The sequence below is a fragment of the Devosia sp. Soil_C_22 genome (assembly GCF_057657195.1).
Genome location: NZ_JBDGIY010000001.1, coordinates 1,682,548 through 1,738,753, shown reverse-complemented (window position 1 = coordinate 1,738,753; position 56,206 = coordinate 1,682,548). Strand labels below are relative to the sequence as shown.

49 protein-coding genes and 1 pseudogene (2 of these 50 running past the window's edge) are annotated in these 56,206 nt (G+C 66.1%); 23 read left to right on the top strand and 27 right to left on the bottom strand.

What is annotated here, in order from left to right; genetic code table 11:
- On the top strand, window positions 1-981 hold the 3' portion of the coding sequence (locus AC3A6I_RS08265) for an AMP nucleosidase (RefSeq protein ID WP_487543206.1). Its footprint begins 495 nt before the window's first position; the window shows 981 of its 1,476 coding nt (coding positions 496-1,476); the start codon falls outside the window, past its left edge; the stop codon is at window positions 979-981.
- Window positions 982-1,173: 192 nt separating this feature from the next.
- Here AC3A6I_RS08265 and alaS read toward each other — a convergent pair whose 3' ends face one another.
- The 3 genes from alaS to recA form a co-directional block, all read right to left on the bottom strand.
- Window positions 1,174-3,831 carry an alanine--tRNA ligase gene (gene alaS, locus AC3A6I_RS08260; protein WP_487543205.1) on the bottom strand — a complete coding sequence of 886 codons (2,658 nt, stop codon included), beginning with the start codon at window positions 3,829-3,831 and terminating at the stop codon, window positions 1,174-1,176.
- 648 nt (window positions 3,832-4,479) lie between these two features.
- Window positions 4,480-4,848, bottom strand: a complete 369-nt coding sequence (locus AC3A6I_RS08255) for a hypothetical protein (RefSeq protein WP_487543204.1) — start codon at window positions 4,846-4,848, stop codon at window positions 4,480-4,482.
- 137 nt (window positions 4,849-4,985) lie between these two features.
- Window positions 4,986-6,062 (bottom strand): recombinase RecA, encoded by a 1,077-nt coding sequence (gene recA / locus AC3A6I_RS08250; protein WP_487543203.1) that lies wholly within the window; start codon window positions 6,060-6,062, stop codon window positions 4,986-4,988.
- Window positions 6,063-6,306: 244 nt separating this feature from the next.
- On the opposite strand from recA, the gene araD1 reads away from it, so the two are divergent.
- From araD1 to AC3A6I_RS08230, 4 genes are all read left to right on the top strand, one after another.
- Window positions 6,307-7,299, top strand: coding sequence for an AraD1 family protein (araD1, locus tag AC3A6I_RS08245; RefSeq protein ID WP_487543202.1), 993 nt, complete (start codon window positions 6,307-6,309; stop codon window positions 7,297-7,299).
- A 364-nt stretch (window positions 7,300-7,663) separates the two neighbouring features.
- Window positions 7,664-9,763: a calcium-binding protein gene (locus AC3A6I_RS08240; RefSeq protein WP_487543201.1), complete on the top strand. Its 2,100-nt coding sequence runs from the start codon at window positions 7,664-7,666 to the stop codon at window positions 9,761-9,763.
- 241 nt (window positions 9,764-10,004) lie between these two features.
- Window positions 10,005-11,726: a type I secretion system permease/ATPase gene (locus tag AC3A6I_RS08235; protein ID WP_487543200.1), complete on the top strand. Its 1,722-nt coding sequence runs from the start codon at window positions 10,005-10,007 to the stop codon at window positions 11,724-11,726.
- Window positions 11,719-13,014 (top strand): HlyD family type I secretion periplasmic adaptor subunit, encoded by a 1,296-nt coding sequence (locus AC3A6I_RS08230; protein WP_487543199.1) that lies wholly within the window; start codon window positions 11,719-11,721, stop codon window positions 13,012-13,014. The genes AC3A6I_RS08235 and AC3A6I_RS08230 overlap by 8 nt, the downstream gene beginning before the upstream one ends.
- On the opposite strand, the gene AC3A6I_RS08225 is transcribed toward AC3A6I_RS08230, so the two are convergent.
- From AC3A6I_RS08225 to AC3A6I_RS08215, 3 genes and pseudogenes are all read right to left on the bottom strand, one after another.
- Window positions 13,011-13,325, bottom strand: coding sequence for a HigA family addiction module antitoxin (locus AC3A6I_RS08225; RefSeq protein ID WP_487543198.1), 315 nt, complete (start codon window positions 13,323-13,325; stop codon window positions 13,011-13,013). The genes AC3A6I_RS08230 and AC3A6I_RS08225 overlap by 4 nt on opposite strands.
- Before the next feature lie 49 nt (window positions 13,326-13,374).
- Window positions 13,375-13,651 (bottom strand): annotated as a pseudogene (locus AC3A6I_RS08220) (type II toxin-antitoxin system RelE/ParE family toxin).
- A gap of 30 nt (window positions 13,652-13,681) precedes the next feature.
- Complete coding sequence (locus AC3A6I_RS08215; protein ID WP_487543197.1) at window positions 13,682-13,888, bottom strand: hypothetical protein; 207 nt, start codon at window positions 13,886-13,888, stop codon at window positions 13,682-13,684.
- Between the two features lie 98 nt (window positions 13,889-13,986).
- On the opposite strand from AC3A6I_RS08215, the gene AC3A6I_RS08210 reads away from it, so the two are divergent.
- Window positions 13,987-15,033: an aldo/keto reductase gene (locus AC3A6I_RS08210; protein WP_487543196.1), complete on the top strand. Its 1,047-nt coding sequence runs from the start codon at window positions 13,987-13,989 to the stop codon at window positions 15,031-15,033.
- A gap of 272 nt (window positions 15,034-15,305) precedes the next feature.
- Here AC3A6I_RS08210 and AC3A6I_RS08205 read toward each other — a convergent pair whose 3' ends face one another.
- Together AC3A6I_RS08205 and cckA are read right to left on the bottom strand one after the other, a co-directional pair.
- A complete protein-coding gene (locus tag AC3A6I_RS08205; RefSeq protein WP_487543195.1) occupies window positions 15,306-16,487 on the bottom strand; it encodes a class I SAM-dependent methyltransferase in 1,182 nt (393 codons plus the stop codon).
- A gap of 32 nt (window positions 16,488-16,519) precedes the next feature.
- Window positions 16,520-19,072: a cell cycle histidine kinase CckA gene (gene cckA, locus AC3A6I_RS08200; protein WP_487543194.1), complete on the bottom strand. Its 2,553-nt coding sequence runs from the start codon at window positions 19,070-19,072 to the stop codon at window positions 16,520-16,522.
- Between the two features lie 260 nt (window positions 19,073-19,332).
- On the opposite strand from cckA, the gene AC3A6I_RS08195 reads away from it, so the two are divergent.
- A complete protein-coding gene (locus AC3A6I_RS08195; protein ID WP_487543193.1) occupies window positions 19,333-20,034 on the top strand; it encodes an N-acetylmuramoyl-L-alanine amidase in 702 nt (233 codons plus the stop codon).
- Between the two features lie 171 nt (window positions 20,035-20,205).
- Here AC3A6I_RS08195 and flhB read toward each other — a convergent pair whose 3' ends face one another.
- The 6 genes from flhB to flgB all read right to left on the bottom strand — a co-directional run bounded on the left by flhB (window position 20,206) and on the right by flgB (window position 23,848).
- Window positions 20,206-21,288 (bottom strand): flagellar biosynthesis protein FlhB, encoded by a 1,083-nt coding sequence (gene flhB / locus AC3A6I_RS08190; RefSeq protein ID WP_487543192.1) that lies wholly within the window; start codon window positions 21,286-21,288, stop codon window positions 20,206-20,208.
- Window positions 21,288-22,055: a flagellar biosynthetic protein FliR gene (gene fliR / locus AC3A6I_RS08185; protein WP_487543191.1), complete on the bottom strand. Its 768-nt coding sequence runs from the start codon at window positions 22,053-22,055 to the stop codon at window positions 21,288-21,290. The genes flhB and fliR overlap by 1 nt, the downstream gene beginning before the upstream one ends.
- A gap of 1 nt (window position 22,056) precedes the next feature.
- Window positions 22,057-22,323 carry a flagellar biosynthesis protein FliQ gene (gene fliQ, locus AC3A6I_RS08180; protein ID WP_487543190.1) on the bottom strand — a complete coding sequence of 89 codons (267 nt, stop codon included), beginning with the start codon at window positions 22,321-22,323 and terminating at the stop codon, window positions 22,057-22,059.
- A 360-nt stretch (window positions 22,324-22,683) separates the two neighbouring features.
- On the bottom strand, window positions 22,684-23,007 hold the full coding sequence (fliE, locus tag AC3A6I_RS08175) for a flagellar hook-basal body complex protein FliE (RefSeq protein ID WP_487543189.1): 324 nt from the start codon (window positions 23,005-23,007) through the stop codon (window positions 22,684-22,686).
- 19 nt (window positions 23,008-23,026) lie between these two features.
- A complete protein-coding gene (gene flgC / locus AC3A6I_RS08170; protein ID WP_487543188.1) occupies window positions 23,027-23,440 on the bottom strand; it encodes a flagellar basal body rod protein FlgC in 414 nt (137 codons plus the stop codon).
- A 3-nt stretch (window positions 23,441-23,443) separates the two neighbouring features.
- Window positions 23,444-23,848, bottom strand: a complete 405-nt coding sequence (gene flgB / locus AC3A6I_RS08165) for a flagellar basal body rod protein FlgB (protein ID WP_487543187.1) — start codon at window positions 23,846-23,848, stop codon at window positions 23,444-23,446.
- Between the two features lie 196 nt (window positions 23,849-24,044).
- Between flgB and AC3A6I_RS08160 the strand changes: the two genes are divergently transcribed.
- Together AC3A6I_RS08160 and fliP are read left to right on the top strand one after the other, a co-directional pair.
- Window positions 24,045-24,662, top strand: a complete 618-nt coding sequence (locus AC3A6I_RS08160; protein WP_487543186.1) for a flagellar biosynthetic protein FliO — start codon at window positions 24,045-24,047, stop codon at window positions 24,660-24,662.
- Entirely contained in the window at window positions 24,598-25,407 is an 810-nt protein-coding gene (gene fliP, locus AC3A6I_RS08155; RefSeq protein WP_487543185.1) for a flagellar type III secretion system pore protein FliP, read from the top strand. The genes AC3A6I_RS08160 and fliP overlap by 65 nt, the downstream gene beginning before the upstream one ends.
- 189 nt (window positions 25,408-25,596) lie before the next feature.
- On the opposite strand, the gene AC3A6I_RS08150 is transcribed toward fliP, so the two are convergent.
- The 5 genes from AC3A6I_RS08150 to AC3A6I_RS08130 form a co-directional block, all read right to left on the bottom strand.
- Window positions 25,597-28,974, bottom strand: coding sequence for a hypothetical protein (locus AC3A6I_RS08150; protein WP_487543184.1), 3,378 nt, complete (start codon window positions 28,972-28,974; stop codon window positions 25,597-25,599).
- A gap of 354 nt (window positions 28,975-29,328) precedes the next feature.
- Complete coding sequence (locus AC3A6I_RS08145; protein ID WP_487543183.1) at window positions 29,329-30,315, bottom strand: MotE family protein; 987 nt, start codon at window positions 30,313-30,315, stop codon at window positions 29,329-29,331.
- Entirely contained in the window at window positions 30,315-30,794 is a 480-nt protein-coding gene (locus AC3A6I_RS08140; RefSeq protein WP_487543182.1) for a DUF6468 domain-containing protein, read from the bottom strand. The genes AC3A6I_RS08145 and AC3A6I_RS08140 overlap by 1 nt, the downstream gene beginning before the upstream one ends.
- Window positions 30,794-31,945 carry a flagellar motor switch protein FliM gene (gene fliM, locus AC3A6I_RS08135; protein WP_487543181.1) on the bottom strand — a complete coding sequence of 384 codons (1,152 nt, stop codon included), beginning with the start codon at window positions 31,943-31,945 and terminating at the stop codon, window positions 30,794-30,796. Before fliM ends, AC3A6I_RS08140 begins: the two co-directional genes overlap by 1 nt.
- Window positions 31,945-32,439 (bottom strand): flagellar basal body-associated FliL family protein, encoded by a 495-nt coding sequence (locus AC3A6I_RS08130; protein WP_487543180.1) that lies wholly within the window; start codon window positions 32,437-32,439, stop codon window positions 31,945-31,947. The genes fliM and AC3A6I_RS08130 overlap by 1 nt, the downstream gene beginning before the upstream one ends.
- 274 nt (window positions 32,440-32,713) lie before the next feature.
- On the opposite strand from AC3A6I_RS08130, the gene flgF reads away from it, so the two are divergent.
- Genes flgF through flgH form a run of 4 tightly spaced genes read left to right on the top strand, consistent with a single transcriptional unit; the run spans window position 32,714 to window position 35,969 of the window.
- Complete coding sequence (gene flgF / locus AC3A6I_RS08125) at window positions 32,714-33,451, top strand: flagellar basal-body rod protein FlgF (protein WP_487543179.1); 738 nt, start codon at window positions 32,714-32,716, stop codon at window positions 33,449-33,451.
- 15 nt (window positions 33,452-33,466) lie between these two features.
- Window positions 33,467-34,252, top strand: a complete 786-nt coding sequence (flgG, locus tag AC3A6I_RS08120) for a flagellar basal-body rod protein FlgG (RefSeq protein ID WP_487543178.1) — start codon at window positions 33,467-33,469, stop codon at window positions 34,250-34,252.
- Window positions 34,253-34,266: 14 nt separating this feature from the next.
- Complete coding sequence (gene flgA, locus AC3A6I_RS08115; RefSeq protein ID WP_487543177.1) at window positions 34,267-35,208, top strand: flagellar basal body P-ring formation chaperone FlgA; 942 nt, start codon at window positions 34,267-34,269, stop codon at window positions 35,206-35,208.
- 20 nt (window positions 35,209-35,228) lie between these two features.
- Window positions 35,229-35,969, top strand: a complete 741-nt coding sequence (gene flgH / locus AC3A6I_RS08110; protein WP_487543176.1) for a flagellar basal body L-ring protein FlgH — start codon at window positions 35,229-35,231, stop codon at window positions 35,967-35,969.
- Window positions 35,970-36,158: 189 nt separating this feature from the next.
- Here the strand turns inward: flgH and AC3A6I_RS08105 are convergent, their stop codons facing one another.
- A complete protein-coding gene (locus AC3A6I_RS08105) occupies window positions 36,159-36,977 on the bottom strand; it encodes an FkbM family methyltransferase (RefSeq protein WP_487543175.1) in 819 nt (272 codons plus the stop codon).
- A 212-nt stretch (window positions 36,978-37,189) separates the two neighbouring features.
- Here AC3A6I_RS08105 and AC3A6I_RS08100 point away from each other — a divergent pair, with 212 nt between their 5' ends.
- Window positions 37,190-38,812, top strand: coding sequence for an ABC-F family ATP-binding cassette domain-containing protein (locus AC3A6I_RS08100; protein WP_487543174.1), 1,623 nt, complete (start codon window positions 37,190-37,192; stop codon window positions 38,810-38,812).
- Window positions 38,813-38,925: 113 nt separating this feature from the next.
- Here the strand turns inward: AC3A6I_RS08100 and AC3A6I_RS08095 are convergent, their stop codons facing one another.
- Entirely contained in the window at window positions 38,926-39,294 is a 369-nt protein-coding gene (locus AC3A6I_RS08095) for a hypothetical protein (protein WP_487543173.1), read from the bottom strand.
- Between the two features lie 149 nt (window positions 39,295-39,443).
- A complete protein-coding gene (locus tag AC3A6I_RS08090; protein WP_487543172.1) occupies window positions 39,444-40,064 on the bottom strand; it encodes a LysE family translocator in 621 nt (206 codons plus the stop codon).
- 170 nt (window positions 40,065-40,234) lie between these two features.
- Between AC3A6I_RS08090 and AC3A6I_RS08085 the strand changes: the two genes are divergently transcribed.
- Entirely contained in the window at window positions 40,235-40,981 is a 747-nt protein-coding gene (locus AC3A6I_RS08085) for a hypothetical protein (RefSeq protein ID WP_487543171.1), read from the top strand.
- Window positions 40,982-41,046: 65 nt separating this feature from the next.
- Here AC3A6I_RS08085 and gyrA read toward each other — a convergent pair whose 3' ends face one another.
- A complete protein-coding gene (gene gyrA, locus AC3A6I_RS08080) occupies window positions 41,047-43,818 on the bottom strand; it encodes a DNA gyrase subunit A (RefSeq protein ID WP_487543170.1) in 2,772 nt (923 codons plus the stop codon).
- A gap of 270 nt (window positions 43,819-44,088) precedes the next feature.
- Between gyrA and AC3A6I_RS08075 the strand changes: the two genes are divergently transcribed.
- A complete protein-coding gene (locus AC3A6I_RS08075; RefSeq protein ID WP_487543169.1) occupies window positions 44,089-46,389 on the top strand; it encodes an efflux RND transporter permease subunit in 2,301 nt (766 codons plus the stop codon).
- Window positions 46,386-46,928 carry a hypothetical protein gene (locus AC3A6I_RS08070; RefSeq protein ID WP_487543168.1) on the top strand — a complete coding sequence of 181 codons (543 nt, stop codon included), beginning with the start codon at window positions 46,386-46,388 and terminating at the stop codon, window positions 46,926-46,928. Before AC3A6I_RS08075 ends, AC3A6I_RS08070 begins: the two co-directional genes overlap by 4 nt.
- 76 nt (window positions 46,929-47,004) lie before the next feature.
- Here AC3A6I_RS08070 and ssb read toward each other — a convergent pair whose 3' ends face one another.
- Window positions 47,005-47,505, bottom strand: a complete 501-nt coding sequence (ssb, locus tag AC3A6I_RS08065) for a single-stranded DNA-binding protein (protein ID WP_487543167.1) — start codon at window positions 47,503-47,505, stop codon at window positions 47,005-47,007.
- 283 nt (window positions 47,506-47,788) lie between these two features.
- On the opposite strand from ssb, the gene AC3A6I_RS08060 reads away from it, so the two are divergent.
- The 4 genes from AC3A6I_RS08060 (at window position 47,789) to AC3A6I_RS08045 (ending at window position 51,825) form a co-directional block, all read left to right on the top strand.
- Window positions 47,789-48,007, top strand: coding sequence for a toxin-antitoxin system TumE family protein (locus tag AC3A6I_RS08060; RefSeq protein ID WP_487545003.1), 219 nt, complete (start codon window positions 47,789-47,791; stop codon window positions 48,005-48,007).
- Window positions 48,004-48,378, top strand: coding sequence for an HVO_A0114 family putative DNA-binding protein (locus AC3A6I_RS08055; protein ID WP_487543166.1), 375 nt, complete (start codon window positions 48,004-48,006; stop codon window positions 48,376-48,378). Before AC3A6I_RS08060 ends, AC3A6I_RS08055 begins: the two co-directional genes overlap by 4 nt.
- Window positions 48,379-48,583: 205 nt before the next feature.
- Window positions 48,584-51,472 carry an excinuclease ABC subunit UvrA gene (gene uvrA / locus AC3A6I_RS08050; protein WP_487543165.1) on the top strand — a complete coding sequence of 963 codons (2,889 nt, stop codon included), beginning with the start codon at window positions 48,584-48,586 and terminating at the stop codon, window positions 51,470-51,472.
- On the top strand, window positions 51,472-51,825 hold the full coding sequence (locus tag AC3A6I_RS08045) for a bleomycin resistance protein (RefSeq protein WP_487543164.1): 354 nt from the start codon (window positions 51,472-51,474) through the stop codon (window positions 51,823-51,825). Before uvrA ends, AC3A6I_RS08045 begins: the two co-directional genes overlap by 1 nt.
- Here the strand turns inward: AC3A6I_RS08045 and AC3A6I_RS08040 are convergent.
- Window positions 51,822-52,322, bottom strand: coding sequence for an SRPBCC domain-containing protein (locus AC3A6I_RS08040; RefSeq protein WP_487543163.1), 501 nt, complete (start codon window positions 52,320-52,322; stop codon window positions 51,822-51,824). The genes AC3A6I_RS08045 and AC3A6I_RS08040 overlap by 4 nt on opposite strands.
- Entirely contained in the window at window positions 52,303-52,665 is a 363-nt protein-coding gene (locus AC3A6I_RS08035) for an ArsR/SmtB family transcription factor (protein ID WP_487545002.1), read from the bottom strand. The genes AC3A6I_RS08040 and AC3A6I_RS08035 overlap by 20 nt, the downstream gene beginning before the upstream one ends.
- Before the next feature lie 84 nt (window positions 52,666-52,749).
- Between AC3A6I_RS08035 and AC3A6I_RS08030 the strand changes: the two genes are divergently transcribed.
- Window positions 52,750-54,807: a M3 family metallopeptidase gene (locus AC3A6I_RS08030; RefSeq protein ID WP_487543162.1), complete on the top strand. Its 2,058-nt coding sequence runs from the start codon at window positions 52,750-52,752 to the stop codon at window positions 54,805-54,807.
- Window positions 54,808-54,907: 100 nt separating this feature from the next.
- The gene (locus AC3A6I_RS08025; RefSeq protein WP_487543161.1) at window positions 54,908-55,768 is read left to right on the top strand and encodes an alpha/beta fold hydrolase; all 861 of its coding nucleotides are present in this window, start codon (window positions 54,908-54,910) and stop codon (window positions 55,766-55,768) included.
- 15 nt (window positions 55,769-55,783) lie between these two features.
- Here AC3A6I_RS08025 and AC3A6I_RS08020 read toward each other — a convergent pair whose 3' ends face one another.
- A protein-coding gene (locus tag AC3A6I_RS08020; RefSeq protein WP_487543160.1) for an ABC transporter permease crosses the window boundary here: on the bottom strand, window positions 55,784-56,206 show its 3' portion. Its footprint extends 585 nt past the window's final position; the window shows 423 of its 1,008 coding nt (coding positions 586-1,008); the start codon falls outside the window, past its right edge; its stop codon occupies window positions 55,784-55,786.

Below are 56,206 nucleotides of genomic sequence, written 5' to 3'. Positions count from 1 at the left end.
ACCTTCGTGCCGCCGCCGGGGGGGCCCTACCCGCTGGCGCATTTCACCGCGCCGCGCGTCGACTATTCGCTGCAGCGGCTGGCGCACTACACCGGCACCGAGCCCGATCACTTCCAGAATTTCGTGATCTTCACCAATTACGGCTTCTACATGGACGAGTTCGCGCGCGTGGCGCAGCGCTACATGGAAGACGGCCACGCCGAGTATGAGAGCTTCGTCGAGCCCGGCGGCTTCACCACCCGCAATGCGCGGCTCGGCGGCGGCACCAGCGGCATGCGCGCCACCCGTATCCCGCAGATGCCGGCGCTGCACCTCACCATGCCCAAGAACCGCGGCATCACCATCGTCAACATCGGCGTCGGCCCGTCCAACGCCAAGACGATCACCGACCACATCGCGGTGCTACGGCCGCATGCGTGGATCATGCTCGGCCATTGCGCGGGCCTGCGCAATTCGCAGGAGCTCGGCGACTATGTGCTCGCCCACGCCTACCTGCGCGAGGACCACGTGCTCGATGCCGACCTGCCGGTGACCGTCCCCATCCCGGCGCTGGCCGAGGTGCAGGTGGCGCTCGAGCAGGCGGTGGCGCAGATCACCCATCTCGAGGGGCTCGAGACCAAGCGCATCATGCGCACCGGCACAGTCGCGACCTTCGACAACCGCAACTGGGAGCTGCGCGACCAGGCCGAGATCACCCGGCAGCTGAGCCAGAGCCGCGCCGTGGCGCTCGATATGGAATCGGCCACCATCGCCGCCAACGGTTTCCGCTTCCGCGTGCCCTACGGCACGCTGCTGTGCGTGAGCGACAAGCCGCTGCATGGCGAGCTGAAGCTGCCGGGCATGGCCTCGGACTTCTACCGCACCCAGGTGGCGCGGCACTTCCAGATCGGGCTGCGGGCAATGGAGATCCTGCGCGATCAGCCGCCGGAGCGGCTGCATTCGCGCAAGCTGCGCAGCTTTGCGGAGACGGCGTTCCAGTAGCGCCGGAGGCGGAGCGGGGCGAGCCAACGGCTCTCGAGAGCCCTTCAGGATCAGTCGGAGGCGGCGCCCGCCTCCGCAATGTCATTCCCGCGAAGGCGGGAACCCAGTCGGGCACCGCGCATGCGGCCGCTGGATCCCCGCCTTCGCGGGGATGACGCCGGTGTTTGTGGACCGCTTCGAACGTGAAGCGCTCTAAAGTGCGCCGCGAACGGCTGCGATGGCTTCGGCGCCCCTGGCGCCGTCGGGGCCGCCGCCCTGGGCCATGTCGGGACGGCCGCCACCGCCCTGCCCGCCCAAAGCCACGGTGGCGAGCTTGATCAGATCGCCGGCCGAGTATCTTGCGGTCAGATCGTCGGTGACACCGACGGCGACGGTGCCGCGGCCATCCTCACCCTTCAGCACCACCGTGACGACGCCCGAGCCGATGCGCTTCTTTTCGGCATCGACGAGGCCCTTCACGTCCTTGGGCGACACGCCCTCGACGGCGCGGCCGACATAGGTGACGCCGTTGACGCTGTCATCGGCCGGGGCCGTAGCGGCGCTGCCGCCGCCGGCGCCGAGCGCCAGCTTCTTGTTGGCCTCGCTCAGCGCGCGCTCGGACTTCTTCAGGTTTTCCTGAATGGCCTCGATGCGGGTGAGGATTTCGGCCGGGCCGACGCGCAGCACCTCGGCGGCACTGGCGACCAGGTTCGAGTTGGTGCGGGCGTGGAGGCGCGCGCCCTTGGCGGTGAGCGCTTCGATGCGGCGCACGCCGGCGGCGACGCCGGAATCGCCCAGCACGGTGATGAGCCCGATATCGCCGGTGCGGCGGACATGGGTGCCGCCGCAGAGCTCGACCGACCAGCCTACCGCGTTGCCGGTGGGATCGCCCATCGAGACGACGCGCACTTCATCGCCGTATTTCTCGCCGAACAGCGCGCGGGCGCCGGACTCCTTGGCTTCCTCGACGCCCATCAGGCGGGTCTCGACCGGGGAGTTCTGGAGCACGATGGCGTTGGCGATGTCCTCGATCTCGGCCATCTCCTGCGGGCTGATCGGCTTTGTATGCACGAAATCGAAGCGCAGGCGGTCGGGCGAGACCAGCGAGCCGCGCTGGGCGACGTGATCGCCGAGCACGATGCGCAGCGCCTCGTGCAGGAGGTGGGTGGCCGAGTGGTTGGCGCGGATGGCGGAGCGGCGATCGTGATCGACCACCAGCGTCAGCGGCGTGCCGAGCTTCAGCGTGCCGGCCGTGACCTTCACCTTGTGGCCGAAGACGCCGTTATTCTTGACCGTGTCGAGCACGTCGGCGGCATTGCCCTCACCCGTGAGCGTGCCGGTGTCGCCGACCTGGCCGCCGCTTTCGCCGTAGAACGGGGTCTGGTTGAGGACGACATAGCCCTCATCGCCGGCGTTCAGCGCCTCGACGACCTGGCCGGCCTTGACGAGCGCGGTGACGACGCCTTCGGCGGTCTCGGTCTCATAGCCGAGGAACTCGGTGGGACCGACCTGGTCGGCGACCGTGAACCAGACCTTGTCCTCACCGACTTCGCCGGAACCGGCCCAGCTCTTGCGCGCCTCGGCGCGCTGCCTGGCCATGGCGTCCTCGAAGCCGGAGAGATCGACATTGATGCCGCGGTTGCGCAGCGCATCCTGGGTCAGATCGAGCGGGAAGCCGTAGGTATCGTAGAGCTTGAAGGCGGTGACGCCCTCCAGCATGTCGCCTTCCTTCAGATCGGCGGAGGCCTCGTCGAGCAGCTGCAGGCCGCGGCTCAGGGTTTTCAGGAAGCGGCGTTCCTCGAGCTCGATGGTCTCCTCGACCATGGCCTCGCCGCGCACCAGCTCGGGATAGGCCTGGCCCATCTCGCGCACCAGGGTCGGCACGATGCGATGGATGACGGGCTCGTTCGCCCCGAGCAGGGTGGCGTGGCGCATGGCGCGGCGCATGATGCGGCGCAGCACGTAGCCGCGACCCTCGTTGGAGGGCAGCACGCCCTCGGCGATGAGGAAGCTCATCGAGCGCAGATGATCGGCGACCACGCGCAGCGAGGCGAGCTTGCCCTCGTCAATCCCGCGCTGGCTCGTGCCGGTGGCGTGCGCCACGGCATCGATGAGGGTCTTGAACAGATCGATTTCGTAGTTGTTGTTGGTCCCCTGCATCACCGCGGCGACGCGCTCGAGACCCATGCCGGTGTCGACGGAGGGCTTCGGCAAGCGGGTGCGCGAGCCATCCGCGAATTGCTCGAACTGCATGAAGACGAGATTCCAGATTTCGACGAAGCGGTCGCCGTCTTCCTCGGGCGTGCCCGGAGGGCCGCCCCAATACTGGTCGCCGTGGTCGTAGAAGATCTCGGAGTTGGGGCCGCACGGACCGGTATCCGCCATCTGCCAGAAGTTGGACTTGGCGCCGAGCCGGACGATCTTGTCGTCGGAGAAGCCGGCGATCTTCTTCCACAGGTCGAAGGCCTCGTCGTCGTCCTGATAGACGGTGGCGCTGAGCTTCTCCCTGGGCAGGCCCCACTCCTTGGTCAGCAGGGTCCAGGCGTATTCGATGGCCTGCTCCTTGAAGTAGTCGCCGAACGAGAAATTGCCGAGCATCTCGAAGAAGGTGTGGTGACGCGCGGTGAAGCCGACATTGTCGAGGTCGTTGTGCTTGCCGCCGGCACGCACGCTCTTCTGGGCGGTGGTGGCGCGCGTGTAGTCGCGCTTTTCGACGCCGGTGAAGACGTTCTTGAACTGCACCATGCCCGAATTGACGAACATCAGCGTCGGATCGTTGCGCGGCACCAGTGGGCTCGACGCGACCTGGGCGTGGCCGTTCTTCTCGAAGTAACCGAGGAAGCTCGACCGGATATCGTTCACGCTCGTCATTTCGGGTCTCTTGGCAGACAAATGGCGAGGCCTCGGCCCCGCCATGGACAACAGGAAACGCCTTCTATCGCGGGGCTTGCCGTGATGTCCAGCATAGGGTGCAGGGCTGTCATATTTGCGGGGATGAGTGGCTGGGTTGGGCCTTGTGCGCGGTCGTCATCCCCGGCGAAGGGCGAGCAGTGTGCGGCGTTCGTCCCGTGCTGTGTGCCGTGGCTGGTGGGGTCTTGCAGGGATGGACCGGCTCGGCATGAGCTTGGGTCTGCGGGCTGAGCAGTGGGTCCCGGCCTGCGCCGGGATGACGGCTGGTGGGTGGGGAGATCGCCGGCGCCCTCGCATCGAGGTCTCTGCGCCGTGCCCCCTGCGTTGAGAGAGTGTTCGCCCTGGACGCAGTTGCCCCGCGAAAGCGGGGCTCTCCGCCTGATGACACGCACCGAAACAGAGGTTCCCGCTTTCGCGGGAATGACTCCGTGCAAAATGGCATCTCCGAAGAGCAATCCAGGCTAAACACCCCCGTCACGGGGGGCGCTAGGCTTGGCGGCGAATGATGCCGCATCTTCGATTGCCGCCTCTGCGCAGGCAAGAGGTCGGCTGGCAGCGGCGCCGGGCGAGAGCTGCATCCCTGCTTTCGCAGGGTCCTCTCCGTCCGTTTCAGCCGGCGGCGCGGAACTGCAGGCCGCAGTTCTTGCTGATATTGGCCTGTTCGATAGCCTGCATCTCGCCCTTGAACCGGGCGACTTCCGCTGCGTTGCCCTTGTCGCCGCCGATGAAGAACAGCGAGGGCCAGAACAGCACGACGCCGACCGTGGTCATCACCGCGTCCTTGCTCGCCTGGTCCTGCTGGGCGCCGGTGGCCACTGCGGCCGCCTGCGACACCCGCGCTGCCTCCTGGGCCAGTTGCTCGCAGGTCAGGTTCTGGTACAGGATCGGCGACACGTAGGCCGGCGCGATATCCTTGGGCGAGGTAGCGCAACCGGCCAGCAAGGTGCAGGCTGCGACGATCGAAGCAGTACGTTTCATGATATCCCCCAAACGCCCGACTCGTAGCGGGTATGGAGGTGCGCTCCAGTCCGGAACATTCCGTACGGGACTGTCCTAACGGTCGTACAAAAAGGGCGCCCCAGGGGGCGCCCGTGCATGGGACCGTGTGCGGGCGATCAGGGCTCGCCGTCGTCGCCCTCGTCGCCTTCGGGGCCGGTGAGCAGGGCTTCGGAGAGGATGCCGGCGCTCTCGCGTACGCCCTTCTCGATCTCGGCGGCGATCTGTGGGTTGTCCTTGAGGAACTGCCGGGAGTTCTCGCGGCCCTGGCCGAGGCGCTGGCTGTCATAGGAGAACCAGGCGCCGGACTTTTCGACCATGCCGGACTTCACGCCGAGGTCGAGCAGTTCGCCGGTCTTGGAGATGCCCTCGCCATACATGATGTCGAACTCGACCTGGCGGAACGGCGGGGCCAGCTTGTTCTTGACCACCTTCACGCGCGTCTGGTTGCCGATGACTTCCTCGCGCTCCTTGATCGCGCCGATACGGCGGATGTCGAGGCGGACCGAGGAGTAGAATTTCAGCGCGTTGCCGCCAGTGGTGGTTTCGGGCGAGCCGTACATGACGCCGATCTTCATGCGGATCTGGTTGATGAAGATCACCATGGCCTTCGACTTGGAGATCGAGGCGGTGAGCTTGCGCATGGCCTGGCTCATCAGGCGGGCCTGAAGGCCCGGCATGGAATCGCCCATCTCACCTTCGAGTTCGGCCTTGGGGGTCAGCGCCGCGACCGAATCGACCACCAGCACGTCGATGGCGCCGGAGCGCACCAGGGTGTCGGCGATCTCGAGCGCCTGCTCGCCGGTATCGGGCTGGGAGATCAGCAGGTCATCGACCTTCACGCCGAGCTTGCGGGCATAGACCGGATCGAGCGCGTGCTCGGCGTCGATGAAGGCGGCGATGCCGCCATTCTTCTGGGCCTCGGCCACCACATGCAGCGCCAGCGTCGTCTTGCCCGAGCTTTCCGGCCCGAACACCTCGACGATGCGGCCACGCGGCAGACCGCCAATGCCCAGCGCGATATCGAGCCCAAGCGAACCCGTCGAAATGGATTCGATCTGCTGGATGGCACTGTCGGCGAAACGCATCACCGAGCCCTTGCCGAAATTCCGCTCGATCTGGCTCAGCGCTGCAGCCAGCGCCTTGTCCTTGTCCATCGATCCCTCAACCACGCGCAGAGGCGTCACAGCAGCCATTATGGTGTCCCCTTATTCCACTTCGGTCGGCGCGGCGCAAACCGATATATGTCCATCGAACGTGCTTAGTTTGTTCTCATTTTGTTTCCAAATCGTCAAGGGGGTAAATTCGCTGTGCCCTAGTATGCGGGTGAGCCCGATTCGACGCCGGCGAGCCAGCTTTTCTGATCTACATCCAAAAACGCAATGCATCGGGCGGCGGGCCGCGCTATAGGGGCGCAAACGCTGAAAACGAGGGCAGCACATGCATCTGATCCAGTTCACGGACGAGCGCGGCAATCGCGCGGTCGCGGTCACCGAAGGCGGCACCACCAGCGTGGTCAACGGCGCGGCCAGCGTCTACGCGCTCGCCATCGAGGCGATCGAGCGTGGCGTCGACCTGCGCGCGGTGGTGATCGAGAAGGGGCTTGGCGCCACCGTGGACAAGGCGAAGCTCGCGGCCGAGGGCCGGCTGCTCGCTCCGATCGACCATCCCGATGCGGCGCACCTGCATGTCACCGGCACCGGCCTCACCCATCTGGGGTCGGCTTCGACGCGCGATGCGATGCACAAGTCGAACCAGCAGGCCGCCGAGGCACCGCTGACCGATTCGATGAAGATGTTCCGCATGGGGCTCGAGGGCGGCAAGCCCGCGCCCGGCCAGATCGGCGTGCAGCCGGAATGGTTCTACAAGGGCAATGGCAACATCGTCGCCGCGCCGGGCAAGCCCATCCCCTCCCCGGCCTTCGCCCAGGATGCCGGCGAGGAGCCGGAAATGGCCGGTATCTACGTGATCGGCAAGGACGGCACGCCGCACCGGGTCGGCTTCGCACTCGGCAACGAGTTCTCCGACCACGTCACCGAGCGGGTGAACTACCTGTTCCTCGCCCATTCGAAGCTCCGCTGGTGCTCGTTCGGGCCGGAACTGCGCACCGGCGAGCTGCCGCGCAACGTCTCGGGCATGTCGCGCATCCGGCGCGACGGCAAGGTGATCTGGGAAAAGCCGTTCCTGTCGGGTGAGGACAACATGAGCCACACCATCGCCAATCTCGAGCACCACCACTTCAAGTACGACCTGTTCCGGCAGCCGGGCGACGTGCATGTGCACATGTTCGGCACGGCGACGCTCAGCTTTGCCGACGGCATCAAGACCGAGGCGGGCGACGTGTTCGAGATCGAGGAGGCGCAGTTCGGCCTGCCGCTGAGGAATGCGGTGGCGTGGGACGCGGAAAAGCCGGTGGTGATCAAGCAGCTTTAGTAAGCCGGCCTTCCCGCGGTCGCATTCACTGGGTCATCCCCGCGGAAGCGGGGATCTCCGTTTGATGGCGCGCATCGCAACAGAGGTTCCCGCTTTCGCGGGAATGACTCCGCGGCCATGGCACGTGCCCCCGCACAGCGTTGCGCCCAGCGCAGCCCACCTGTGCGGCGCTTTTCCCCAGACACAGCAAGGCTCGCCCCCTCCTCGCCGCTTTTGCGGGCGAGGGGTTGGGCGTTGCTGCGGGGCATTTTCTGAAAATGCGGTGTTACCGGCTCAGGGCCGGTTAGCGCTATGCGGCGACAAAAGCTCCGCGAGCCAGGGAGGCATTCGCGTCCATAGCAACGATCAGCGAGAGGCCACCCCGATGATCACCGTATCTGCTGCAACGACTGCCGCCCAACTCCAGACCATCATCGACGACGCACCCGCCGGCGAGACCATCGTGCTCGGCGCCGGGACCTTCAGTTTCGACCAGACCATCGTCATCAACAGAGACAACGTTACCGTCACCGGCTCGGGCTCGGGCCTGACGCAGATCGAACTGGCTGGCAGCGCCCGCGCGGGCGGGGCCTTCCAGGTCGGCGGCGAGATCGACCTGCCGCAGTTTTCAGGCGAGTTCGCCCTGAACGAGGCGGCAAGCGAAGGCGCGATGTACCTGCATCTCGCCGACACCTCCGACCTCAAGGCCGGCGACTTCCTGTGGATCGAGCTCGAGAATACGCCCGAATATCTCGACTCGATCGGCGATACCGAATGGCGCGAGGACAAGCCGCTGCGCACTTCGATGGTCGAGGTCGCCTCGGTAGGCGAGGACGGCACGGTGCGGCTGGTCAATGGGCTCGCCTTCGATTTCTCCACCGCTGCCTCGGTGCAGCGCATCGAAGTGGCGGAGAATGTCCGGCTCGGCGGTTTCAGCGTGAGTTCCGGACTTGCGCCGCAGGATCCGGGCAGCTTCACCAATGTCGAGGCGGCCTTCGACCGCTCCAACGCGATCCTGCTGTCGGGCACGGCTTACACAAAACTGTTCGACATCGCGGTGGAGAATGCGCCGTCCAACGGGTTCACACTGGCGCAGTCGGTGTTCCTCGAGGCGTCGAACCTGTCGGTCGACGGCGCGGTGAACAAGGGCGACGGCGGCAATGGCTATGCCTTCCAGCCACGCGCGCTCTACGACAGCACCATGCAGGGGCTCGAGGCGTTCGACACGCGACACGCGCTGCTGTTCGCCAGTTGGACCAGCGAGGCCAATAACAGCTTCCAGGTGCGCGCGACCAACCGCGACATCAACTTCCACGGCGGGCCGGACCACCACAATACCGTCGAGGTGCTGAGCTCGGTGCGCGACGAGGCCGAGGCCAAGTACCTGTCGCCGACGCTGTTCGTGAACAACGGCGAGAGCTATGGCGCCCCCACCGACATGGCCACCAACCTGGTGACGTTCCGCTATGTCAGCGGCACGACCAAGGCCGAGACGCTGGTGGCCGACGATTCCGGCGTCGAGTTCCGCGCCAACTCCGGTGCGGACACCCTCGTCGGTGGAGCTGGAAACGACGCGCTCTACGCCGAAAAGGGCGATGACCTCATCATCGGCTCGGGCGGACGCGACGTGATCGACGGCGGCCAGGGCAATGCCGACGTGCTGCACTATGCCGGCGATCAGGACGACTACCAGATCACCCGCGACCTGATGGGCCGGCTGGTGATCCACAAGGCTGACGGCTACGACGTCGTCGGTGGGGTCGAGGCCCTGCGCTTTGCCGATGGCACGGTGTCGGTGGCAACGCTGGGCGAGCTGCCGCGGACCTATTTCGGCACCGACGATTCCGACACGATCACCGTCGGCGGCTCGCACGACATCGTGCTGTCAGGCGATGGCTATGACCGCATCGTGTCGGCGGCAGGGTACCGGTTGGGTGAGGCGAACGAAGCGCTCGAGCTCACGGGCAGCGGCGCGATCAACGGCTACGGCAACGAGCTCGGCAACGCGCTGACCGGCAATGATGCGGGCAACGAACTCTACGGCTATGGCGGCAACGACCGCTTCTATGGCCGCGGCGGCGACGACCTGCTGATGGGCGGAGACGGCAACGACCAGCTCTACGCCCAGGCCGGCAACGACCGGCTGTTCGGCGGGGCGGGCGACGACCTGCTGCATGGCGGGGCGGGCGCGGACACCTTCGTGTTCTCGGCCGGCCGCGACACGATCGAGGACTTTTCGCTCCGCTCCGGCGATCGCCTCGACATCGGGCTCACCGGCTTTGCCTCGAGCTCGGCGTTCCTCGCGGCCTTTGCCGATGCGGCCGCCGCGAGCGGCGATACGTTCGACACGCTCGGCATCGACGTCGACGGCAGCGGCGAGCATGTCGAGCTGCGCGTCAGCGACGGGGCCGGCGGAGTGCTGGCGCTCGGGCTCAACGGCGCGATGCTCGAATCCCTGCTCGCGTCGTCCGACTGGATCGTCTGAGGCATTTGCCGAAGAATTCGGCAGCCGGTGTCCTTGCTACCGGCTGCCGCAAAATGCGGCACAGGCACCGTGCCGCACGCCCCCCCGGAACTCCCGGAGTTCCGGGGGTTTTGTTTGTGTACGGCGCTCGGCCCATGAGCGCCGGGCATGGCTCGTCTTCCGCAATGGCGGTTCAAGCGACGGGTCACGGCTTTCACCCTGACATCGATCGTCCGAGTAGAGAGCGGCGGGGGTGTAGGCTATGTCGATTGGCGTTCGACGCGATGGCGTCGTCGGCGCCCTCGCCAGGCGAACCACCCTGCCCCTCGTGGCGCTGGGGCTGCTGAGCCTTGTCGCAAACCTGCTGGTGCTCACCGGCCCGCTATTCATGCTGCAGGTTTATGACCGGGTACTGGCCAGCCGCTCGGTGCCGACGCTGGTGGTGCTGTTCGCGCTGGTGGCCGCGACGTTCGCCTTCCTCGCGCTGATCGATGTCGTCCGCTCGCGCATGGCGGCACGCTTCGGCGCTGCGCTGGAGGCCTCCGCTTCGGCCGATGTGTTCCGGGTGGCGCTGCGGCAGAGCCTGACGCCGCTCGGAAGCAGCCGCAGCGATCCGGTGCGCGACCTCGATACGGTGCGCCAGTATGTCGGCGGACCGGGGCCGCTGGCGCTGTTCGACCTGCCCTGGTTGCCGGTCTACCTGCTGATCGTCTTCCTGTTCCATCCCGATCTCGGCCTGCTCGCCACGGCCGGTGCCCTGATCGCCACTGCCCTTCTGGTGGTCAACGAGCGGCTCGCGGCCCGGCCCACGGCCGAAGCGGCGCGCGCGCAGATGGCGCGGCAGGGTTTTGGCGAGGACGCGCGCGCCAATGCCGAGCCGATCTTCGCCATGGGCATGCTCGACGACGTCACCAGTCGCTGGCAGGCGCGGAGCGAGGCGATGAGCGCAGTGCAGGGCCGTGCCGGCGACGTGGCGGCGATGTATTCGGCGGTGACGAAGTCGTTCCGGCTGCTGCTGCAATCGGCCGTGCTGGCGATGGGCGCCTGGCTGGTGATCCAGGGTGAATTGTCGGCCGGGCTGATGATCGCGGCCTCGATCGTCACGTCGCGGGCGCTGGCGCCGGTGGAACAGGTGGTGGCGCACTGGCGCGGGCTGACCAATGCGATGCAGGCACTGCGGCGGTTGCAGGCCGCCCTGCCCGCTCCCGTCGCCACGTCCTCGGTGCAACTGAGCCTGCCCGATCCGCGGCTGCGGCTCGACGTCCGCAACCTTGCCATCGGGCCGGAGCGCGACGGCCCGCCGCTGGTGAGCGGGGTCGGGTTTTCGCTGCAGGCCGGCGAAGCCCTGGGTGTGCTCGGACTGTCGGGATCGGGCAAGACCTCGCTGGTGCGCGGGCTGGTCGGGGTGTGGCCGGCACTGGCCGGCGACGTGCGGCTCGATGGTTCGGAGCTGTCGCATTACGATCCGATCCAGCTCGGGCGTTCGATCGGCTACCTGCCGCAGAATGCCGGGCTGTTCGATGGCACGGTGGCCGAGAACATCGCGCGGTTCCGGCCGGACGCACGGAGCGACGATATTCTCGCGGCGGCGCAACTCGCCGGGGTGCACGAGCTGATCGTCACGCTGCCGCAGGGCTACCAGACCCGGATCGGGCCGCGCGGGGCGGCGCTGTCGGCCGGGCAGCGGCAGCGCATCGGGCTGGCACGAGCGCTGTTCGGCGATCCGTTCCTGATGGTGCTCGACGAGCCCAACGCCAATCTCGATTTCGCCGGCGACACCGCGCTCACCGCTGCGCTGGAAACGGCCAAGGCGCGGGGCGCGGTGGTGATCGTGGTGGCGCATCGGCCGAGCGCCATCGCGGTGTGCGACAAGCTGCTCTACCTCGTCAACGGCCGGCAGAATGCCTTTGGCGCCAAGGAGGAGGTGTTGAAGCAGATCACCGCGCCGCAGCCGCGTCTCCCGGAGGTGAAGGCGCATGTCTGAGCCGCTCACCAGCCTCCGCCGGCACGCCCTGTTCGGGGTTGGAGCCATTGCCTTGTTTGCCGTGGCGCTGGGCGGCTGGGCCGGCACGACGCAGATCGCGGGCGCGGTGATCGCGCAGGGCAATGTCGTGCCGCGCGAGGGCACGAAGCGCGTGCAGCATCCCGAAGGCGGCGTGGTGACGAAGATCCTGGTGCGCGACGGCGACCGCGTCGAAGCCGGGCAGTTGCTGGTCGAACTCGATACGACAACCGTAGCCGCCAACCTCGCCGTGATCATGTCGCAGCTGTCGGCTGCCTTCGCGCTCGAAGCCCGGCTCACGGCCGAGAGCACAGGCAACCCCGAGATCATCCTGCCCACCGTCACGGCCAATTGGCCCGATCCCACCCTGCTCGATCTCGTCGCCGCGCAGCGCCGGCTGATGGCGAGCCGGGCGGCGGCACAGGCCGGGCTGAACACGCAGTTGCAGGAGCAAATCGGCCAGCTCGGCGAGCAGATCGCCGGCTTCGAAGCACAGAGCGCCGCGGTCGAGGAACAGATCGAGCTGCTGTCGGCTGAGGTGACCGACTCCGAAGCGCTGTTCCGCCAGGGCTTCATGGAGGAGAGCCGGCTCAACGCCTCCCGACGCGAGCTCTCCGAGCTGCAGGGACAAGCCGGCAGCCTCGCGGCCGCGATCGCCGGGGCGCGTACCGAGATCGCCGCCAGCCGGGCGCGGATCGCCGAGAATGCGGCGAGCTTCCGCTCCGACGTGCTGGGCGAGCTGCGCGAGGCCGGGCTGCAGATCGCCGAGCTGATGCAACAGAAGATCGCCGCCGAGGATCGGTTGAAGAAGCTCGAAATCCGCGCCCCGCAGGCCGGCACGGTGCACGAATCCATCGTGCGGACGGTCGGCGGCGTGGTCGCGGCGGGCGAAACGCTGATGCAGGTGGTGCCGCCCAATGACCGGCTGGTGCTCGACGCCCGGGTGTCGCCGCTCGATGTCGACAAGCTCAGCACCGGCCAGCCGGCCACGATCCGGCTGGTCGGGCTCGATATCCGCTCGACGCCGGAGCTGGCGGCGAGCGTCGAGACCATTTCGCCCGACCTCACCCGCGACGAAGCCACGGGCGTCGCTTACTACACCGTGCGCCTGAACCTCGCCCCCTCGGAGCTCGCCCGACTGCCGGCCGGTCAGCATCTCGTCGCCGGCATGCCGGCCGAAGCGTTCCTTCGCACCGCCGACCGCACCGTGCTGAGCTATCTGATCGGCCCGCTGGAAGCGCAGCTGAGCCACGCCTTTCGCGAGGATTAGGCGACCTTCAACGTCGGGATATCGCTTACGTCGACCTGCCGCTCGGCAGCCCACACGTCGTAGTCCGCCTGCATCCGCACCCATAGTCCGGGACCGTTCCCGAAGAGTTTGCCAAGCCGCACCGCAACTTCGGGCGATACCGGCTTCTTCTCATCGATGATGTCGTAAAGATGCTGGCGGGAAATGCCGAGCAGCCGGGCGATCTCCGCCTTGGGTCGGGCGACGGCAGGCAGGATATCCTCGCGCAGCAGGGCGCCGGGATGGGTGGGGGGGCGATTGGTGTCGCGCCTCGCGACGATCGGATCGGACATCTTTCTGGGTCATTCCCACTTTCTGGTGACACTCGCCGGACACCGCAGGCTAGTGATACTGCTCGAATCGACCGCGACAGCGTCCGGCCCGTCGAAGGCAAAGGTGATGCACCATGGCCCGTTGACGTGGATGGTATAGCGCGTTGGGTCGAAGCCACGCAGCGGGTGAAAATCAAAGCCCGGGACAGTCATGTCCTCCGGCCTTGTTGCGGAGTTCAGGGCGTCAAGCCGGCGCAGGATGCGCAAATGCATCTTTTGGTCGATCCTGGCCGTGGTTCCCTTGTCCCACAGCTCCCCAGCCCTTTGCTCTTGAACGTCTTAAGCATAAAGAAATGTAAGCAGTTTGCTTACATATGTCAACTATCAGTTGATTCCTCGCGCAGCCAGTCGCGCTGCACCTCATCGAGCATGCCGATGCTGTCCATCAGCCGCAGCAGATAGAGGCCGGTATCGAAAGGGGCGATCGACTGGATGAAGGCGTCGGCCACGCGCGGCTTGCGCTTGCCCTCCTCGCCCAAGGCCCAGTCGAGCAGCACGGCGTGCATCAGACCCAGCTTCACCATCGGCGTTTCTCCTCAGCGCAATCCTACACCTTTGGTGGCTTTACCCCCAAACACTAACATGTCAGTTTCCGCCGCCACGCCATGGGGGAGTCCATACAATGAGCGCCATCAGCTTCAAGACGCGCAAGGTCGGCCGCACCAATCTCGAGATGAGCGAGCTCGGGCTCGGCAGCGCGACCCTCGCCGGCATGCTCGGCACCGATGTGCCCGATCAGCAGGCGCGCGATCTGGTCAGCGCCGCGCTCGACGCCGGTATCGGCTACTACGACACCGCCCCGCATTACGGTTTTGGCCGCGCCGAGCACCTGATGGGCGATGCGATGCGGTTCCGCGACGACAAGACGGTGCTGTCCACCAAGGTCGGGCGGTTGCTGCGGCCGGTGCGCTCCGATGCCGAGCGCACCATCGAGAGCCCGTGGACCAAGCCGTTCCCGTTCGAGATCGTCTACGACTATTCCTACGATGCTATCATGCGCTCGTACGAAGCCAGCCTGCAGCGGCTCGGCCTCGGGCACATCGAGGTGCTGCTGGTGCACGATATCGGCGTGCAGACGCATGGCGAGGAAGTCAACAAGAAGCACTGGGCCGACCTCGCCGGCTCGGGCTACAGAGCGCTCGACGAGCTGCGCCGCACGGGCGCGGTCAAGGCCATCGGCTTCGGCGTCAACGAAGTGCCGGTGCTGCTGCAGTCGTTCGATATCGGCCAGTGGGATGTGTTCCTGATCGCCAACCGCTACAACCTGATCGAGCAATCGCCGCTCGATGAGCTGTTCCCTGCCTGCGCGAAGAACGGCACCTCGGTGATCGCCGCCGGCCCGTTCGCCGCCGGTGTTCTGGCCGGCACCAATATCTGGGGTCCGACCACGGGCGCCTACCAGGCGCCGCCGCCGCACATCGTCGAAAAGGTCACGGCGCTGCGCGCGGTGGCCGACAAGCATGGCGTGCCGCTCGGCGCCGCGGCGCTGCAGTTCGGCGTGGCGCATCCGGTGGTGGTGTCGGTGCTGACCGGGCCGAAGTCACCGGCCGAGCTGTCGGGCATTCTCACGTGGTGGGGCACAACGATCCCGGCGGCGTTCTGGGACGAGCTGGCCGACGAGGGGCTGGTGGCCAAGGGCACGCCGCTGCCGAATGGGCGGGTGGCTTAGCCGCTTATACAACTCGGTGTCACCCCGGCGCAGGCCGGGGCCCATCCTGAGGTCGGCGTAGCGGTGCTCGGGACTTGATCCATCCACAGGGTGTCACCCCTGCGAAAGCAGGGGTCCATGTCTCCGCCCGCGCTGGCTGCACGTTGGATCCCTGCTTTCGCAGGGATGACAGCTGGTGTGGTGGATGGATGGTGCGCGATCGCATCATCTCAGGATGGGCCCCGGCCTGCGCCGGGGTGACCCGGTGGGTGTGGCGGGACGGGGGCAGCGCCTCAGGTCAGCCCCACCGCATCCTCGAGATAGTGCCGGCGGATGCCGAAGAAGCCCTTAGCTTCCGCCAGCCGCTTCAGCGCCCCCGCGTCCTTGCCGCCCTTTTTCTTGGTCGCGACGATCAGCACGTTCTTGGGCGTGTGCACGTCGGAGACGAACTCGAACACCTTGGTGGCATAGCCGAAGTGCTCGAGGATCATGGCGCGCATCGCGTCGGTGACCATCTCGGCCTGGCGCTCGAGGAAGATGCCGTGCCGGGTGACGAAATCGAGGTCGGTGTGCTGGTTGGAAGCCTCCATCTCGCGCCGGATCTGCTTGTGGCAGCACGGGGCGACCACGATCAACTCGGAACCGGCGGCGATGCCCTTGGCGATGGCGTCGTCCGTTGCCGTGTCGCAGGCGTGGAGCGCGATTAGCGCGTTCGCCCCGGTCGAGTCGAACGCATCGATGGTGCCCTGCTCGAAATGGAGATTGCTGACGCCGGTCTCCTCGGCCGCCGTGTTGCAGAACTCGACCAGGTCGGGGCGGAACTCGACGCCCACCACTTCGGCTGGCTCGGCGCGTTTGCTGGCGAGGTAGTCGGCGACCGCGAAGGTCAAATAGCCCTTGCCGGCGCCCATATCGACAACGCGACGCAGCTTGTTGGCCGGGATTGCTTCAAGCAGCGGACCAAGAATTTCGACGTAGCGGTTGATCTGTCTGAACTTGTCGCCTGAGGCCTTCAACACCTGTCCATCCGCGCCGGTGACGCCGAGAGCCGTCAGCCAGGGCCGCTCGCCCGCCGGGATCGGTCGCGCCTTGGCCCGGTCGTGGCTCAGCGTCGCCGCGGCCTTGCTGGTTGCGGCCGATTGCTTCAGCCGCGGCGCCTTGCCCTGCGCGTCGTATTGCAGGTCGAACTCGGTGGTGAACAGGAAGGCCTGGCGGAAATCCCTGTCGATCAGCCGCCGCAGTTGCCCGATGGCGCCGGTGGGCGGATGGTTCTGGGTCAGGTCGCGGGTCTGGTGGTGCAGGGTGAAGCTCAGCTTCAGCGCATCGCGGATGATGGCGGGCTTGATGTCGACGCTCCTCAGCGTCTCGTCGGCGCCGAAGGGCATGCGCAGCGCGATGCGAACGAGCGTGCCGTCGGCGGTGGCCGTTTCCACGACGGCGAGAAACTGGTCGAGCTTGTTCGGGGTGGTATCCATCCCCGGCATATAGGCCTGTCGGGGCCGGAGCGCTACTCCACTGCTACCTTGCCGAGCACTTCCTTGACCTTGGAATTGATCTGGTCGAGCGAGTAAGGCTTGGGCAGGAACTCGACGCTGGTGTTGTCGGCAATGTCCTGGCGGACATTTTCCTCGGCATAGCCGGAAACGAAGATCACCTTGAGCTCGGGCATGCGCTCGCGCACCTTGGTGAGCAGCGTTGGGCCGTCCATCTCGGGCATCACCACGTCCGAGATCATCAGGTCGATCTCGTAGTCGATGTCGTCGAGCACATCGAGCGCTTCGTCGCCGCTATCGGCCTCGAACACCTCGTAGCCGGTGGTGCGCAGCGCGCGGGCGGAGAAGGCGCGCACGGTATCCTCGTCCTCGACGAGCAGGATGCGCTCGTGGCCGGTGAGGTCCTTGACCTGGGCGACGGCCTGCTTGACTGGCGTCTCGCCTTCGGTCGGCACATAGCGCGGCAGGAAAATGCGGAAGGTCGTGCCCTTGCCCACCACCGAGTCCACGTAGATGAAGCCGGCCGACTGCTTGACGATGCCGTAGACGGTCGAGAGGCCGAGGCCGGTGCCCTTGCCGAGTTCCTTGGTGGAGAAGAAGGGCTCGAAGATCTTTTCCATGATCTCGGGCGGCATGCCGGTGCCGGTATCCTCGACCTCGATCAGCACGTAGTCGGCCGGCGGCATGCCGCGATAGGTAAAGCCCTGTGCTTCCTGCTCGGTGACGTCGCGGGTGCGGATGGTGATGGCGCCGCCGTTGGGCATGGCGTCGCGGGCGTTGACGACGAGGTTCACCACGACCTGCTCGAGCTGCACGAGGTCGGCCCTCACCGGCCAGACATTGGCGGCGTGCTCGACGCCGAGGGTGATCTGCTCGCCGATCAGGCGTTTCAGCAGCACCGTCAGGTCGTCGAGATGTCCCGGCACCTCCAGCACCTGTGGCCTGAGCGTCTGCCGGCGCGAGAAGGCCAGCAGTTGGCGCGTCAGGCCAGCGGCGCGGTTGGCGCTGTTCTTGATCGACATCAGGTCGGCGAAGGACGGGTCGCCCGGCTTGTGCTTCAGCAGCAGCAGGTCGGCAAAGCCGATGATGGCGGTCAGCACGTTGTTGAAGTCGTGCGCGACGCCGCCCGCCAGCTGGCCGACGGCCTGCATCTTCTGGCCCTGCGCGAATTGTGCCTCGAGCTTGCGCTGCTCGGTCATGTCGAGCGCGTAGACATTGATGCGCTCGGCGGCGCCCTCGCCTTCCTCCGAGCTCGACACGTAGAGCCGCACCGCGTGATCGGAGCCGCGGGTCAGCGCCGCATCGACCGGCTCGATCTCGGACCGGCTGGCGAGCGCGGCTTCCAGAGCCCTTGCGAAGGCCTCGCGGTTGGGCTCGGCCAGCAGCTCGGCCATGGGCTGCATGTCGATCGACTTGTCGCCGCCCGACCAGTCGAAGATGCGGCTGAACGGGGCGTTGGTGCGGATGATGCGGCCGAACTGGTCGAGCGTCGCGATGGCGAAGGGCGTGTCGTTGAAGAAGCGCGAGAAGCGCACTTCGGCCGAGCGCAGCGCCTCTTCCTTGTCGGCGCCCTGGCGGCGGTCGAGCACCAGCGTGCGGGTCTCGCCCAGCTCGCCATCGGCAAGGCGGGCGGCGCGGTGCATCAGGCGCACCGGGATGGAGGTGCCATTGCGGCGCACGAGGTCGATGTCGATGATCTCGGTGCGGATCTCGCCGTCCGAGCGGCCGCGCATCAGCAGGCTGGCGCCGTCGCCGCGCACGATGTCGGCGAGCTTGATCGCCTTGGCCTCGAACTCGGCGAGGTCGTAGCCGAGCCAGTCGGCGAGGGTGGAGTTGAGGTACTGCACCCGGCCCTGCGCATCGGCGGAGAAGAAGCCGGCCGGGGCGTGGTCGAGATAGTCGATGGCGCGCTGCAGCTCGAGGAAGGTGTTGTCCTGCCGCTCGCGGTCGCGGGTGATGTCCTCGACGGTCCACAGCACGAGCGGGGTCGAGTCGATGGGCGGCAGCGCGCGCACGCCGACGCGGTACCAGAACGGCTTGGTCGAACCGCCGGCCGAACCGCCGATGCCGCCGACGATGCGGACGTCCTCGGCCGCGGGGCGGCCGTCGCGGGCGGCGCGCGCCAGCCGGTAGATTGCCTCGCTGGCCTCCGGCTCGCCGGCGAACAGGCGTGGGACCGAAACGGGCACGCCATCGGTCACGGCGCCCGGAAACTCGCCATAGTGGGCGTTGACGTAGCTGATCCTGCCGGCCCGGTCGGTCACCAGTGCGCCGAACGGCAGGCTGTCGACCACGGCCTTGCTGAGGCTCTGCCCGTCCTCGCTGGCCGAAAAGCGGAACAGCCCGGCGGCGATGGCGAAGAGGCAGAAGACGCCGACGACGGCGAGCAGCCCGAGAAAGACGAGGATAAGGTCGGCGGGGATGCGATCCCCTGCCCCGACGATCAGCACGGCGACGATGATGAAGAAGGCCGCGAGCCCGATGACGCGCCATGGGCTGCTGCCGGGCCGCCCACGATTCACCAGCGGAGCGGGATAGTTATCCTCGTCTAGCGGCAGTGGGGCCATGCGCTGCTTGTAGCCTTAAGGAATTCGCGCCGAATCGGCTTTCTAGAGGTCTAGCAAATGGCTTTGACGCATGGATAGCGACAATGGCGTTTTCCCCGGTGCGGGAGGGCCTTTCACCTGCCCGGCGCCTTGATCTTCGCGCGTCAGCCGCTGTCGCCTCCTTACGCTATTCTACCGATCCCGTCGGGCGGAGAGCTACGAATATCCCCGCGCTCCGGCGTGCCGTTACCCTCTGGTCGTGCGATCGGAGGGAGGATCCAATGCCTGATGCACCTGATTTCGACTTAATCGCCGGCGAGCCGCTGCGGCCGTCGGTGCGCGAGCCCGGCTCGGGGCTGCTGTGGTGCCCGCTGGCCGAGGCGGTGACGCCGCACATGCGGACGCGCGGCAAATACGCCGACCGCTATCCGCGCGGTGCTATCGTCCACTACACGGCGGGCCGCGACCGCCACGAGGACGACGCCAAGGGCAGCCTCTCGTGGGGACGCGAGGAGGGCTACTGCTTCTTCGTGATCGGGCCGACCGGCAAGATCTACCAGTCCTTCCCGCTGGATGAATGGGGCTATCATGCGGGCGAGTCCAACTGGCCGGGGCTGGGCTCCAATGTCAGCAGCAAGCTGGTCGGCATCGAGGTCGTGTGCGCCGGCGTGCTCGATGCCAACCGCAAGAGCTGGTTCGGCGCCGCCTACCCCGCCGCCGAGACGCGCAAGCTGAGCGCCGACAGCCCGCATGGCGGCCCGGCCGGCATCTACCGCAAGTATACCGCCGAGCAGGAGGAGGCGCTGTTCGACCTGCTGCGCTGGCTGAAATTCAACAAGCCCAATGTCTTCGACTACGACCACGTGCTCGGCCACCACGAGGTTTCGGGCAAACTGGGCATCGGACGCTGGCGCAAGCAGGATCCGGGCGGCGCCCTGTCGATGCCGATGGACGAGTTGCGCAAGAAGCTGAAGGCGGGTTGAGGGGCACTCACGGCGCCACAAGCACGATGTCATTCCGGCGCAGGTCGGAACCCATCCTGAGAGGGTGAGGGTTTGGCGACGGAGCCGCGGCGACCTCAGGATGGGCCCCGGCCTGCGCCGGGGTGACACGGTGAGTGAGGTGGCATCGGGGCTCATCGCGGCGGCGCCTAGCTAGCTCGCACGCCAGCCCCTGGCCTGCTTCAGGCGCATCACGAAGCCGATGATTTCGGCGACGGCGCGGAAGTGCTCGGCGGGGATGGTGTCGTCGACGTCGACGCTGGCGTACAGGGCGCGTGCAAGCGGCGGGTTCTCGACGATGGGGACGTCGTGCTCGCTGGCCAGCGCCCTGATGCGCAGCGCCACTGCGTCCATGCCCTTGGCCACGCATTGCGGGGCGGCCATGTCGCGATCGTATTTCAGCGCCACGGCATAGTGGGTCGGGTTGGTGATCACCACGGTCGCCTGCGGTACGGCGGCCATCATGCGCTTGCGCGAGCGCTCCATGCGCACCTGGCGGATGCGGCCCTTGATGGTGGGGTCGCCTTCCTGCTGCTTGTACTCGTCGCGCGTCTCCTGCACCGTCATCTTCAGCCGGTTCCACCAGCGATTGCGCTGGTAGACGTAGTCGGCGACGGCCATGATGGTGACCACCGCCAGCACGGCGCCGAAGATCTTCAGGCTCAGGTCCATGAAGTCGGCGAGGATCATGCCCGGTTCGAGGTCGAGCATGGATTCCATGCTGCCAAGCTCGGGGGCCATGACGAACCAGAGCACGGCCGAGACCACGGAAAGCTTGACCAGGCCCTTGACGAAATTGACCAGGGCGTCGACGCCGAACAGGCGCTTGGCGCCCTCGATCGGATTGATCTTGCTGAGTTTCGGCTTCAGCGGCTCGAGCGAGAGCAGCGGCCGGTGCTGCACGAGGTTGGCGGCAATGGCGAAGGCGGCAAGGATGATCGAGGGCAGCAGCGCCACCATCAGGATCGAGCCGGCGAGATTGTTCCAGAACTGGGTCAGGGCCTGGCTGCCGACTTCGAACTGCTCGGCGCTTTCGAGGAGGATGCGGAGCGAGCCGACGAGGCTGGTACTGGTCGGCGCCGCCATCAGCGCGAAGACGAGGGCCGAGCCGGACAGGATGAACCAGGTGTTGACCTCCTGGCTCTTGACCACGTTGCCCTTCTCATGGGCGTCGCGAAGTTTTCGTTCGGAGGGGTCTTCGGTTTTCGAAGACTGTTCGGGGGCCTCGTCGCTCATCAGACCCCGCGCAGCGTGCCGAGCACGCCCTCATAGTGCGTGAGGTAGAGCCCCATCATCATGGTGAGCAGCAGCGCCATCAGCAGCAGGCCGACGCCGACGGTGGCCGGCATGGCGATAAAGAACACCTGCAATTGCGGCATCAGCCGGCTCAGGATGCCCATCCCGAGGTTGAACACCAGGCTGAACACGATGAACGGCGCCGACATCTGCACGCCGATGACGAAGGCGCTCGCGACCGTGTCGACGATGGTCTGCGCCACGTCGCCGAGCATCAGCGGCTCGCGCGGAGTGAACACCATGTAGCTGTCGTGGATGGCGGACAGGGCGACGTGGTGGAGGTCAGTGGCGAAGATCAGCGTGATGCCGAGCATGGACAGGAAGGCGCCGATCAGCGCGCCCTGCGCGCCGCCATTCACCGGGTCGGCCGCCTGGGCGAGCGAGATGCCGGCGGCCGAGGCGATCACCGCGCCGGCGGTGGCGGTGCCAGAGACGGCGAGCCTGGCAATGGCGCCGAAGATCAGGCCGATAGCGATCTCGTGGAACAGCGTCACGAGCAGGCCGAACAGGCTGTCGCCCATCGGCGGGATTTCGGCGACGACGATCGGGTAGAGCACGGCCGACAGCATCAGCGCGAAGGTCAGCCGCATGCGGGCCGGAATGGTCGCCTCGCCGAGCGCCGGGATCAGCATCAGCATGGCGCCGACGCGGGCGAAGATGACGAGGTAGGTGTAGGCGGTCTCGGGCAGCCAGTTGAGCGAGATCATCTCAGCCGCCGGTGATGATCATGTCGGCGAGCCGGGTCATGTAGCCGCCGAGGATGGCGCCCATGAAGGGCAGCGTCAGCAGCATGGTGACGAAGATGGCGAGGATCTTGGGCACGAAGACCAGGGTCATTTCCTGGATCTGGGTCAGCGCCTGGAACAGCGCGATGACAACGCCGACGACCAGCCCGACGATCATCATCGGGCCGGCAATCAGGATCATGACCCAGATGCCCTCGCGGGCGAGATCGAGAATGGCGGCGCCGGTCATGGGTGCGGTCCGCCGGATGAGCTGGTGCCTCGGGCCGACTTGATCCCCGCCTGTGCGGGGATGACGGCAGTGGATGTGGCAACCAGCGGCGCCCCACTCCCGGTGTCATTCCGGCGCAGGCCGGAATCCATGGCGCCACACACGCCGACCTCAGGATGGGTCCCGGCCTGCGCCGGGATGACATCGCGGGGGTGGCGGGATCGTGCCCCATGCTCGATGTCATTCCCGCGCAGGCGGGAATCCATCTCGCGGCCCGCGCGGAAGGAGGGTTGGATCCCTGCTTGCGCAGGGATGACACTCGAGTGGGTGGAGGGGGCGGTGTCGGCCATGACGCTCACGCTATCCGAGTCTCGCGCGCCGTCAGATCGGCATGCGCATGATTTCCTCGTAGGCCGAGATCACCCGGTCGCGGACGGCGACCATGGTGTCCATGGCGAGCTCGGTCTGGCTGATGGCGGTCACCACATCGATCATGTCGCCGCGGCCGTTGACCATGTCCATCGCCTTGGTGTCGGCGACGCGGCCGTTGTCGACCACGCCCTGCACGGCCTGGCCGAGCATCTTGGCGAAGTCGTTGCCGCCGGTGAGGTCGGCGACCTGGTTCACCTGCGGCTTGCCGCCCTGCCCCAGCAGTTTTGCGGCATTCGAGTAGGCGGCAGTGGCGGCGTTGACGGGAATGGCCATCGGTCAGGGTCCTTCGGTCTCAGCCGCGCAGGATGTCGAGGGTGGCGCCCAGCATCTGCCGGGTCACGGTCACCACGTTGAGGTTGGCTTCGTAGCTCCGCTGCGCCTCGCGCATGTCCATCGTCTCGATCAGCGAGTTGACGTTGGGGTAGCGGACATAGCCGGTGGCGTCGGCGGCCGGGTGGCCGGGCTCGTAGCGGCTGTCGAAATCTGACTGGTCGTAGGCGACGCGGCCGATCTCGACCTTGGTGCCGCCGAGCTCGCGATCCATCACCGCCTTGAAGGTCGGAATCTTGCGCCGGTAGGGGTCGTCGTCCGGGGTCTTGCCGGCCGAATCCGCGTTGGCGAGGTTTTCGGCGATGACCCGCATGCGCGCCGACTGGGCATGGAGGCCGGTGGCCGCGATCTTCAGGGAGGAGAGGAAATCATTCATCTATCAGGCCTGCTTGCCGAGGGCGGTCTTGATGAGCTTGACCGAGCGCGTGTAGAGCGCGGTGATCGACTGGTAGTCCATCTGGTTGCCGGCCACCTTCATCATCTCGTCCTCGAGGGTGACGCCGTTCCCCTCGGGGGTGATCTCGAAGCTGTTGAGGGTGCGGACGCCGAAGCCTTCGTTGCCGGCGCCAGTGCCCTCGACGCTGATATGGCCGGGCTGGGTCGCCAGTGTCGCAATCTTGACGCTGGACGTCGTCTTCATCTGCTCGTCGAACGAGAAGGCCTTGAGGTCGCGGCCGCGATAGCCGGGCGTGTCCGCATTGGCGACATTTTCAGCGAGGATGGTCTGGCGAGTCTGATGCCACCGCATCTTCTCGCTCAGCGCGTCAAGCAGCCCCAATTTCATTGCTGGCGAGTCCCCGGTCCAACTGGGCAAATCCTGCCGGGCTATGGTTAACGGGTCGTTAACTATGCAGGGTGTTCACGGGGTGATGTCTCGCATTTTGCATAAAGCCGGCGCATTACTAGGCAACAAAGTTCCACTGACTCGCGTTCGATGGCCACTCGGATCGGGCGCCGGTGGAGTTTGAGAGGGCGCGGCTATGCAATTTTTGACCAGTCTGCTGGGTGAGTCGGCCGGTGCAATCGTCACGTCGGCGCTGGCGCTCGGTGTCGTCCTCGTTCTTATCGTGCTGGGCGTCTGGGCGCTGAAGCTCCTGACACGCGGAACGGCGACCGGCATCGCGCGTGGCCGCAACCGGCGGCTCAGCATCGTCGACCAGGTGCAGGTCGATGCGAAGCGGCAGCTGCTGATCATCCGCCGCGACAATGTCGAGCACCTGATCCTCACCGGCGGTCCGCAGGATATGGTGGTCGAGGCCGGCATTCCGGTCGAGACCCCGCCACCGCCCGTCCGGCGGCCAGGAGAACAGGCTGCAGCGCCCTCCCCGGCCCCGCTCGGCAAGCCCGAGATCGACAAGCTGCGCGCCTTCGTGCGGCCCGGCGCGGCCCGCAAGTCGCCGTCGCTGCGCCATACCGGGCTGCTGCGTCCGGTGAGCCAGGGCGAGCCGGCAATCATCCCGATGCCGCCGATGGCTGGGGATAACGCGGCCCGGGGCAAACCCGACTCAGCTACAACCGCCCAAGGCACGGACAATGGGCGGGCGGCCTTTGGCGCAGGGCGAGTTCTCGGAGACACAGGCGAGGCCGGGTCGCACTGACCGGTCGAGGCTGCGCCGCGTCCTCACTCTCCTCGCGCTTGTCCTCGCCATAGCGCTGCCAACGCTGGCCTTCGGGCAGGACGTTTCGATCGACTTCGGCGACGACACGACGCTCACCGAGCGCGCGGTGCAGATCGTCGGGCTCATCACCCTGCTGTCGCTTGCGCCTTCCATCCTGGTGATGGTGACGAGCTTCACCCGCATCGTCGTGGTGCTGTCGCTGCTGCGCACGGCGATCGGGCTGCAGACGGCGCCGCCCAACTCGGTGATGGTCAGCCTCGCGCTGTTCCTCACACTGTTCGTGATGGGGCCGACACTGCAGCAGAGCTACGACAACGGCATCGCGCCACTGGTGGCCGGCCAGATCCAGATGGAGCAGGCCTTTCCGCTCGCCGCCGCGCCGGTGCACGAGTTCATGATGGCCAATGTGCGCGAGCAGGACCTGCAGCTGTTTTTCGACATGTCGAACACCGAGCCGCCCGCCGATCCGGCCGCGGTGCCGCTGCAGACGCTGATCCCGGCCTTCATGATCTCGGAACTGCGCCGCGCCTTCGAGATCGGGTTCCTGCTGTTCCTGCCGTTCGTGATCATCGACATGGTGGTCGCCTCCGTCCTCATGTCGATGGGCATGATGATGCTGCCGCCGGTGGTGATCTCACTGCCGTTCAAGCTGATCTTCTTCGTGCTGGTCGACGGCTGGCACCTGGTGGCAGGGTCGCTGATCCGGAGTTTTGTGGCGGTTTAGCGCCGGTGTTGTCGCTCGCATCCAGCCCACGGCTACCCCCCACCCTGTCCCTCCCCCGCAAAGGGGGAGGTGACTTGCGCTCGCAAGTCATCGCTCCACTAAGCACAGAGCCTGGTTCGAGGGTCTCCTCCCCCTTGCGGGGAGGGGACAGGGGTGGGGGTACTCTTCCCACACCGGGACGTTAGAACCCTAAGCCGCGCCGTTCGCCACGCTCGGCCGTCCCGGCACGACGCCTTCGCCGTTGCCGTACATGTCACGATACGAGCTGAGGAACGCGTCGAGCGAGTCGAGCGCCGCCACTTCCTGGGCCACGCGGCGGAATTCAAGCGATTGCGGGGCGATGTCGCGGGTCACGTACTCGAACAGCGGCCATTCCGCCGAGTTGGCGAGCGCGTCGGAGTATTTTGCCCGAAGCCGCGACAGGCCGAGCTTGTCGCCGGCCAGCACGAAGCCGACGGCGGCCTTCACCAGCCCCATGCGCTGGTCCTTGCCGACCGGGGCATCGCCCTTGTCGCCGCCGCTGAGCGTTTCCAGCAACTCGGAGGCGAGCGCATAGTTCTTGCCGCGCCAGTAGCCCTCGACGCGCAGGATGTCGGCGTCGCGGCCATTCAAGCGCGAGATGATGTCGAGTGCCAGCTGCTCGCGACCGGCATCGATCAGGGCGCGCGACTCGAGCACGCGGCGACGGCGCTCCAGTTGCTGCGGCAGTTCGGCGAGGCGGGTCTTGTTGAGCACATCGAGCGCCGCTTCCGGCCGCCGGTCGGCGATGCGGATCAGCGCGAGATCGGCCGCCACCTGCGACTTGGCGATGCCGTCGAGCCGGCTGTCGATCTGGTATTGCAGCAGGTCGCCGGCCTGGGCGAGGAGGTCGACCTTGACCAGCCGGCGAGCGAGGTTGCGGATCATCTCGTCGCCGCGCGTGCCGGGCGGGGTGAGCTGGCGGAAATCGTAGAACAGCGACAGCGCATCGAGGTCGGGCAGCGCGTCGGCGGCGCCGTTGAGGTAGAGGTCCTCGAAGGTCGTCTGCGCCTGCTTGAGCAAGGCATCGGTGGTGGCGCTCTGGGGGAAGCTCGAGGCCGCGTCGCGGACGGCGATGAAGCCGTCGCGATAGTCGTGGTTCTCGAAATAGAGCTCGGCGAGCAGCTTCTGCATCTGCGCTTCGAGCGCCGTGCCGCGCCAGGTCAGCACCTCGGCGGACAGCGTCTGCGTCGCCTTGTCGAGGTCGAGCTTGTCGGCCTCGTTCAGCAGCTTCAGCGTCCGATACACAGCCTCGGCACGGGTCGGGCGGAAATCGGCGGCGATCACCTGCCCGTAGGCGTCAACGGCGTCGTCGGGCTTGCCTTCGAGCTCGGCAATGCGGCCCTGCATCAACTGATAGCGGCTCACCTGCTCGGGCTCGAGCCGGGCGAAGTCGACCTTGCCGACGAGGCGCAGGGCCAGCGGCACGTCGTCGGTCTCGACGGCAGCGCGCAGGGCTGCGAACAGGAACCGGGTCTTCACCCAGGCCGGATAGCTCTCGGCCACCCCCTCCGCGGCAATGGCGTCGGAGCGGGCGCCGTTGAAGTCGTTGTCGTCGACGCGCGCCATGGTGCGCCACAGCAGCGCATCGGACTCGTCCGGGAAAGTGCCGCCATTGAGGATGGCCAGCGCATCGCGCGGCCGCACGGCCAGGGTATCGGCGATGGCTGTTACGAGGTTCAGCTTCTTGCGCAGATCCTCGCTCTGCAGCTCGTTACCGAGCGTTTCAAGCACGCCGATGGCCTCGAACGCGAGTTCGTTGCCGACGTAGAGCTGCGCGAGTTCGAGCCGCGCCAGGTCGCGCAGCCGCCCCTCGGCGACGGCGGCGCGGTTCATCACGTCCTCGCGGCGCTCGGCAAACTCGCCGGGATCGGCGGCGCGATACATGGCGAGGTCGATGAAGCTCTGGCGCAGCGACGGCGCATTGCCGGCATCGAGCTTGCGGGAGGTTTCGACAGCCGAGAGCGCAAGGCCCGGCTGCGACGAGATGACGGCGGTCGTGTCCTCGATGGCGACATCGATCTGGTCGGTGCGCGGCTTGATGACGAGGCCATGGGCGCTGCGCAGCGCGTCGAAATCGACATATTGCAGGTTGCGCGTCAGCCCGCGTGCCGGCGGCATGACGGTGACGACGCGCAGGGTATCGCCGACATTGGGGTCGCGCAGCACATGCACCTGACCCGGCCGCTCGAGATCGGCGACCATGTGATAGCGGCCCTGCTCGTCCCGTTCGCGGGTCAGCGTCACCGGCTCGGTGGCGCCGAGCAGCGCGTCACCGAGCGACAGCACCCAGGCGCGACCTTCCGAGCCGAGCGTCGCCAGCCGGTCGGCGGCAAGGTCCATGCGGATGACCTTGGTCTCGCCAGCCGAAACCAGCTCGAAGTTCGAGGCCACGCTGTCGAGCTCGGGCGAGTCCGCCGGCTCGGCCATGGCCTGCTGCGTGTCGAAGACCATCCACACGGTGTTGCCGCGACGGAACACGGCAGCGGGCGTATCGCTATCGAAGGGGAAGGCGATGCGCACGGTGCCGGCAACGTCGGTGACCGAGGGCACCACGGTGGCGCGGCTTACCGGATAGAGGTCGGTCGTCTCGTCGGTGCTCGCCTCGAGCCCGAGGCGGGCGGCGCGGCGGGCCTCCTGCTCCTTGGCGGCGACATCGAGCGCCAGCCGAGCCTGCCTGGTGCGTTCCTCGGCGGCGAGCGCGGCCTTCAGGCCCTCCTCGGGCGCGATGTCGATATCGAGCAGGAACTGCTGCGGCGTGCTCTCGTAAAAGCGCGGCACCGTGCCTTCGGCCACGGTGAAATCGATGCGCGTATCCGAGCGGGTCACGGTGTTGATGGCACCCTGGAACTCCGCCGGCAGGTCGGTCTTCAGATCGTAGAGGTCGAGCGCCACCGGCCAGTCGAAAATGACCGTGCCCTTGGTGCCATTGAGCTCGAAGCGCGCCTTGGTCGCCACGCTCCAGTCGATCTGCACACGCAGGAAGGTGGGGTTGCGGCCGACGCGCACGCTCGCCTCGGGCTTGACCGAGCGGGTCTCTGCGACCTTGCGCTCCTCGGCTTCCTGCTGCGCCTTGGCGCGCTCGAGTTCGGCCATGCGCGCCAGTACAGTGGCGGGCAACGGCGGCGGCGTGCCGGTCCAGCTGCTCGGCAGCAGGTCGACATAGAGCGCTTCGCCGGCCTCGGTGCGGTTGACGTTGTAGGTGCCGCGCAGGCCGATGCGGATGCCTTTGCTCTCGGAATCGACCCGCGCGATGGTGGCATAGCCGGGCAGCGCGAGGTTGAGGTCGGGCAGGATCACCGAGATCGGCCGGTCGAACGAGATGGCCAGTACGCCGTTCTCGTAATTCACCTGATAAGGCGGCAGGTTCTTGCGGTCGGGGAAGCTGAGGACGAGACGGGCGTAGCCGCGTTCGGCAGTGGCAAGGAGCTGCGCCTTGTCCTGCGCGGCGGCGGTACCGGCGAGCGCCAGGGCGGCGAACAGCGCCAATCCGGCAAGGCGCCACAGGGCCACAAAGGCCCCGCGCCAATCTGCGACCCGCGCTGTCATGCCGGCTTCTGCCCGCCCATACACTTCTGGTACGGGCCAACATAGGCAGCCAGACTTAACGCCGGACTAACCGGCCCGAGCGAAGCGCTTGGAAAATCGGTGGTTTACTGCCCAATGCTTTCCACCACCACAGGGTCACCCCGGCGCAGGCCGGGGCCCAATGGGGCGGCCAGCTGCGCAGGTTGAGAGACCTCAGGATGGGTGCCGGCCTGCGCCGGCATGACGCTGTGAGTGTGGGTCGGTCGAAGCCAAACCACCGGCTGTCATCCCTGCGAAAGCAGGGATCCAACCATCCGCCAGCGCGGGCTGCGACATGGTCCCTGCTTTCGCAGGGATGACACCCCGTGGCCGTGCCTACTGCCCGACGATCTGCGGCAGGTTGGCGAGGTCTTCGACCGTGTTGGCATCCATGGTCGGCTCGGTGTCCTCGCGGGCGAGGCCGGCGGTGAGGGCCTTGGCCTTCATCGGTTCCATGCGCGCGAGGATCGGGGCCATCTTGCGCGGGTTCATGGCCCGCGCGACGCGTACCAGCATCTGGGTGTCGAGCGCATCGAAGATCACCGCCGCTTCCTTGGGCTTCATCGTCTCGTACATGGCGACGATGCCGCCGAACTGCGCCTTCTCGTCGGTCTTGCGCTCGTCGACCAGGGCACTGATCCGCGCTTCGAGCGCCTTGAGCGCCGCGGTGCGCTCCTCGATGCGCTTTTCGGCGGCCTCGACCAGAGCGAGCCGCATCTCGAGTTCCTTCTCGCGGGCATCGAGCTCGTCGCGGCGCTCGCCGAGGCGGGTGGCGAGTGCGCCCGCGCTCGCGGCATTGCCAGCCACCGGCACCAGCACGCCCTCGGAGTTGACCTCCATGGCCACGGCGTCGCCGTGCTCGTTGAGCGGTACGGGCACGCAGTCGGCCTGCCCCTCCGCCAGTGCCGGCGCGGCCGGGTCGACCGGCGGACAGGCAGCCTGGGTGGCGGCAGGCGCCTCGACCGGGTGCGCCACAGGATCGGGCGGCAAGGCTTCGCCATGTCCGGCCTCCGCCGCCGGAGCGCCGTGCTCGACCGCAGCGGGTGCGCCGTGTCCGCCGCCGGCCGGCTGCTCGCCCAGCGAGATCACCGGCGACTCGTCGGCGAGCACGGGGCTCGTGTCCTCCAGCGTCGTTTCGAGCGGCAGCTGCATCGTCGGGTCGGCGTGCATCGACGCCGGCGCGGCGGGCGCTCCGCCTGCGGCCTGCGCCGTCTCCGTGCCAACCAGCACGTAGCCGCCTCCCGTCATGAGGCCGATGCCCTTCAGGAGCAGCAGCGCCGAGGTGGCGGCGATAACGACCGGCAGGAGGCGCGGCGTTTTCATCAGGCGGCGTTGCCCCGGATGCGCGGCCGCATGGAGAGCTGCTGCAGCGCCGATTGCACCTTGTTGGGCTCGGGCTCGAGCCGGTCATCCTCGGGCTGCACGGCCTGGGCCGGGGCGAGGCGATGGCCGGTGAACTCGTTGGCGGGCGCCCGCGCCGCGCTGGTGATGCGGGCGAGCCGATCGATCAGCTGCTGGCCGGCATTGACGTGGCTGGCGAGCTCGACCCCGAAGCGCTCGGCCTCGTTGAGCCGGTTGGCAAGGACGGTCTCGGCGTCCTGCGCCGTGGTCTTCAGCTCCTGGATGGCCGAGTTGGCGAGCCCCGTTGCCTGCACCAGATCCGCCACCATCTGCCGCAGCTCGCCGCGATCGGAGTGGAGACGCTTGAGGCGTTGGTTGAGGATCACGCAATAGCCGATTGTGGTGGCGAGCAAAATCGCCACGAGCGTTTCCACCACGATCCCCAGCGGCAGCCCGAACATCAGCGTTGCTCCAGTCTTTGATTGTCGTCGATGGCCTCAAAGGCGGCCATGGTCACCTTCGGCGCATTCAGCGGGCGCGCCACGCGCACCGAGACGTGGTTGCCGATGTGGCCCATCACCGCCTCGGTCAGCTCCACTTCGCCCGAGCGCAGCTTCACCGGATCGGACGGCCCGCGCTCGAACATCACGGTGTCGCCGGGCTTCAGACTCAGCACGCGGTTCAGCGGCAGGTCCATCTCGTGCAGGATCGCCTCGACCTCGATGTCGGCTGCAAAAATCTCGGTGGCGAGATGGCCTTCCCAGATCGGGTCGCGGCCGAACTTCTCGCCCATGTACATCTGGAGCAGCTGCTCGCGGATGGGCTCGATGGTGGCGTAAGGCAGCAGGATCTCGATCTTGCCGCCGCGATCGTCCATCTCGATGCGCAGCTCGATGAGGATCGCGGCATTGGCCGGGCGCGAGATGGCGGCGAAGCGCGGATTGGTCTCCAGCCGCTCAACCTTGAAGTTGACCTCGGTCACCGGCTCGAAGGCGCGGTGCGTGTCCTCGAGGATCACCTCGATCATGCGGCGAGCCAGCGCCATCTCGATGGTGGTGTAGGGCCGGCCCTCGACCCGAATCTGCCCGCCGACGCGGCGGCCGCCGAGCAGCACGTCGATCATCGAGTAGATGAGCGAAGAGTCGACGGTCAGCAGCCCGTAATTCTCCCATTCCTCGGCCTTGATCACCGAGAGGATGGCGGGCAGCGGGATGGAATTGAGGTAGTCGCCGAAACGCACCGAGGAGATGGAGTCGATCGCGACTTCCACGTTGTCGGAGGTGAAATTCCTGAGGCTTGTCGTCGCCAGCCGGACCAGCCGATCGAAGACGATTTCGAGCATGGGCAGGCGCTCATAGGAGACGAGCGCCGAGTTGATCAGCGCCTGCACGCCCGACAGCTCGGGGCTGCCGCCGGCATTGGGATCAAAGCCGAGCAGGCTGTCGATCTCGTCCTGGTTCAGCACGCGGTCGGCCGCGCCATCCTCGGCTGCGTCGGCCTCGAGCATCGCGGCCCAGTCGGCGCTGAGCGCATCGTCGCCGGCAGCCGGTGCCGCGGCGGCGTCGGCATTCCAGTCTTCGCTGAGTTTATCCTGCTCGTTGGGACCGGGCATTATTGCACCAGGATTTCCTTGAACAGGATGGAGTCGACCTGCGCCGGATAGATCGCAATGTTGACGCGGCGGCGCAGCTCCTCCTTCAGCCGGTAGACGCCAGCCGAACCCTCGAGGTCGGAGCGGCGGAGCTCGCGCAGGTAGACCTGGAAAGCATCGACCACCTTCGCCATGCGCGGCTGGATTTCGAGCATCACCTCTTCGCTCGCCACTTCGAGCGCGATGGTGAGCTTCATGAACTGGGCCTTGCCGCCCTCGTCACCGCGCAGGTTCACGGTCATCGTGGGCAGGTTGAAGATGAAGGTCTCGGGCAGCGCGACGTGATCGCCCGCGTGCTCGTCGGCGGGCGGCGCGAGAAACAGGAAGTAGCCGGCTGCGGCACCGCCGCCGACAACGACCACGGCCGCGACGATCATGGCAATGAGCATGATCGGGAGCTTCTTCTTTGCGGGCGCGGCAACGTCGCCGCCCTCGACTTCGGCCTCGAGAGCCATACCCCAAACCCCTGCCCCACCGGACGATTCCGGCCCTTTCGAGGTAAGCGGCAGAGGGTTAACGATTGGTTACGAAGCGTGTCTTCGCGGCACATTTTGCCGAGCAGATTTTGCCACCCGATCGGAACCCGGCAACCTCGCCCTAGACCAGACATCCACCTAAGTCATTGATATTGCTCGCGGAGCAAGACTGGCATGGTTGCTGCAAGGTAAACGGCGAGCCCGACGGCCTGGGGAGGTCGGACGGCTCGGGGACTGAACGGGGACTTACGCCATGGAAAATGTGCCGCTTATCGGCCTATCGCGACAGATCGCCCTGAGGCGACAGATCGAAGTGGTGGCCAACAACATGGCCAACATGAACACGACCGGCTTCAAATCCGAGCAGCTGCTGTTCGAGGAATACCTCATGCCGGTGGCGCGCGATCGCGACTTCCCGGCGCTCGACCAGCAGCTCAGCTACACCGACGACTGGGCCACGGTGCACGATTTCTCGCCCGGGCCGGTGGTCGATACCGGCAACCCGCTCGACGTGGCGCTGAAGGGCGAAGGCTTCCTCGTGGTGCAGACGCCGGGTGGCGAGCGCTACACCAAGGCCGGATCGCTCGGTGTCTCGTCGGAGGGCCAACTGGTCGATCCGAGCGGGTATCCGATCATGGGCCTCAACGGCCCGGTGCAGTTCCAGCCCAACGAGACCGACATCCAGATCGCCGATGACGGCACAATCTCGTCGAGCGCCGGCGTCAAGGGCCGGTTGCGTATCGTCGAGTTCGCCGATCCGCAGAATGTCGAGCGCTTTGGCGAGAACCTGTGGACGGGCGGCAGCCCGCAGCCGGCGGTCGCCACCACGGTGCAGCAGGGCGCGATTGAGAAATCCAACGTCTCGGGCGTGGCGCAGATGAGCCAGATGCTCGAGATCCAGCGCGCCTACGAAGGCATCGCCAACCTCTTGCAGAAGCATGACGAGCAGCGCCGCAGCGCCATCCAGAAGCTCGGCTCCCTCAACGGCTAACCCGGAGAACGCGACATGAAGGCTCTCTACATCGCATCGACGGGCATGGCTGCGCAGGAGCGCAACGTCGAAGTCATTTCCAACAATATCGCGAACATGCGCACCACCGGCTACAAGCGGGCACGCGCCGAGTTCCAGGATCTGCTCTACCAGGCCTATCGCCAGGCGGGCGCCGCAACGTCCGAAGGCGGCACGGTCGCACCGGTGGCCATCGAAGTGGGTTCGGGCGTCAAGACCGCGGCCACCCCGCGCATCATGAGCCAGGGCGTCGTGGCGCCGACCGAGAAGGAGCTCGATATCGCCATTCGCGGCGAGGGCTACTTCATGGTGGAAATGCCCGATGGCCGCACCGGCTATACCCGCGATGGGACGTTCGAGCGCAGCCCCGAGGGTGAGCTCGTCACCGCCGACGGCTACCCAGTGCAGCCCGGCATCACCATTCCGGGCGATGCCACGGCGGTCTCGATCAGCTCGGACGGCACGGTCGAGGCCTTCATGCCCGGCTCCAACGCCCCGACCCAGATCGGCCAACTGCAGCTGGCGCGCTTCGTCAACAAGGCCGGTCTCTCGTCGGCCGGCAACAACCTGTTCGTCGAGACCGGCGCGAGTGGCCCGGCGCAGTTGGGCACGCCCAACTCGGACGGCGTCGGCGACCTGCTGCAGGGGTATCTGGAAAGCTCGAACGTCAACTCGGTGACCGAAATTGCCGACCTGATCGCAGCACAGCGCGCCTACGAGATGAACGCCCGCGTCATCTCCGGGGCCGACGAGATGCTGCAATCCACCACGCAACTGCGCTGACCGGGAGATAACAGATGCACAAACTCATACTCCCTGCCCTCTTCTCGCTACTCGCCACCGCGGCCGAGGCTGCGCCGGTGCTCAAGGCCGAAGTCTCGATCAACCGCCCGATCGTCACGGTCGGCGACATGTTCGAGGATGCCGGCCTTCTCGCCGAACGCGGGTTGTTCCGTGCTCCGGCACCCGGCACCACCGGCATTGTCAGCCTCGAGGCGGTCCGCGCCGCAGCCAAGGCGGTCGGCCTCGTCGACTACAGCCAGGATCACGTGCTCAGCGTCCGCGTGGAGCGGCAGGTAAGCATCGTCGACGCCACTACGCTTACCGGGCTGATCGAAGCCGAGCTCGCCCATCGCGGCATCATGCAGCCGGGTGTGGAGCTCGTCGCTCGCTTCGATGCCGAGACCAACTTCAAGGCCGAGGCTGTCGATGTCCCGGCGACGCTCAGCGCCCTGACCTACCAGCCCGGCGCGTCGATGTTCTCGGCCCGCTTTGCGATCGAGGGGATCGAGCTGCCGGTGGACGTCAGCGGCCGGGTCGATTTCATGGTCGAGGTGCCGCATCTCAGTGCGTCGCTGCAAGCGGGCGCCATCCTCACGCCGGGCGATGTCGAGATGAAGCGGGTCAGCCTCGCGCTCGCCGACGAGACCGGCATCTCCTCGCTCAGCGACCTCGTCGGCAAGCAGCTGCGCCGCAATGCCCGCGAGGGCGTGATGCTCAAGGCCTCGGACGTGATCGAGCCGCTCGCGGTCAAGCGCAACACGCAGGTCACCGTGCTGCTCAGGACCGGACCGATGACGCTGACCGTGGCCGGCCAGTCGCTCTCCGACGCCGCCGCCGGCCAGCCGGTGCAGGTGATGAACTCCGTCTCGCGAAAAATCCTCAACGGCGTCGCCACCGCCTCGGGCGCCGTCGAAATCACGACCGCCGCCGGCCAGCTCAAGGTCGCGGGGCTATGACCGGCGCAAGGAAGAACCCGATGAACACGCTCAAGCTCGCCGCCGCCCTCGCGCTCACCAGTCTCGCCGCCGGCTGCTCGACCATGGACCAGCTCGCCTCGGTGGGCGAACAGCCCCGGCTGACCGCCATCGCCGACCCGACCGCATCGGCCGGCTATCGGCCGGTGCAGATGCCGATGCCGGAACCGGTGGTGGCCTCGTACCAACCCAACTCGCTGTTCTCCAACCACGCCCGCGGCTTCTTCAAGGACCAGCGCGCCCAGAAGATCGGCGACATCCTCACCGTCATGGTCACCATCCAGGACAGCGCGAACATCTCCAACTCGACCGACCGCGAACGCAGCTCGGAATCGAAGGGCAGCGTCGGCGGCGTGCTCGGCTCGATCTTCGGCGGCAATGTCCCGCTCGCCGACGTGCAGGCCAATGGCGCCATCACCACCTCGGGCAGCCTCGCCGATGGCGGCTCGGGCTCGGTGGCGCGGCACGAGAGCCTGACGACGCAGGTTGCTGCCGTGGTCACCCAGGTGCTGCCCAACGGCAACCTCGTCATCGAGGGCCGGCAGGAAGTGCGGGTGAACTTCGAGGTCCGCGAACTGATCGTCGCCGGCATCGTGCGGCCCGAGGATATCGAGGCCGACAACACCATCCCTTCCGCCAAGATCGCCGAAGCGCGCATCTCGTATGGCGGCCGCGGCCAGATCACGCAGATGCAGCAGCCGCGCTACGGCCAGCAGATCGCCGACGCCATCATGCCGTTCTAGGGCGGAGCGCTCCCAGGAAAAGTTGCAGACTTTTCAGGTTCGGGAGCGCGACCACCAGAACGGCTCAGCAGTCCCCGACCGCCAGGCACATTCCCCCAATCGGTACCGGCGGTCACGGGCGGCCTCCAGAACAGAGCCCGTCCCCAGAGGGCGCAGTCTCCCCGGCTGCGCCCTTCTTGTTTCGTGCGGCTATTGCGGTGCGTAGTGCGGTTGCTGATCCTTGCGGATCGACATCACCTTCTCGCCGGCCAGCGAGATGTTCCGGCGGTCCGATGTGGCCGCCGCGAATATCCCGTCGACGCCCGGCACCAGCCACTCGTGCAGCTCGGCGACCATGACCCTGGTCGCGGGCAGCCAATCCTGGCTCGCCGCGAGGACGCCGGCCTCGGCTCCCTCGATATCCAGCTTCAACAGGACGATCTCGTCCTCGCCCTGCTCGATCATGAGGCTCCTCAGATCGACTGTCCTGACCCGGTCGATGGTCACACCACGCCCGCCCGGCGCGCTGAGGAGCGAAAAGCCCCATTCTGCCGTGCCGATATTCTTGAGCTCGGCGTAGCCGGCCTGGGGAGCGATGGCCGCCTGAACCACCCTGATGTTCGGGACATCCTGGACGTTGCGCCTGAGCACCTCGATATTGCTCGATGACGGCTCGATGGTGACTACGGTCGCGTTTGGAAATGCCAGCGCCAACCGCAGTGCCGCCGTGCCGATATAGCCGCCGCCATCCACGATCAGCCCCTCGGTGTCCGGCGGCAGCAGAGCGATGACATCGTCCAATTCGGCACCAAGACTGAGAAATGCGACGCCGATATCGGGCGTCGCCGATCGCACACTGATCGGTCGGCCATGTACGGAGAAAGTGAACAATTTTCGGACACGCAGGAAATGCAACAGCCTGAACGACAAGATCTTGGCGTCGTCATTTTCCGCACGCATCAGTGCGACGACCTGATCGTCTATGAAAAGGCCGCTGAACAACCTGCGCACACGCGCCAACCAACTCACGATCCGCTCCGATACTGCCCATGCGCCCGCGCAATACATCCACATCGGCGGGCATGGTCAAGCGGGTGGCTAGGCGGACGGGGCGCGAGTGCTGCAGGATCAGGTCTGACGGGGTTAGCCGCTGCATGGCGGATGCCCGGTGCGATGGCTTCCCGTTTGCGCCGATCTTCTGTACTGCCACCGGCGCAACACAGAAGGACCCGGCAGCGCGCATGATCCGCCTCGAAAATATCGGCAAGCAGAATGGCAGGCAGATCGTCTTCATCGAGGCCTCTGCCGGGCTGCTGCGTGGCGAGAAGGCCGGTCTCGTCGGGCCGAACGGCGCCGGCAAGACGACTCTGTTCCGTATGATCATCGGCGAGGAGCAGCCCGACGAGGGCCAGGTGTCGGTCGATCGCGGCGTCTCCATCGGCTATTTCAGCCAGGATGTCGGCGAGATGGCCGGGCGCTCGGTCGTGGCGGAGGTGATGGACGGCGCCGGTCCGGTGAGCGAGCTGATGGCCGAAATGTCGGTGCTCGAGGCCGCCATGGCCGATCCCGACCAGGCCGATCGGATGGACGAGATCATCACGCGCTACGGCGAGGTGCAGGGGCGCTTCCAGGAGCTCGACGGCTATTCGCTGGATGGCCGCGCTCGCGAAGTGCTCGACGGCCTCGGCTTTTCCCAGGAGATGATGGATGGCGATGTCGGCACGCTGTCGGGCGGCTGGAAGATGCGTGTCGCGCTGGCCCGTATCCTGCTGATGGCGCCCGATGTGCTGCTGCTCGACGAACCATCCAACCATCTCGACCTCGAAAGCCTGATCTGGCTGGAAGCATTTCTCAAGGACTACCAGGGCGCGATCCTGATGACCTCGCACGACCGCGAGTTCATGAACCGCGTCGTCAACAAGATCGTCGAGATCGATGGCGGCGCACTCACCAGCTATACCGGCGACTACGAGTTCTACACCCAGCAGCGAGCGCTTTCCGACAAGCAGCAGCAGGCGCAGTTCGAACGCCAGCAGGCGATGCTGGCCAAGGAGATCGCCTTCATCGAGCGCTTCAAGGCGCGCGCCAGCCATGCCGCGCAGGTGCAGAGCCGGGTGAAGAAGCTCGACAAGATCGACCGTGTCGAGCCGCCCAAGCGCCGCCAGACCATCGCCTTCGAGTTCCGCCCGGCCCCGCGCTCGGGCGAGGACGTAGTGATGCTGAAGAACGTCTCGAAGGGCTATGGCAGCCGCGCGATCTACGATGGCTTCAACTTCCACATCCGCCGGCAGGAGCGCTGGTGCATCATGGGCATCAACGGCGCCGGCAAGTCGACGCTGCTGAAGCTCGTCGCCGGCGCCGCCGAGCCGGATGACGGCACAGTCAACCGCGGCCCGAGCGTCAAGCTGGGCTACTTCGCCCAGCATGCCATGGACGTGCTCGATGGCGACCGCTCCGTGTTCGAAACCCTGCAGGACAATTTCCCGCAGGCCAACCAGGCGCCGCTCCGCGCCCTCGCCGGCTGCTTCGGCTTTTCGGGCGACGAGATCGACAAGAAGTGCCGGGTGCTTTCGGGCGGCGAGAAGGCGCGGTTGGTGATGGCGCTGCTGCTGTTCGATCCGCCGAACCTGCTCGTCCTCGACGAGCCCACCAACCATCTCGATATCGCCACCAAGCAGATGCTGATCGCGGCGCTGGCGCAGTACGAGGGCACGATGCTGTTCGTCTCGCACGACCGCCACTTCCTCGCGGCGCTCTCCAATCGCGTGCTCGAGCTGACGCCGGACGGCATCCACACCTATGGCGGCGGCTACACCGACTATGTGCAGAGCACCGGGCACGAGGCCCCGGGGCTGCGGAGCTGAGGCAACGAACGGGCGCAGCCTGGCGATTGCGCCGCGGACAGGGTGGCGAGGCTACCGCAAGTTGCGGCGAGACGCAGGTTACGCAGCGCGCCGGGATTGAGCATCCCTCCTCCTCACGCCTGCACCGGCCGGCGCAGGCCCGCGAACTCCACCGTGGCCAGCAGGGCAACCACGACGGCCTGCAGCAGCACGAAGGCGATACCGAGCAGGTTCGGCGTCGTCAGCAGCAGCACGGCCAGGCTGGCGAGCACCCAGCCGAGATTGCCGAGCACGACGAGCCATAGCCCGGCCGTCCAGGGCGACGCCTGCCGCGACAGCACCGCCATGAACGCGGCGATCGGGAACAGCAGGAGGCCGGCGTAAAGCAGCACATCCTGCGGCAGCGCCAGCAGGACCGACAGCCCCCCGGCAAAGGCCACGAGCACGATGCCCATCAGCGCACAGGTCAGGGCGTCGAGGGCGAGGATCTTGTTGAGCGTCATGTTCTGTCTCCATTGGTTGATGGAGACATCTGAGCCGAGCGCACGGCACAAATCGATTACGCGGGAGGTAATGAAGGCCAGAATGCGACGGCAAGGTGCGTTGCACACCCCTCCGTTCCGGTGGCGCTCCGGCAGGCCGATGGTCCGAACTACCCCCGCCGCTGCAGCGCCAGCCAGACACCGCCCAGCATCAGGATCACGCCTGATACACGCGTCATCAGCCGCACGCGGGCCTGGGTCAGCAACTGGCGGGCGCTGCCGGCGAGGACGGCGTAGACGCAGTCGGTAGCCGTGGCGACCGCCATGACGATCAGGCCGAGCACCATGATCTGGTCGAAGGCCGGGCGGCTCATGTCGACGAACTGAGGCAGGAAGGCGCCGAGGAACAGCAGCGTCTTGGGGTTGGACCAGTTGATGAGTGCGCCCTGCCACACATAGCGCAGGAGCGGCAGCCGCTCGCCTGGTTGGCCGACATCGAGCTTGCCGGACGAGGTGAACATCTTGAAGCCGATCCAGATCAGATAGGCGGCGCCGACCAGCTTGATTATCGTGAACGCCTCGGACACCAGCCGCATCACCGCCTCGAGGCCGACCGCGACGATGAACACCATGCTCAGCATGGCGATCTCGGTGCCAAGGATAGTCAGCAGCCCTGCCTTGGTCCCGCGCGCCAGCGAATTGGCCACCACCACCGTCACCGACGGGCCGGGCACGATGGAAAAGAGCAGGCAGGCGAGGATATAGGGCAGCAGAATGGCGGTGTTGATCATCTAGAGGCTCCTGACTCGCAGGGCAGCAAGCCACAGGCGAAGCGCCATCGCAAGCGGGTAGCCGCCGCCGGTCCAGCCCGGCATCGGGGAAACTACGTGCGATATCGTCCTAGGTCTCGGTCGCCCCGCCGATCGCCTAGAAATGCGCTGGCGATAAGTTGGGGGCAATGATGCGCAGATTGGCGTTGATCGGACTATGCATGGTGGTTGCGGGCTGCAGCACGACGCGGCAGCCGCTACAGGCGCCGCAGCTGTCGGTGGCACCGGGCTACACGGCGATCCTTCCGACAAGCGCCGTCCGCATCGGCCACCTCTATGTGGAGGGTAGCAATGCGCTGGCCGGCTTCGCCACGAGCGCGGGCGTCGCCTACAGCCGGCTGTGCTACGACGACTTCGCCAAGACCACGGCTCTCAAGGAGATTGCGCAGCACGTGGTCGATGAAGGCGTTACTGCTACGAAGCGAACCGGAACACGGGGCATCACGGGCGGGCTATCGACGTCGACGAACCGCCTCAGCTTCCTGGGCAGCCTTACGGTATCGGGAGACGCGGGCACCAGCCGCACTTACACGGTGGAGAATGTCCACAGCCTCATACTGACCGACGAGGGGCTCGACACGATACGTTCCGGGATCGGGGAGAAATGCAGGGCCCTGATTGGCGAGGTGCTTTCCGCCGGCAAGGCGGTCGTTGTCGTGCGTAGCGCCGAAAGGGCCGACAAGGCGACTGACCTGGCCAAGGAAGGCATCAGCGGGACCGCCGGCGCCTCGGTCGGCGGCGCGGTTTCGACTGGCGAGGGCGGCGCCATCTCGGTTACCGGCGACGGGCTGGGCGGTCGCGCCGGAAACAGCTCGGAGCAATCGAGCGAGTACCCGATGGTCTATCTATCGGTGCAAATGGTGCCGTTCACCCCGTAGGTCCGGTCGAGTACGGACCCTGCGGAGACGGGCAGCAATCGCAGCCCGTCTCCCGGCGCTCGCCGTTACTCGCCGGCGTCATCCCCCGGCGCATCGGTCTCCGGGGCCTCGGGCTCGGCGTCCTCGCCTTCCGGCTCGCTGATGCGCTCGACCGACACCACCTTCTCGCCCTCGGCGGTATTGAACACCGTGACGCCCTGCGAGGAACGGCTGACGATGCGGATACGGTTGTCCGGACCGGCATCGACCGGCACGCGGATCACCTGGCCGCCATTGGTCACCAGCATGATCTGGTCGCCGTCTTCCACCGGGAAGGAGCCGATCAGCGGGCCGTTGCGCTTGTTCACCGCCATGGCGACGATGCCTTTGCCGCCGCGGCCGGTGATCCGGTACTCGTGGCTCGAGGTGCGCTTGCCGTAGCCATTCTCCGAAATGGTCAGGATGAACTGCTCGGCCGCCGACATGGCGGCGTAGCGTTCCTGGCTCAGCTCGCCGGCCGGCACCGCGTCCTCGGCATCCTCGACCACCTCTTCGCTCTCGCCCTCGCCGCGCACCGCGCGGCTCATCTTGAGGTAGGCCGAGCGCTCGGGGGAGTCGGCGTCGAAGTGATGGATGATGGCCATCGAGATGACGCGGTCGCCTTCGGCGAGGCTGATGCCGCGCACGCCGGTCGAGTCGCGGCCCTTGAACACGCGGACCTCGTCGACCTGGAAGCGGATCGCCTGGCCGAGCGCGGTGGTGAGTAGCACGTCGTCATTGGCCGTACAGGTCGCGACATCGACGATGCCGTCGCCCTCGTCGAGCTTCATGGCGATCTTGCCGTTCTTGTTGATCTCGGTGAAATCGGCCAGCGAATTGCGACGCACGGTGCCGCGGATGGTCGAGAACATGACGTCGAGCTGATTCCAGCTCGCCTCGTCCTCGGGCAGCGGCATGATCGAGGTGATGCGTTCGCCCTCATCGAGCGGCAGCATGTTGATCAGCGCCCTGCCCCGGGCCTGCGGCTCGCCGATCGGCAGGCGCCACACCTTCATCTTGTAGACCTGGCCGGCCGACGAGAAGAACAGCACCGGAGTGTGCGTGTTGGCGACGAACAGGCGCGAAACGAAATCCTCGTCGCGGGTCGCCATGCCGGAGCGGCCCTTGCCGCCGCGGCGCTGCGCCCGATAGGCCGAGAGCGGCACGCGCTTGATGTAGCCGCCGTGGGTGACGGTCACCACCATGTCCTCGCGGGCGATGAGGTCTTCGTCCTCGAAGTCGCCGGCGGCATCGTCGATGGAGGTCAGGCGCGGGGTGTTGAACTGCTCCTTGATCGCGGTCAGCTCGTCGCGGACGATCTGCAACACGCGCTCGCGCGAGCGCAAGATCGAGAGATATTCCTCGATATCCTTGCCCAGCCCGTTCAGTTCTTCGCTGATATCGGTGACGCCCAGCGCGGTCAGGCGGGAAAGCGTGAGCGCGAGAATGGCGCGAGCCTGGTCGTCGCTCAGCTTGAAGGTGCCGTCGTCGTTGATCCGGTGACGCGGGTCGTCGATCAGCGCGATCAGCGGAGCGACATCACGGGCGGGCCAGTCGCGCTCCATCAGCCGCTCGCGGGCAACGCCGGCGTCGGCCGAGGTGCGGATCGTGTGGATGACCTCGTCGATATTGGCGACAGCTACGGCCAGGCCGACCAGCGTATGAGCGCGGTCGCGGGCCTTGTTGAGCAGGAAGCGCGTGCGGCGGGTGACCACCACCTCGCGGAACTCGATGAAGGCCGTGAGCATCTGCTTCATGCTCATCAGTTCGGGCTTGCCGCCGTTGAGTGCCACGAAGTTGCAGCCGAACGAGCTCTGCAGCGGGGTGAAGCGGTAGAGCTGGTTCAGCACCACGTCCGGCACGGCGTCGCGCTTGAGCTCGATCACCACGCGCATGCCCTGGCGGTCGGATTCGTCGCGTACGTCGGAGATGCCCTCGATGCGCTTGTCGCGCACCAGCTCGGCAATCTTCTCGATCATCACCGACTTGTTCACCTGATACGGGATCTCGGTGATGATCAGCGCCTCGCGCTGGCCCCGTATCTCTTCGATATGCGACTTGCCGCGGATCAGGATGGAGCCGCGGCCGGTCTCGTAGGCCTGACGGATGCCGGAGCGGCCGAGGATGACGGCGGCGGTCGGGAAATCCGGACCCGGCAGCACAGTCATGATGTCTTCGGTCAGCGCTTCGGAATTGTCCATCAGCAACAGCAGCGCGTCGATCACCTCGCCCAGGTTGTGGGTCGGGATGTTGGTCGCCATGCCCACGGCAATGCCCTGCCCGCCATTGACCAGCAGGTTCGGGAAGCCCGCCGGCAGCACCGTCGGCTCCCGTTCGGACGCGTCGTAGTTGTCCTTGAAGTCGATGGTGTCCTTGTCGAGGTCGTCGAGCAGGCTGTCGGTCACCTTCTCCATGCGCACTTCGGTGTAGCGCATGGCGGCCGGCATATCGCCGTCGACCGAACCGAAATTGCCCTGCCCGTCGATCAGCGTCACGCGCAGCGAGAATTCCTGCGCCATGCGGACGAGCGAGAAATAGACCGCATCGTTGGAATGCGGGTGATACTTACCGATCACGTCGCCGACCACGCGGGCCGATTTGCGGTACGGCCGGTTCCAGGCGTAGCCCTGCTCGTACATCGAATAAAGGATGCGCCGGTGCACCGGCTTCAGCCCGTCGCGCACGTCGGGAAGCGCCCGGCTCACGATCACGCTCATCGCGTAATCGAGATAGGATTTGCGCATCTCGTCGGTCAGCGAAATCGGAGCAATATCGGACGGCGTCGGCGCGCCGGTCTCGTCTTCGTTATTGTCAGCCACGGGCCAGATTCGGTTATTGAGACTAAGAGGAGAGCTTTAGGCGATTCCTGCCCCGAAAACCAACGCGGCCGGGCGGATAGCGCAGATGTCCACGGCAATGGAACATGCCAGGGGCCTCATATGATCAAAATGCAGTGGGTTTGCGGCAACTTTGGGCCGAAAAGCCTGCATTCGCTCCGCTGCCCGCGGCGCAAACGGCTGGACGCGTCCGGCGTCTGCGCTTAGTAATCCGCGCCGACGCGGGGGCGCGCCGCCTAGGGGAAGATTCTATTGTCTAACAGTAACGTCCTGGCCCGGATCTGGAACTGGGCCTTCGGGCATGAGCGCTCGATCGGCTTCGGGCTGGAAAAACTCGGCCAGCTGACTCTGCGGCACCCGGCGATTCTCGGCTTACTGGTCGCGGCGATGACGATATTCAGTGCCAGCCAGATGCCGCGCATCAGCGTCGACGGCGACATGCTTCGGGTATTTGCCGATTCAGGTCCCGAATACGACGCCTACGAGCATCTCTCGACGACGTTCGGCACATTCGAGAACGACATCTACCTGCTGGTCAACTCGCCCACGCTGACCAATCCGGAGACCATCGAGACCATCCGCATGATGGCGCTCGACCTCTCCAACTCCGAATATGTCAACGGCACCATGTCGGCCTTCACGCTGCGCGTGCCGGGGCCGAACGGCACCACCCTGCCCGCGGTGCCCGAAGGCATGCAGTCGCCCGAAGAGGTCAGCAAGGCCCTGACGGACCTCTACAATCAGGATCCGATGATGCGGAACCTGATCAATCCCGATCTTTCCGGCGTCGTCATCATCGTCTTCCCCAATCCCGAAATGACCCGGGGCGGCGGCCAGAAGGAGATGCTGAACGACCTGCGGACGCTGGTCAGCGACTATGAGTCCGACGACGTGGACGTCGAGCTCACCGGCCCGCCCGTCTGGACGGGCGAGATGCTCACCGCGGCGGTCGACGACCAGGTGAAGTTCACGATCTGGGGCTTCGGGCTCGGCGCCCTCATCGCGCTGTTGTCGCTGCGCTCGTTCTGGGGGGCGCTGCTGGTCGCCTCGACGCCGTTCATCGCGGTGCTGTGGGTGATGGGCTCGATCATCGCGCTGTTCGGCTCGTTCTCGTTCCTCACCATCATCGTGACGACCATCGTCATCGTCATCGCATTCGCCGAGAGCCTGTTCTTCATCTTCAACTGGCTCGCCTACTGGCGCGACGGCATGGATCCCTACAAGGCGGTGGACGAGACCGTCCGCGTGGTGGGGCCGGCTTCGGCCCTGGCCATGTTGACCACGCTGGTGTCCTTCCTGTCGCTGTCGCTGACGCCCGGCCAGGGCATCCAGGAATTCTCGTGGGCCGGCAGCCTTGCCTCGGTGGTCAACTTCATCTGCCTGATGACTTTCCTGCCGCTGCTGCTGAAGCTGGCGGTCCGCCTCGGGCTCAAGCTGCCCAAGACCCCGAGCCTTGCCGTCAACGCGCCGATCCCGCTGTCGTGGTTCGTCGCCACCAAGTTCGGCCGCCCGGTGGCGCTGATGGCGATCGTCGGCACGATCCTGCTGTTCGTCCCCTACCTGATGATCCAGCCGCGCTTTTCGTTCGAGGACTTCATGGCGAAGGGCTCGACCGCGCTCACCGCCGCCGAGCAGATCGACCAGGGCGTGGGCGGCGTCGCGCCGCTCTATGTCAGCGTGCCGCTCAAGCAGGGCATGGCCGATGTGGGCGACGAGGATTTCGCCACCGTGACGCGCGTGCACGAGATCGTCGAGAAGCATCTCGGGGTGAACAAGGTCGTCTCGGCAGCGGCGTTCAAGCACTACACCGAGAGCGGTTTCACCCGCGAGGAGGTGTTCAACGCCGTGGGCAGCCTGCGCAGCCGCTTCGTCACCGAAGACGGCATGCACGCGCTGGTCACCGGCTTCATGCCGACGATCATCGCCTCGAACGAACTCGAGAAGCTGAAGGAAGGCATCGAAGCCGACATCCAGGCGGCGGGCATCGAGGGCGCCACGGTCGGCGGCTTCCGCGTCATGACCACCTATGCCACCGACAGCATCGTGCGCGGCCTGCAGCTCGATCTCTCCATCTCGGTGGTGGTCAACCTGCTGCTCATCGCCTTTGCCTTCCGCTCTTTCCGCGTCGCCACGGCGACGGCGATCCCGAACCTGTTCCCGGTGCTGGCGACGACCGCGTATCTGTGGTTCTCGGGCTCCGGCCTGCAGCTGACCACCGTGCTGTCGCTGACCATCGCCTTCGGTATCGCGGTGGACGACACGACGCACTTCCTGTCGCATTACCTGCACGAGCGCCGGGAAAACGGCCGCTCGCACATGGATGCGATCCACCACACCATGCAGCGCATCGGCGGAGCGATCGTGGCGGCGACGCTGATCCTGTGCTCGGGCGTTGCCATCGTGATGTTCTCCGAACTGCCACAGGTTGCCCTGTTCGGGACGCTGTTCGTGGGAACTCTTGGCTTTGCTTTGATTGGAGATGTGTTCATTCTCCCGGCATTGCTGGTCGCCGGGGGGCGATTCTTTCATCCGCTTGGAGGCATCAAGAAATGAAGCTCATCAGACCCCTGACGCGCATTGCGGCGCTCGTCGGTCTGCTCGTGGTAGCGCCTTTGGCCCCCCTGTCCGCCGCCCCGGCCCATGCCGCGGCCGCCGACGTGGCGCTGCTCAAGTCCTATCTCGGCGACTGGCGCGGTCGCGGCGAACTGATCGGCGCCGAAAAGGAGTCGGTGGTCTGCCGGCTCTCGCTGACCGAAGGCAACCAGGACAAGGTGAACTACTCGGGCCGGTGCACGCTGGCCGGCACCAGCATCTCGGTCGGCGGCACCATGGTCTACAATGACGGTGCCAAGCGCTACGAGGCCGTGATGACCTCCAACATCACCTTCACCGGCGTCGCCGTCGGCAAGAAGCGCGGCAGCGACATCGTGTTCAACCTCAGGGAGCGCACGAAGGACGATACCGGCAAGGAACTGACCGTCACCGCTGCAATCACCCTGGCCAAGGCCGGTGGCAGCATCGCCGTCGATTTCGGCGTCGTCTTCAATGCGACTGGCGAGACCCTCAAGGCTTCGGTGCCGTTCAAGAAATAAGCGGGCCGCAGATCGGGCCAAAGAAAAAGCGGATGGTCCTGCCATCCGCTTTTTCGTTTTGCCTGAGTTCCGCAGATCAGAACGGGATGTCGTCGTCCATCGAACCGGACTCGAAGGCCGGCGCGGCGCTCGGGCGCCGCGAGTCCTGCCGGCCGCCGCCGAACGAGCTTTCGCGCGGGCCGGAGAAGCCGGTCGCACCGCCGGGGCTGTCGCCCCCGCCCTCGCCGCGGCCATCCAGCATGGTCAGGGTCGAGTTGAAGCCCTGCAGCACGATCTCGGTCGAATACCGATCCTGGCCCTGCTGGTCCTGCCACTTGCGGGTCTGCAGCGCGCCCTCGACATATACCTTGGAGCCTTTGCGCAGATACTGCTCGGCGACACGAACCAGGCCTTCCGAGAAGATCACCACCCGGTGCCACTCGGTGCGCTCCTTGCGTTCGCCGGTATTCTTGTCGCGCCACTGATCCGAGGTGGCGATGGAAAGGTTCACCACCTTGCCGCCCGAAGGCAGGTTGCGCACCTCGGGGTCATTGCCGAGATTGCCTACCAGGATCACCTTGTTCACGCTGCCAGCCATGGCCAAAATCCTTCCATACTCGCCCGGAGACCGGGCCGAAACTTGAGGGCGCATCCTAACGCCACCGTCGGATCAACGCGCGTCACATCGCGTCGATCCCACAGCTTCATGCTTTTGTTCTTTTTATGTTCTCATTGTTGTGGCTATTGTCAAGCGGCAACGCAGGCAACGGCGTTGTTATCATTGACAACAGCGGGGGTATGTTGTTATGGCTGACAACACCAAGGCGGAACTGGTCTATGAGGACCGGCGCGAACTGGGAGAAGGTATCTTCGTTGAAGCGGTGCTGTGGAGACTGCCTCGACCGGTACCTGGCAGCGAACATTCGTTCAAATACCGCCTGGCGTTGGTCATCGATGACGAATGCGTCCTGCGCTATGACAATGAGCGTGGCAAGGGCGACCATCGCCATTATGGCGAGCGCGAAGAACCCTACAGGTTTACTACGCCCGAGGCCTTGTTTGCAGACTTCGGTGTCGATGCAAGGAGACTGCTGAAATGACCACGCTGCATGTTCGCGTAGAGACAATGGAAGATTTCGGTTCGGCCTTCGTTGGGGCCATGAACGACGTGATGACCGGACGTCCGCGCACTCCGTTTCACGGTGTCAGCTTCAACTCCTATGAGGATATGTACGCCGTCCTCTCCCCTTCCCGCCTGGCCATCATCCGCGCGTTGGCCAACCAGGGCCCGTTGTCCATCCGTGAGGTGGCCCGCCGGGTCGAGCGCGACGTGCAGGCCGTGCATCGCGACGTGACACGGTTGATCAGCGCCGGTGTGATCGTCCGTACCGAAGACGGCGTTCGTTTCGACCACGACGAGATCGAGTTCTCGTTCAAGGTCAGCGCGGCAAAGGTCGACGTCGCGGCTTGACCGAATCCTCTATGTTCCGCTTATGTTCTCGATCAGTTGATCGCGGAGCGGACGCACGGATGGTGACATCGGCCTTGGCCTTTGGTTAGCTTGCAAATCCGGCCGACGATCCCGAAATGAGCGGCCGACCCCTCTTTTTGAAAACCCTGACACGATTTGGCACAGTGCGGCACTATGGTCGCACGCCTCGTAGGTGGAACTGTTGATGGCCGAGAAGCGCAACCCGAACCGTGACATCGTCATCCGCGGTGCCAAGGAGCATAACCTCAAGAATATCGACCTGAGGTTGCCCCGCGACAGCCTGATCGTGATGACGGGGCTATCCGGCTCGGGCAAATCCTCGCTCGCCTTCGACACCATCTATGCCGAGGGCCAGCGCCGCTACGTGGAGTCGCTGTCGGCCTACGCGCGCCAGTTCCTCGAGATGATGCAGAAGCCCGATGTCGAGCAGATCGACGGGCTGTCTCCGGCGATCTCGATCGAGCAGAAGACCACCTCGCGCAACCCGCGCTCGACCGTCGGCACGGTCACCGAGATCTACGACTACCTGCGCCTGCTGTTCGCGCGCGTCGGCATCCCGTACTCCCCGGTCACGGGCCTGCCCATCGAGAGCCAGACGGTCAGCCAGATGGTCGACAAGGTCATGGCGCTCCCGGAGGAGACGCGGCTTTATCTGCTCGCGCCGATCGCGCGCGGCCGCAAGGGCGAGTATAAGCGCGAGCTCAACGACCTCATGCGCAAGGGCTTTCAGCGCGTGAAGATCGACGGCGAGTTCCACGACATCGAGGACGCGCCCAGCCTCGACAAGAAGATCAAGCACGACATCGAAGTGGTTGTAGACAGGGTCGTTGTCGGCCCCGACATCGCCTCGCGCCTCGCCGAAAGCTTCGAGACGGCGCTGAAGCTCGCCGACGGTATCGCCTTTGCCGAGTTCGCCGACGAGGTGGACGACAAGGGCGAGCCGAAGCGGCTGATCTTTTCGGAAAAGTTCGCCGATCCGATCTCGGGCTTCACCATCCCCGAGATCGAGCCGCGGCTGTTCTCGTTCAACAACCCGTTCGGCGCCTGCCCGGTCTGCGATGGCCTGGGCACCGAACAGAAGATCGATCCCAACCTGATCGTCCCCGATGGCAGCCTTTCGCTGCGCGACGGGGCAATCCTGCCATGGTCGAAGACCAGTGCGCCCTATTACCAGCAGACCCTGCAGGCGGTGGTGAAGCATTTTGGCGCTTCGACCGGCACCGCCTGGGACGAGCTGCCCTTCGATGTGCAGCACGCCGTGCTGTTCGGCACCGGCTCGACCGCGATCACCTTCGTCTACGATGACGGGCTCCGCACCTACAAAAGCACAAAACCGTTCGAAGGCGTGATCGGCAATCTCGAGCGCCGCTACAAGGAGACCGAGAGCGCCGGCATGCGCGAGGAGATCGAGCGCTACATGTCGCAGGCGCCCTGCGTCGCCTGCGCCGGCTATCGCCTCAAGCCCGAGGCCCTCGCGGTCAAGATCGATGGCCTGCATGTCGGGCAGGTGTCGGAGAAATCGATCCGCGCCGCCGCCGAGTGGTTCAACGCCCTCCCCGCCAAGCTCAGCGAGCAGCAGAACCAGATCGGCGAGCGCATCTTCAAGGAGATCCGCGAGCGCCTCGGCTTCCTCAACGACGTCGGCTTAGATTACCTGACGCTGGCCCGCAATTCCGGCTCGCTGTCGGGCGGCGAGAGCCAGCGCATCCGGCTCGCCAGCCAGATCGGCTCCGGCCTCACCGGCGTCCTCTATGTGCTCGACGAACCCTCGATCGGCCTGCATCAGCGCGACAACGAGCGCCTGCTCGAAACGCTGCGCCGCCTGCGCGACATCGGTAACACGGTGATCGTCGTCGAGCATGACGAGGACGCCATCCTCACCGCCGACTACGTGGTCGATATCGGCCCCGGCGCGGGCGTCCATGGCGGGCACATCGTTGCCGAGGGCTCGCCGCAGGAGGTGATGGCCAATCCCAAGTCGATCACCGGCAAATATCTCACCGGCGAGATGGCGATCCCGCTGCCGCTCGAGCGGCGGAAGCAGAGGAAATCCAAGCAGCTGCATGTGGGCGGCGCCACTGGCAACAACCTCAAGGACGTGTCGGTCGACGTGCCGCTCGGCAATTTCGTCGCCATCACCGGCGTGTCTGGCGGCGGCAAGTCGACGCTGATGATCGACACCATGTACCAGGGCATTGCTCGCCGGCTGAACGGCGCGCGCGTCATCCCCGCCCCGCACAAGGAGCTCACCGGGCTCGAGCATCTCGACAAGGTCATCGACATCGACCAGTCGCCGATCGGCCGCACGCCGCGCTCCAACCCGGCGACCTATACCGGCGCCTTCGGGCCGATGCGCGAATGGTTCGCCGGCCTGCCGGAAGCCAAGGCGCGCGGCTATGGCCCGGGCCGCTTCTCGTTCAACGTGAAGGGCGGCCGCTGCGAGAAATGCGAGGGCGACGGCGTCATCAAGATCGAGATGCACTTCCTGCCCGACGTCTATGTCACCTGCGAAGTGTGCAAGGGCCACCGCTATAACCGCGAGACGCTCGAAGTGCAGTTCAAGGGCAAGTCGATCGCCGACGTGCTCGACATGACCATCGACGAAGCGGTCGACTTCTTCGCCGCCGTGCCTTCGATCCGCGACAAGTTTCTGACTTTGCAGCGGGTGGGGCTGGGCTACGTCAAGGTCGGCCAGCCGGCAACGACGCTGTCAGGCGGCGAAGCGCAGCGCGTGAAGCTGTCGAAGGAGCTGAGTAAGCGCGCCACTGGCCGCACGCTCTACATGCTCGACGAGCCGACCACGGGCCTACACTTCCACGATATCGCCAAGCTCCTCGAAGTGCTACATGAACTGGTCGACAGCGGCAACACGGTGGTGGTGATCGAGCACAATCTCGAAGTCATCAAAACCGCGGATTGGATCATCGACATGGGCCCCGAAGGCGGCGATGGCGGCGGCGAAGTGGTCGGCGTCGGCACGCCGGAACAGATCGCCGAGAACAAGCGCTCCCACACCGGCCGCTTCCTCAAGGAAGTGATGGGACGACGCCCGCAACGCACGGCGGCGGAGTAATGGCGGCGCGCACCGAGGTCGTTGCCATCGTTCCGTGCAACGACCTCGCCGCCGCGCTCGCCTTCTACCGGCTGCTCGGCTTCGAGCGCGATCCCGGCGAGACCTATCCCGACTATGCCATCCTGTCGGACGGCAAGGGCGGCGCGCTGCATCTCACCCGCGCGCCCGACGACTGGCTGATCCCCGGCAAGAGCCCGTTCGGGATCTACGTCTATTCGGACGACGTGGAAGCGCTGGCGACCCGGCTCGGCGACCGCCTGCTCCATCCGCCCAAGGCCCAGCCCTGGGGCATGTTCGAGTTCGCCGTGTCGGATCCGGACGAAAACCTGGTGCGTGTGGGCCGACGGCTTTAGCCCCCCACCTCTGCCAGCAGCACGTCCAGCTCCTCGAACTGCTCGGGATATGCGCCTGTGCTGCCCGAGGCGATGGCTTCGTCGAGTGCTTCGATCGAGGGATAGACGTCGCGCAGCACCAGGAACGTCCGGCCGCCCTTTTCCTCCAGGGTCATGGTTGTCACCGAGCCCGCCTCGCCTTCCTCATTGGTCCAGACGAGGCGCTTGGGCGGCTCGACTTCGAGGTAGCGGCCGAAAAAGGCCACCGGCTGGTCTGAGCCCGGCACGCCGAACTCGAGGCGGTAGGTGCCGCCGGGGCGGACATCGGTTTCGACCGACAAGAGGTTGATGCCGAAGGATTTCGGCGCCCACCAGCGCATCATCAGTTCCGGCTTGGTCCAGGCCTCGAACACCAGCCGCGCCGGGCCGTTGAACATCCGCCGCACCACGAGTTCCCGCCCGTCGCGGTCCGTCGTCGTTTCGTTCCGCGCGGCGGTCTTACTCAATCTCTCGTCCATCGGCCTGTTCCTTCTGCTTCAGCTCTTCAATGACCTGATCCAATTCGTCGAAACGCTCGGCCCACATCCGCCGGTAGCTCTCGATCCACTGTGCTTCCTCCTCCAGCCGGCTGCGCCCGAGCCGGCAGGTCCGCACCCGGCCGACCTTCTCGGTGGTCACCAGCCCGGCCTGCTCCAGCACGCTCACGTGCTTCTTCATGCCGGTGAGGGTCATGTGGAACCGGTCGGCGAGCTCGGTGATCGAGGCATCCGAGCGCCCCAGTTGCTCCAGCACCCCGCGGCGCGTGGCGTCGGAGAGCGCGGAAAACGAGGCGTCGAAGCGGGATGAGTTAAACTGAACCATGTAGTTCAGTACACCCATGATTGCGCGACACGCAAGGGGCTAGCGCTTCCCGCCCCCTTGCCCAAATCACCCGGCGACGCCACCTTGCAGCCACCCAAGGAGCTCGCCGTGACCAACCCGTTCTTTTCCGCCTGGACCACGCCCTACGAAACACCGCCGTTCGACCTGATCGAAACCAAGGATTTCAAGCCGGCCTTCGACGAGGCGCTGAAGCTGCATCGCGCCGAGATCGCGGCGATCGGCGGCAGCGCGGGCGAGCCGAGCTTCGAGAACACCATCGCGGCGCTGGAGCGCTCCGGCAAGCCGCTGCGCCGCGTCGACATGGTGTTCGGCCAGCTCTCCTCGGCCGCCACCAATGACGAGCTGCAGGCGGTCGAGCGCGAGGTCGCCGTGCTGGTGGCGCGGCACTGGAACGACATCTTCCTCGACGCAAAGCTCTTTGCCCGCATCGATGCGCTCTACCAGCGGCGCGACACGCTCGGCCTCGATCCCGAGGCGTTGCGCGTGCTCGAGCGCTATCACCTCGATTTCGTCCGCTCGGGCGCGAGGCTCACCGCCGACGAGCGGCTGCGCTTTGGCGCCATCGTCGAGCGGCTCGCGACGCTGGGCACGCAGTTCGGCCAGAACGTCCTCGCCGACGAGCAGGAGACAGTGTTTGCACTCACCGAAGCCGAGATCGCCGGCCTGCCCGAGTTTGCCCGCGCCGCTGCGGCCGAGACCGCCCGCGACCGCAAGCTGAACGCGCCCTATGCTGTCACCCCGTCGCGCTCCAGCGTCGAGCCGATCCTGCATTTCGCCACCGATCGTGGCGTGCGCGAAAAGGTGTGGCGCGCCTTCGTCACGCGCGGCGCCAACGGCAACAAGAACGATAATTCCAAGCTCATCGAGGAGATCGTCGCCCTGCGCGCCGAGCAGGCCAGGCTCCTCGGCTATCCGAGCTATGCCGACTACAAGCTCGCCGACTCGATGGCCGGCACCCCGGCCGCCGCCCGCGGCCTGCTCGAGGAAGTGTGGGCCGGCGGCCGCGCCAAGGCCGAAGCCGATCGCGACGCGCTGCAGGAGCTCGCCAGGGCCGAAGGCCAGGCCACCCCGCTCGAAGCCTGGGACTGGCGCTACTTCGCCGAAAAGCTCCGCCTCGCCCGCTACGATTTCGACGAGAACGAGCTAAAACCCTATCTGCAGCTCGACAAGGTCGTCGACGCCGCCTTCTTCGTCGCCGAAAAGCTGTTCGGCCTCACCTTCGCCCCGCGCGCCGACATTGTCGGCTATCACCCCGACGTCCGCGTCTGGGAAGTCACGCGCAACGGCAAGGTGATCGGCCTCTTCTACGGCGACTACTTCGCCCGCCCCGGCAAGCGCTCCGGCGCCTGGATGACCTCGTTCCGCGAGCAGTCAAAGCTCGACGGCGTGCAGATCCCGTTCATCGTCAACACCTGCAATTTCGTGAAGCCGCCGGAGGGTCAGCCCGCCCTGCTCTCGCTCGACGAGGCCCGCACGGTGTTCCACGAAATGGGCCATGGCCTGCATGGCCTCCTCTCCGATGTCACTTATCCGCGCATTTCCGGCACCAGCGTGGTGCGCGATTTCGTCGAGCTGCCGAGCCAGATCTACGAGCACTGGCTGGAGGCGGATCCGGTTCTGGCGCGCTTCACCCATTACCAGACCGGCGCCCCCATCCCGGCCGCCCTGCTCGAGCGCATGCGCGCCGCCCGCACCGCCAATAGCGGCTTTGAAACCGTGGAGTTCGTCTCCTCGGCCATCCTCGACATGGACTATCACAGCCAGCCGATGGCCGGCTCGGTCGCCGATTTCGAGAAGACCGTCCTCGCCAGCATTTCCATGCCGCGTGAAATCGCCCTGCGCCACGCCAGCACGCATTTCCTCCACCTGTTCTCAGGCGATGGCTACGCTGCAGGCTACTACAGCTACCTGTGGAGCGAAGTCCTCGATTCCGACGGTTTCCGCGCCTTCAAGGACGCGGGCGACCCGTTCGACCCCGCCACGGCCAAGCGCCTCCACGATTTCATCTACTCGGCCGGCGGCAAACGCGACTTCGCCGAAGCCTACCGCCTGTTCCGCGGCCGCGACCCGGAGGTCCGCCCGCTGCTGGAGGAACGGGGACTGGTGGAAGCGGAGGGCTGAACTGCGCTTTTTCGTGGCGGCCTGTCGATGTGCGCGCCGCTGTTTCGATTACTTCATGAAGGCAGGGCAAGCCGCTCTGCCAAGCAGAGGAGTAATCACGATGCTACGCTTCACACTGGCCGCAGCCGCGCTCCTGGCCACCGCTCCCGTCTTCGCACAGGCGTCGGATGGCGACCGTATCGAGGTCGCCGGCATGCAGATGTACTACGAGGTTTCCGGCAGCGGCGATCCCCTGATCGTGCTGCATGGCGGCTTCATGAACATACCGATGATGGGCGATATCGTCGGGCGGCTGGCCGAAACCCACCAGGTCTATGCCCTCGAGTTGCAGGGCCACGGTCGCACTACCGATATCGACCGGCCGATCACCTATGCCAATCTGGCGAACGACGTGGCTGCCTTTATGGAGGCAGTCGGCGTCGAGCAGGCTGATATCTTCGGCTTCTCGATGGGCGCCATGACCGGCTTGCGCCTGGCCATCGATCATCCCGACAAGGTCGACCAGTTGATCTTTGCCTCCGGCGCCTACGACTTCCAGGGCTGGCGGCCGGCTTTCCGCGAGGCGATCCCGCAATGGACGGTCGAGCAGTTCACATCCTCACCGCTGGCGGAGGAGTACAAGAAGCTGGCCGCTGATCCCGGCGGCTTTCCGGCACTCGCCGAAAAGGTCATCGCCCTCGAACAGGCGCCGCTGGCCTGGGGCGAGGACGTAGCGGCGCTCGATACACCGGTACTGATCCTTGCCGGCGATGCCGACGGCATGATGCTCCAGCACAGCGTCGAAATGTTCCACCTGCTCGGTGGCGGCGTGATGGGCGATGCGGGTCAGCCGCTGTCGGCTTCGCGTATCGCCATCCTTCCGGCAACGTCACATACCGCGCTGATCGGGCAGGCCGACCTGCTGATGGAATTTATCGGGCCATTCCTTGCGGGCCAAAAGCCGAAGGGCTGGTTCGACTGACGTCGCGGCAGGTGGCTAACCGCCCCCTGCCCCCGCCGACACCTGCGCCTCCGGCGCCGCCCGCGCCGCCTCCGCCACACGCCGTTTGGCCCGGAACGCATTCCATTGCTGGTCGACGATGACGCCGACGAGGATCACGCCGCCCATCACCGCGAAGTTCAGCGAGGACGGGATGCCGAGCAGGTTCACGAGGTTCTGCAGCTCCTGCAGGAGGATCGTGCCGAGGATCACGCCGATGATCGAGCCCTCGCCGCCGCGCAGCGAGAAGCCGCCGAGCACGGCCGCTGCGATGGCGTAGAGCTCGTAGAAATTGCCCTGCGAGCTCGGCTGCACCGAGCGCGTGTACATGGCAAAGAAGATCGCGGCGAGCGCCGTCAGCCCGGCGCAGATCACATAGGCCGAGGTGATCACCACGCCGGTGCGGATGCCGGAGAAGCG

What these genes read in the sequence shown, in the direction of transcription:
- flgC (WP_487543188.1), bottom strand. Translation starts at nt 23,440, where the DNA reads ATGAATGATTTCCTCTCCTCCCTGAAGATCGCGGCCACCGGCCTCCAT.
- AC3A6I_RS08195 (WP_487543193.1), top strand. Translation starts at nt 19,333, where the DNA reads ATGCCTGATGCACCTGATTTCGACTTAATCGCCGGCGAGCCGCTGCGG.
- AC3A6I_RS08205 (WP_487543195.1), bottom strand. Translation starts at nt 16,487, where the DNA reads ATGGATACCACCCCGAACAAGCTCGACCAGTTTCTCGCCGTCGTGGAA.
- AC3A6I_RS08225 (WP_487543198.1), bottom strand. Translation starts at nt 13,325, where the DNA reads ATGTCCGATCCGATCGTCGCGAGGCGCGACACCAATCGCCCCCCCACC.
- fliM (WP_487543181.1), bottom strand. Translation starts at nt 31,945, where the DNA reads ATGCCCGGTCCCAACGAGCAGGATAAACTCAGCGAAGACTGGAATGCC.
- recA (WP_487543203.1), bottom strand. Translation starts at nt 6,062, where the DNA reads ATGGCTGCTGTGACGCCTCTGCGCGTGGTTGAGGGATCGATGGACAAG.
- flgH (WP_487543176.1), top strand. Translation starts at nt 35,229, where the DNA reads ATGAACACGCTCAAGCTCGCCGCCGCCCTCGCGCTCACCAGTCTCGCC.
- AC3A6I_RS08100 (WP_487543174.1), top strand. Translation starts at nt 37,190, where the DNA reads ATGATCCGCCTCGAAAATATCGGCAAGCAGAATGGCAGGCAGATCGTC.
- AC3A6I_RS08235 (WP_487543200.1), top strand. Translation starts at nt 10,005, where the DNA reads ATGTCGATTGGCGTTCGACGCGATGGCGTCGTCGGCGCCCTCGCCAGG.
- AC3A6I_RS08130 (WP_487543180.1), bottom strand. Translation starts at nt 32,439, where the DNA reads ATGGCTCTCGAGGCCGAAGTCGAGGGCGGCGACGTTGCCGCGCCCGCA.
- AC3A6I_RS08045 (WP_487543164.1), top strand. Translation starts at nt 51,472, where the DNA reads ATGGCGGCGCGCACCGAGGTCGTTGCCATCGTTCCGTGCAACGACCTC.
- AC3A6I_RS08040 (WP_487543163.1), bottom strand. Translation starts at nt 52,322, where the DNA reads ATGGACGAGAGATTGAGTAAGACCGCCGCGCGGAACGAAACGACGACG.
- cckA (WP_487543194.1), bottom strand. Translation starts at nt 19,072, where the DNA reads ATGGCCCCACTGCCGCTAGACGAGGATAACTATCCCGCTCCGCTGGTG.
- alaS (WP_487543205.1), bottom strand. Translation starts at nt 3,831, where the DNA reads ATGACGAGCGTGAACGATATCCGGTCGAGCTTCCTCGGTTACTTCGAG.
- fliQ (WP_487543190.1), bottom strand. Translation starts at nt 22,323, where the DNA reads ATGACCGGCGCCGCCATTCTCGATCTCGCCCGCGAGGGCATCTGGGTC.
- AC3A6I_RS08095 (WP_487543173.1), bottom strand. Translation starts at nt 39,294, where the DNA reads ATGACGCTCAACAAGATCCTCGCCCTCGACGCCCTGACCTGTGCGCTG.
- AC3A6I_RS08255 (WP_487543204.1), bottom strand. Translation starts at nt 4,848, where the DNA reads ATGAAACGTACTGCTTCGATCGTCGCAGCCTGCACCTTGCTGGCCGGT.
- AC3A6I_RS08085 (WP_487543171.1), top strand. Translation starts at nt 40,235, where the DNA reads ATGCGCAGATTGGCGTTGATCGGACTATGCATGGTGGTTGCGGGCTGC.
- AC3A6I_RS08055 (WP_487543166.1), top strand. Translation starts at nt 48,004, where the DNA reads ATGACCACGCTGCATGTTCGCGTAGAGACAATGGAAGATTTCGGTTCG.
- AC3A6I_RS08090 (WP_487543172.1), bottom strand. Translation starts at nt 40,064, where the DNA reads ATGATCAACACCGCCATTCTGCTGCCCTATATCCTCGCCTGCCTGCTC.
- uvrA (WP_487543165.1), top strand. Translation starts at nt 48,584, where the DNA reads ATGGCCGAGAAGCGCAACCCGAACCGTGACATCGTCATCCGCGGTGCC.
- fliE (WP_487543189.1), bottom strand. Translation starts at nt 23,007, where the DNA reads ATGGCCATTCCCGTCAACGCCGCCACTGCCGCCTACTCGAATGCCGCA.
- flhB (WP_487543192.1), bottom strand. Translation starts at nt 21,288, where the DNA reads ATGAGCGACGAGGCCCCCGAACAGTCTTCGAAAACCGAAGACCCCTCC.
- flgG (WP_487543178.1), top strand. Translation starts at nt 33,467, where the DNA reads ATGAAGGCTCTCTACATCGCATCGACGGGCATGGCTGCGCAGGAGCGC.
- AC3A6I_RS08150 (WP_487543184.1), bottom strand. Translation starts at nt 28,974, where the DNA reads ATGACAGCGCGGGTCGCAGATTGGCGCGGGGCCTTTGTGGCCCTGTGG.
- araD1 (WP_487543202.1), top strand. Translation starts at nt 6,307, where the DNA reads ATGCATCTGATCCAGTTCACGGACGAGCGCGGCAATCGCGCGGTCGCG.
- AC3A6I_RS08070 (WP_487543168.1), top strand. Translation starts at nt 46,386, where the DNA reads ATGAAGCTCATCAGACCCCTGACGCGCATTGCGGCGCTCGTCGGTCTG.
- AC3A6I_RS08160 (WP_487543186.1), top strand. Translation starts at nt 24,045, where the DNA reads ATGCAATTTTTGACCAGTCTGCTGGGTGAGTCGGCCGGTGCAATCGTC.
- ssb (WP_487543167.1), bottom strand. Translation starts at nt 47,505, where the DNA reads ATGGCTGGCAGCGTGAACAAGGTGATCCTGGTAGGCAATCTCGGCAAT.
- AC3A6I_RS08240 (WP_487543201.1), top strand. Translation starts at nt 7,664, where the DNA reads ATGATCACCGTATCTGCTGCAACGACTGCCGCCCAACTCCAGACCATC.
- AC3A6I_RS08025 (WP_487543161.1), top strand. Translation starts at nt 54,908, where the DNA reads ATGCTACGCTTCACACTGGCCGCAGCCGCGCTCCTGGCCACCGCTCCC.
- flgF (WP_487543179.1), top strand. Translation starts at nt 32,714, where the DNA reads ATGGAAAATGTGCCGCTTATCGGCCTATCGCGACAGATCGCCCTGAGG.
- AC3A6I_RS08210 (WP_487543196.1), top strand. Translation starts at nt 13,987, where the DNA reads ATGAGCGCCATCAGCTTCAAGACGCGCAAGGTCGGCCGCACCAATCTC.
- AC3A6I_RS08230 (WP_487543199.1), top strand. Translation starts at nt 11,719, where the DNA reads ATGTCTGAGCCGCTCACCAGCCTCCGCCGGCACGCCCTGTTCGGGGTT.
- flgB (WP_487543187.1), bottom strand. Translation starts at nt 23,848, where the DNA reads ATGAAATTGGGGCTGCTTGACGCGCTGAGCGAGAAGATGCGGTGGCAT.
- fliP (WP_487543185.1), top strand. Translation starts at nt 24,598, where the DNA reads ATGGGCGGGCGGCCTTTGGCGCAGGGCGAGTTCTCGGAGACACAGGCG.
- fliR (WP_487543191.1), bottom strand. Translation starts at nt 22,055, where the DNA reads ATGATCTCGCTCAACTGGCTGCCCGAGACCGCCTACACCTACCTCGTC.
- flgA (WP_487543177.1), top strand. Translation starts at nt 34,267, where the DNA reads ATGCACAAACTCATACTCCCTGCCCTCTTCTCGCTACTCGCCACCGCG.
- AC3A6I_RS08140 (WP_487543182.1), bottom strand. Translation starts at nt 30,794, where the DNA reads ATGTTCGGGCTGCCGCTGGGGATCGTGGTGGAAACGCTCGTGGCGATT.
- AC3A6I_RS08215 (WP_487543197.1), bottom strand. Translation starts at nt 13,888, where the DNA reads ATGGTGAAGCTGGGTCTGATGCACGCCGTGCTGCTCGACTGGGCCTTG.
- AC3A6I_RS08035 (WP_487545002.1), bottom strand. Translation starts at nt 52,665, where the DNA reads ATGGTTCAGTTTAACTCATCCCGCTTCGACGCCTCGTTTTCCGCGCTC.
- AC3A6I_RS08145 (WP_487543183.1), bottom strand. Translation starts at nt 30,315, where the DNA reads ATGAAAACGCCGCGCCTCCTGCCGGTCGTTATCGCCGCCACCTCGGCG.